Annotated in this window: 51 protein-coding genes and 1 pseudogene (2 of these 52 cut by a window edge); 15 read left to right on the plus strand and 37 right to left on the minus strand. The window is 74.6% G+C overall.

Translation table 11 applies throughout. The annotated features are described in order from the left end of the window. The 4 genes in view from aroB to ZF1_RS15720 are tightly spaced (at most 13 nt apart) and all read right to left on the minus strand, a layout consistent with a single transcriptional unit that may run on beyond the window. Positions 1 to 1,048 carry the 5' portion of a 3-dehydroquinate synthase gene (aroB, locus tag ZF1_RS15705; RefSeq protein ID WP_083658199.1) on the minus strand. It extends 86 nt beyond the left edge of the window, so the window shows 1,048 of its 1,134 coding nt (coding positions 1–1,048); the start codon lies at positions 1,046 to 1,048; the stop codon falls past the left edge of the window. After that, positions 1,048 to 1,731, minus strand: a complete 684-nt coding sequence (locus tag ZF1_RS15710; RefSeq protein WP_073574681.1) for a shikimate kinase — start codon at positions 1,729 to 1,731, stop codon at positions 1,048 to 1,050. Before ZF1_RS15710 ends, aroB begins: the two co-directional genes overlap by 1 nt. Beyond that, the gene (aroC, locus tag ZF1_RS15715) at positions 1,728 to 2,930 is read right to left on the minus strand and encodes a chorismate synthase (RefSeq protein ID WP_482637618.1); all 1,203 of its coding nucleotides are present in this window, start codon (positions 2,928 to 2,930) and stop codon (positions 1,728 to 1,730) included. Before aroC ends, ZF1_RS15710 begins: the two co-directional genes overlap by 4 nt. A gap of 13 nt (positions 2,931 to 2,943) precedes the next feature. Then, the gene (locus ZF1_RS15720; RefSeq protein ID WP_482637619.1) at positions 2,944 to 3,603 is read right to left on the minus strand and encodes a prepilin peptidase; all 660 of its coding nucleotides are present in this window, start codon (positions 3,601 to 3,603) and stop codon (positions 2,944 to 2,946) included. 87 nt (positions 3,604 to 3,690) lie between these two features. On the opposite strand from ZF1_RS15720, the gene ZF1_RS15725 reads away from it, so the two are divergent. Continuing rightward, positions 3,691 to 4,563, plus strand: a complete 873-nt coding sequence (locus ZF1_RS15725) for a spermidine synthase (RefSeq protein ID WP_482637620.1) — start codon at positions 3,691 to 3,693, stop codon at positions 4,561 to 4,563. 8 nt (positions 4,564 to 4,571) lie between these two features. Here ZF1_RS15725 and ZF1_RS15730 read toward each other — a convergent pair whose 3' ends face one another. The 5 genes and pseudogenes from ZF1_RS15730 to shbA all read right to left on the minus strand — a co-directional run. Next, entirely contained in the window at positions 4,572 to 5,624 is a 1,053-nt protein-coding gene (locus ZF1_RS15730; RefSeq protein ID WP_482637621.1) for a 2,3-butanediol dehydrogenase, read from the minus strand. Between the two features lie 104 nt (positions 5,625 to 5,728). Next, a complete protein-coding gene (locus ZF1_RS15735; RefSeq protein WP_482637622.1) occupies positions 5,729 to 6,823 on the minus strand; it encodes an endolytic transglycosylase MltG in 1,095 nt (364 codons plus the stop codon). A 141-nt stretch (positions 6,824 to 6,964) separates the two neighbouring features. Beyond that, complete coding sequence (gene ruvX, locus ZF1_RS15740; RefSeq protein ID WP_208826928.1) at positions 6,965 to 7,414, minus strand: Holliday junction resolvase RuvX; 450 nt, start codon at positions 7,412 to 7,414, stop codon at positions 6,965 to 6,967. After that, the gene (alaS, locus tag ZF1_RS15745) at positions 7,411 to 10,083 is read right to left on the minus strand and encodes an alanine--tRNA ligase (protein ID WP_253069179.1); all 2,673 of its coding nucleotides are present in this window, start codon (positions 10,081 to 10,083) and stop codon (positions 7,411 to 7,413) included. Before alaS ends, ruvX begins: the two co-directional genes overlap by 4 nt. A gap of 394 nt (positions 10,084 to 10,477) precedes the next feature. After that, positions 10,478 to 10,999 (minus strand): annotated as a pseudogene (gene shbA / locus ZF1_RS15750) (RNA polymerase sigma factor ShbA); the annotation flags it as partial. A gap of 466 nt (positions 11,000 to 11,465) precedes the next feature. On the opposite strand from shbA, the gene ZF1_RS15755 reads away from it, so the two are divergent. Next, positions 11,466 to 12,518, plus strand: coding sequence for a S1 family peptidase (locus ZF1_RS15755; RefSeq protein WP_100877603.1), 1,053 nt, complete (start codon positions 11,466 to 11,468; stop codon positions 12,516 to 12,518). A gap of 10 nt (positions 12,519 to 12,528) precedes the next feature. On the opposite strand, the gene ZF1_RS15760 is transcribed toward ZF1_RS15755, so the two are convergent. From ZF1_RS15760 to ZF1_RS15770, 3 genes are all read right to left on the minus strand, one after another. Next, positions 12,529 to 13,899, minus strand: coding sequence for a replication-associated recombination protein A (locus ZF1_RS15760; RefSeq protein ID WP_482637623.1), 1,371 nt, complete (start codon positions 13,897 to 13,899; stop codon positions 12,529 to 12,531). A gap of 71 nt (positions 13,900 to 13,970) precedes the next feature. Then, positions 13,971 to 14,855 carry an IS5 family transposase gene (locus ZF1_RS15765; RefSeq protein ID WP_476651632.1) on the minus strand — a complete coding sequence of 295 codons (885 nt, stop codon included), beginning with the start codon at positions 14,853 to 14,855 and terminating at the stop codon, positions 13,971 to 13,973. 77 nt (positions 14,856 to 14,932) lie between these two features. Next, positions 14,933 to 15,775 (minus strand): hypothetical protein, encoded by an 843-nt coding sequence (locus tag ZF1_RS15770; protein WP_405416801.1) that lies wholly within the window; start codon positions 15,773 to 15,775, stop codon positions 14,933 to 14,935. 45 nt (positions 15,776 to 15,820) lie between these two features. On the opposite strand from ZF1_RS15770, the gene ZF1_RS15775 reads away from it, so the two are divergent. From ZF1_RS15775 to ZF1_RS15790, 4 genes are all read left to right on the plus strand, one after another. Continuing rightward, positions 15,821 to 16,462, plus strand: a complete 642-nt coding sequence (locus ZF1_RS15775) for a hypothetical protein (RefSeq protein ID WP_482637624.1) — start codon at positions 15,821 to 15,823, stop codon at positions 16,460 to 16,462. A gap of 164 nt (positions 16,463 to 16,626) precedes the next feature. Further along, positions 16,627 to 16,845, plus strand: a complete 219-nt coding sequence (locus tag ZF1_RS15780) for a hypothetical protein (protein WP_482637625.1) — start codon at positions 16,627 to 16,629, stop codon at positions 16,843 to 16,845. Positions 16,846 to 16,922: 77 nt separating this feature from the next. Then, positions 16,923 to 17,438 (plus strand): Lrp/AsnC family transcriptional regulator, encoded by a 516-nt coding sequence (locus ZF1_RS15785; RefSeq protein ID WP_073574671.1) that lies wholly within the window; start codon positions 16,923 to 16,925, stop codon positions 17,436 to 17,438. Continuing rightward, positions 17,435 to 18,589 carry an aminotransferase class I/II-fold pyridoxal phosphate-dependent enzyme gene (locus ZF1_RS15790; protein WP_482637626.1) on the plus strand — a complete coding sequence of 385 codons (1,155 nt, stop codon included), beginning with the start codon at positions 17,435 to 17,437 and terminating at the stop codon, positions 18,587 to 18,589. The genes ZF1_RS15785 and ZF1_RS15790 overlap by 4 nt, the downstream gene beginning before the upstream one ends. Positions 18,590 to 18,676: 87 nt before the next feature. On the opposite strand, the gene ZF1_RS15795 is transcribed toward ZF1_RS15790, so the two are convergent. From ZF1_RS15795 to ZF1_RS15820, 6 genes are all read right to left on the minus strand, one after another. Beyond that, entirely contained in the window at positions 18,677 to 19,945 is a 1,269-nt protein-coding gene (locus ZF1_RS15795) for an HNH endonuclease (protein ID WP_482637627.1), read from the minus strand. A 233-nt stretch (positions 19,946 to 20,178) separates the two neighbouring features. Continuing rightward, positions 20,179 to 21,045, minus strand: coding sequence for an SGNH/GDSL hydrolase family protein (locus ZF1_RS15800; protein ID WP_405421791.1), 867 nt, complete (start codon positions 21,043 to 21,045; stop codon positions 20,179 to 20,181). Between the two features lie 96 nt (positions 21,046 to 21,141). Further along, entirely contained in the window at positions 21,142 to 22,338 is a 1,197-nt protein-coding gene (locus ZF1_RS15805; RefSeq protein ID WP_482637628.1) for a hypothetical protein, read from the minus strand. Positions 22,339 to 22,349: 11 nt separating this feature from the next. Then, positions 22,350 to 22,979: a DUF389 domain-containing protein gene (locus tag ZF1_RS15810; RefSeq protein ID WP_482637629.1), complete on the minus strand. Its 630-nt coding sequence runs from the start codon at positions 22,977 to 22,979 to the stop codon at positions 22,350 to 22,352. A 36-nt stretch (positions 22,980 to 23,015) separates the two neighbouring features. Beyond that, positions 23,016 to 24,809: an aspartate--tRNA ligase gene (gene aspS, locus ZF1_RS15815; RefSeq protein WP_482637630.1), complete on the minus strand. Its 1,794-nt coding sequence runs from the start codon at positions 24,807 to 24,809 to the stop codon at positions 23,016 to 23,018. 58 nt (positions 24,810 to 24,867) lie between these two features. After that, entirely contained in the window at positions 24,868 to 26,868 is a 2,001-nt protein-coding gene (locus ZF1_RS15820) for an intein-containing Rv2578c family radical SAM protein (protein WP_482637631.1), read from the minus strand. A 109-nt stretch (positions 26,869 to 26,977) separates the two neighbouring features. On the opposite strand from ZF1_RS15820, the gene ZF1_RS15825 reads away from it, so the two are divergent. Then, complete coding sequence (locus tag ZF1_RS15825) at positions 26,978 to 28,525, plus strand: YibE/F family protein (protein WP_482637632.1); 1,548 nt, start codon at positions 26,978 to 26,980, stop codon at positions 28,523 to 28,525. A gap of 15 nt (positions 28,526 to 28,540) precedes the next feature. Here the strand turns inward: ZF1_RS15825 and ZF1_RS15830 are convergent, their stop codons facing one another. From ZF1_RS15830 to ZF1_RS15845, 4 genes are all read right to left on the minus strand, one after another. Beyond that, positions 28,541 to 29,410, minus strand: coding sequence for a dioxygenase family protein (locus tag ZF1_RS15830; protein WP_226364972.1), 870 nt, complete (start codon positions 29,408 to 29,410; stop codon positions 28,541 to 28,543). Next, positions 29,407 to 30,204, minus strand: a complete 798-nt coding sequence (locus ZF1_RS15835; protein WP_482637633.1) for a citryl-CoA lyase — start codon at positions 30,202 to 30,204, stop codon at positions 29,407 to 29,409. The genes ZF1_RS15830 and ZF1_RS15835 overlap by 4 nt, the downstream gene beginning before the upstream one ends. Further along, a complete protein-coding gene (locus ZF1_RS15840; RefSeq protein WP_482637634.1) occupies positions 30,201 to 31,352 on the minus strand; it encodes a CaiB/BaiF CoA transferase family protein in 1,152 nt (383 codons plus the stop codon). Before ZF1_RS15840 ends, ZF1_RS15835 begins: the two co-directional genes overlap by 4 nt. Before the next feature lie 74 nt (positions 31,353 to 31,426). Then, the gene (locus tag ZF1_RS15845) at positions 31,427 to 32,236 is read right to left on the minus strand and encodes an IclR family transcriptional regulator domain-containing protein (protein WP_482637635.1); all 810 of its coding nucleotides are present in this window, start codon (positions 32,234 to 32,236) and stop codon (positions 31,427 to 31,429) included. A 128-nt stretch (positions 32,237 to 32,364) separates the two neighbouring features. Between ZF1_RS15845 and ZF1_RS15850 the strand changes: the two genes are divergently transcribed. Beyond that, positions 32,365 to 33,786: an amidohydrolase family protein gene (locus ZF1_RS15850; protein ID WP_482637636.1), complete on the plus strand. Its 1,422-nt coding sequence runs from the start codon at positions 32,365 to 32,367 to the stop codon at positions 33,784 to 33,786. Here the strand turns inward: ZF1_RS15850 and ZF1_RS15855 are convergent, their stop codons facing one another. Together ZF1_RS15855 and hisS are read right to left on the minus strand one after the other, a co-directional pair. Then, positions 33,787 to 34,326: a class I SAM-dependent methyltransferase gene (locus tag ZF1_RS15855; protein ID WP_482637637.1), complete on the minus strand. Its 540-nt coding sequence runs from the start codon at positions 34,324 to 34,326 to the stop codon at positions 33,787 to 33,789. A gap of 7 nt (positions 34,327 to 34,333) precedes the next feature. Beyond that, positions 34,334 to 35,635, minus strand: coding sequence for a histidine--tRNA ligase (hisS, locus tag ZF1_RS15860; RefSeq protein ID WP_482637638.1), 1,302 nt, complete (start codon positions 35,633 to 35,635; stop codon positions 34,334 to 34,336). 136 nt (positions 35,636 to 35,771) lie between these two features. On the opposite strand from hisS, the gene ZF1_RS15865 reads away from it, so the two are divergent. Then, positions 35,772 to 36,623, plus strand: coding sequence for a peptidylprolyl isomerase (locus tag ZF1_RS15865; protein WP_482637639.1), 852 nt, complete (start codon positions 35,772 to 35,774; stop codon positions 36,621 to 36,623). A gap of 39 nt (positions 36,624 to 36,662) precedes the next feature. Here the strand turns inward: ZF1_RS15865 and ZF1_RS15870 are convergent, their stop codons facing one another. From ZF1_RS15870 to ruvC, 8 genes are all read right to left on the minus strand, one after another. Beyond that, the gene (locus tag ZF1_RS15870; protein WP_482638715.1) at positions 36,663 to 38,948 is read right to left on the minus strand and encodes a RelA/SpoT family protein; all 2,286 of its coding nucleotides are present in this window, start codon (positions 38,946 to 38,948) and stop codon (positions 36,663 to 36,665) included. A 121-nt stretch (positions 38,949 to 39,069) separates the two neighbouring features. Further along, a complete protein-coding gene (locus tag ZF1_RS15875; RefSeq protein WP_482637640.1) occupies positions 39,070 to 39,645 on the minus strand; it encodes an adenine phosphoribosyltransferase in 576 nt (191 codons plus the stop codon). Then, the gene (gene secF / locus ZF1_RS15880; protein WP_073574659.1) at positions 39,642 to 40,796 is read right to left on the minus strand and encodes a protein translocase subunit SecF; all 1,155 of its coding nucleotides are present in this window, start codon (positions 40,794 to 40,796) and stop codon (positions 39,642 to 39,644) included. Before secF ends, ZF1_RS15875 begins: the two co-directional genes overlap by 4 nt. After that, on the minus strand, positions 40,793 to 42,538 hold the full coding sequence (secD, locus tag ZF1_RS15885) for a protein translocase subunit SecD (protein WP_179762627.1): 1,746 nt from the start codon (positions 42,536 to 42,538) through the stop codon (positions 40,793 to 40,795). The genes secF and secD overlap by 4 nt, the downstream gene beginning before the upstream one ends. Positions 42,539 to 42,690: 152 nt before the next feature. Then, positions 42,691 to 43,065 (minus strand): preprotein translocase subunit YajC, encoded by a 375-nt coding sequence (gene yajC / locus ZF1_RS15890; protein ID WP_073574657.1) that lies wholly within the window; start codon positions 43,063 to 43,065, stop codon positions 42,691 to 42,693. A gap of 351 nt (positions 43,066 to 43,416) precedes the next feature. Beyond that, a complete protein-coding gene (gene ruvB / locus ZF1_RS15895; protein WP_308215783.1) occupies positions 43,417 to 44,490 on the minus strand; it encodes a Holliday junction branch migration DNA helicase RuvB in 1,074 nt (357 codons plus the stop codon). Beyond that, entirely contained in the window at positions 44,487 to 45,092 is a 606-nt protein-coding gene (gene ruvA, locus ZF1_RS15900; RefSeq protein WP_062395706.1) for a Holliday junction branch migration protein RuvA, read from the minus strand. Before ruvA ends, ruvB begins: the two co-directional genes overlap by 4 nt. 102 nt (positions 45,093 to 45,194) lie before the next feature. Next, positions 45,195 to 45,845, minus strand: coding sequence for a crossover junction endodeoxyribonuclease RuvC (gene ruvC / locus ZF1_RS15905; RefSeq protein WP_178373922.1), 651 nt, complete (start codon positions 45,843 to 45,845; stop codon positions 45,195 to 45,197). A gap of 132 nt (positions 45,846 to 45,977) precedes the next feature. Between ruvC and ZF1_RS15910 the strand changes: the two genes are divergently transcribed. Genes ZF1_RS15910 through ZF1_RS15920 form a run of 3 tightly spaced genes read left to right on the plus strand, consistent with a single transcriptional unit; the run spans position 45,978 to position 48,363 of the window. After that, entirely contained in the window at positions 45,978 to 47,126 is a 1,149-nt protein-coding gene (locus tag ZF1_RS15910; protein ID WP_405416785.1) for an alpha/beta hydrolase, read from the plus strand. Beyond that, positions 47,126 to 47,725, plus strand: a complete 600-nt coding sequence (locus ZF1_RS15915) for an MOSC domain-containing protein (protein WP_405416783.1) — start codon at positions 47,126 to 47,128, stop codon at positions 47,723 to 47,725. The genes ZF1_RS15910 and ZF1_RS15915 overlap by 1 nt, the downstream gene beginning before the upstream one ends. 56 nt (positions 47,726 to 47,781) lie before the next feature. Beyond that, positions 47,782 to 48,363, plus strand: coding sequence for a hypothetical protein (locus ZF1_RS15920; RefSeq protein ID WP_405416782.1), 582 nt, complete (start codon positions 47,782 to 47,784; stop codon positions 48,361 to 48,363). A 28-nt stretch (positions 48,364 to 48,391) separates the two neighbouring features. On the opposite strand, the gene polA is transcribed toward ZF1_RS15920, so the two are convergent. Beyond that, entirely contained in the window at positions 48,392 to 51,187 is a 2,796-nt protein-coding gene (polA, locus tag ZF1_RS15925) for a DNA polymerase I (protein ID WP_482637641.1), read from the minus strand. An 89-nt stretch (positions 51,188 to 51,276) separates the two neighbouring features. Beyond that, positions 51,277 to 52,026 (minus strand): YebC/PmpR family DNA-binding transcriptional regulator, encoded by a 750-nt coding sequence (locus tag ZF1_RS15930; protein WP_208823674.1) that lies wholly within the window; start codon positions 52,024 to 52,026, stop codon positions 51,277 to 51,279. Positions 52,027 to 52,313: 287 nt separating this feature from the next. Here ZF1_RS15930 and ZF1_RS15935 point away from each other — a divergent pair, with 287 nt between their 5' ends. Together ZF1_RS15935 and ZF1_RS15940 are read left to right on the plus strand one after the other, a co-directional pair. Next, entirely contained in the window at positions 52,314 to 52,592 is a 279-nt protein-coding gene (locus ZF1_RS15935; RefSeq protein ID WP_482637642.1) for a DUF1490 family protein, read from the plus strand. A 40-nt stretch (positions 52,593 to 52,632) separates the two neighbouring features. Beyond that, positions 52,633 to 54,828, plus strand: coding sequence for a heavy metal translocating P-type ATPase (locus tag ZF1_RS15940; protein ID WP_346107205.1), 2,196 nt, complete (start codon positions 52,633 to 52,635; stop codon positions 54,826 to 54,828). Here ZF1_RS15940 and ZF1_RS15945 read toward each other — a convergent pair. Both ZF1_RS15945 and pdxT read right to left on the minus strand, forming a co-directional pair. After that, the gene (locus ZF1_RS15945; RefSeq protein WP_482637643.1) at positions 54,771 to 55,262 is read right to left on the minus strand and encodes a hypothetical protein; all 492 of its coding nucleotides are present in this window, start codon (positions 55,260 to 55,262) and stop codon (positions 54,771 to 54,773) included. The genes ZF1_RS15940 and ZF1_RS15945 overlap by 58 nt on opposite strands. Before the next feature lie 86 nt (positions 55,263 to 55,348). Beyond that, positions 55,349 to 55,975 (minus strand): pyridoxal 5'-phosphate synthase glutaminase subunit PdxT, encoded by a 627-nt coding sequence (gene pdxT / locus ZF1_RS15950; protein ID WP_073574646.1) that lies wholly within the window; start codon positions 55,973 to 55,975, stop codon positions 55,349 to 55,351. Positions 55,976 to 56,300: 325 nt separating this feature from the next. On the opposite strand from pdxT, the gene ZF1_RS15955 reads away from it, so the two are divergent. Further along, positions 56,301 to 57,011, plus strand: coding sequence for a hypothetical protein (locus ZF1_RS15955; protein ID WP_476651648.1), 711 nt, complete (start codon positions 56,301 to 56,303; stop codon positions 57,009 to 57,011). Between the two features lie 5 nt (positions 57,012 to 57,016). On the opposite strand, the gene ZF1_RS15960 is transcribed toward ZF1_RS15955, so the two are convergent. Beyond that, positions 57,017 to 57,671, minus strand: partial view of an NAD-dependent malic enzyme gene (locus ZF1_RS15960; protein ID WP_482637644.1) — the final stretch only. Its footprint extends 752 nt past the window's final position; the window shows 655 of its 1,407 coding nt (coding positions 753–1,407); its start codon lies off the right edge, out of view — the gene reads right to left on this strand; its stop codon occupies positions 57,017 to 57,019.

Raw genomic sequence — 57,671 nt, forward strand, 5'->3', positions numbered from 1 at the left:
CGACGAAGCGCAGCGTCCCGGCCCGGGACTTCTTGTCCCCGCGCATGGTCTCGGTCAGCTCGTCGAGCACGCCGGGCTCGTAGCGCGTCGGCAGCCCGACCAGCTCCAGCACCTCGCGGTGCAGGTCGGCGGTGGCGTCGTCGAGCCGCCCCGCGGCGCGGGCCAGCTCGGCGGCGAAGACCAGGCCGACCGCGACGGCGTTGCCGTGCCGCCACCGGTAGCGCTCGCGGCGCTCCACGGCGTGGCCGAGGGTGTGGCCGTAGTTGAGGATCTCCCGCAGGTGCGACTCGCGCAGGTCCGCCCCGACGACGTCGGCCTTCACCCGGATCGCGCGGCGCACCAGCTCGCCGAGCACCGGCCCGGCCGGGTCCAGCGCGGCGGCCGGGTCGGCGCGGACGCGGTCGAGGATGACCGGGTCGGCGATGAACCCGGCCTTCCACACCTCCGCGGACCCGGCGACGAGCTCGGGACGCGGCAGCGTGCGCAGCGTGTCGAGGTCGACGAGCACCGCGGACGGCTCGTGGAAGGCGCCCACCAGGTTCTTCCCGGCGGCGGTGTTGATGCCGGTCTTCCCGCCGACGGCGGCGTCGACCATCGCGAGCAGCGTGGTCGGGACGTGCACGACCCGTACCCCGCGCATCCAGGTCGCGGCGACGAACCCCGCCAGGTCGGTGACCGCTCCCCCGCCGAACCCGACGACCACGTCGGCCCGGGTCAGCGCGGCACCGGCACAGGCGTCCCAGCAGTCGGCCAGCGAGGCCAGGGACTTGCCGTCCTCGGCGTCGGGCACCTCGTGGGTGAACGCGGCCAGCCCGGCGGCCTCCAGCTCGGCGCGGGCGGCACCGGCGCGGTCGGCGAGCGTCGGCGGGTGCAGCACGAGGACCCGGCCGGCCCCGGTACCGACGACGACCTCGGCCAGCCGCGCGGCCACCCCGGCGCCGACGAGCACCGGATAGGGCTGCTCGGTGCGGACGTCGATGCGGACCGAGCCGTCGGACTCGGTGGTGCCGGAGGTGTCGGGCAGCGTGCCGGACGGTGTGGACGTCATCAGGCCTCCGCCCGCTCGGTGCCGGCCCCGTGCTGCGGCGAGCCGAAGCCGGGCGCCGGCAGTGTCGAGTCCTGGCGCGGGGTGGGCCGGTCGAACGGGTCGGCGGCGTCCGGGGAGGCCTCGGGCAGCGCGGACGGGCCGTGCCCGAGCTCGGCCAGCACGGCGGCGACGACCTGGTTGGGGCTGCGGCGCACCGTCGTGACCGCCACGGTGGCGACCTCGGCGTAGAGCGGGGCCCGCTCGGCGAGCAGCGCCCGGAACGTCGCCCGCGGGTTCACCCCGGCCAGCAGCGGGCGCGCGGTGGACATCCCGGTGCGGCGCATCCCGTCGGCGAGGTCCACCTCGAGGGCGACCACGCGGTGCCCCGCGAGCAGTGCGCGGGTCTCGGCGGCCAGCACGGAGCCGCCGCCGAGGGCGAGGACGCCGTGCCCGGCGCGCAGCTCCTCGGCGACGACCTCGCGCTCCAGCGCGCGGAACGCGGCCTCGCCCTCCTGCACGAACATCTCCGCGATCGGCTTGCCGATGCGGGCGACGATCGCGGCGTCGGTGTCGGCGAAGTTCAGCCCGAGCCGCTGCGCGAGCAGCGAGCCGACCGTGCTCTTCCCGGACCCGGGCGGGCCGACGAGCACCACCCAGGGGCGGCCCTCGGCGTCGGGGGCCGGGGTGGGGGCCGGCGCGGTCACCGCTGCCCCGCCAGGTAGGAGGCCAGGTTGCGGCGGGTCTCGTCGAGCGAGTCGCCGCCGAACTTCTCCAGTGCGGCCTGGGCCAGCACCAGCGCCACCATCGTCTCGACGACGACCCCGGCACGCGGCACGGCGCAGGCGTCGGAGCGCTGGTGGATGGCGGTGGCCTCCTCGCCGGTGGTGGTGTCGATGGTGCGCAGCGCCCGGGGGACGGTGGAGATGGGCTTCATCGCGACCCGGACCCGGACCGGCTCACCGTTGGTCATGCCACCCTCGATGCCGCCGGCCCGGTTGGTGAGCCGGGTGACCGGCACGGTGCCCGCCGGACCCTGCCCGGGCGAGCCGGCGGGGACCATCTCGTCGTGAGCGACGGAGCCGCGGCGGTGCGCGGTGCGGAAGCCGTCGCCGATCTCGACGCCCTTCATCGCCTGGATGCCCATCAGCGCGGCGGCGAGCCGGGCGTCGAGCCGGCGGTCGGCCTGCACGTAGGTGCCGACGCCGACCGGCATCCCGTAGGCGATGACCTCGATGACCCCGCCGAGGGTGTCGCCCGCCTCGTGCGCGGCGTCGATCTCGGCGGCCATCGCGGCGCCGGTGGCGTCGGTGAAGGCGCGCACCGGGTTGGCGTCGATGCGGTCGAGGTCGGTGGGGCCGGGCAGCGGCTCCTCGTCCGGGGCGTCGACGGCGCCGATGCCCACGACGTGGGACACGATCGTCACGCCGAGGGCCTGCTGCAGGAACGCCTTGGCGACGGTGCCGAGCACGACGCGGGCGGCGGTCTCGCGTGCGCTGGCGCGCTCCAGGACCGGGCGGGCCTCGTCGAAGCCGTACTTGGTCATGCCGGCGAGGTCGGCGTGGCCGGGACGGGGCCGGGTCAGCGGTGCGTTGCGGGCGCGGTGCGCGATCAGCTCCGGGTCCACCGGGTCGGCGGCCATCACCGTCTCCCACTTGGGCCACTCGGTGTTGGCGATGCGGACCGCGACCGGCCCGCCCTGCGTGAGGCCGTGCCGCAGGCCGCCGATGACCTCCAGCTCGTCGGCCTCGAACGCCATCCGCGGGCTGCGGCCGTAGCCGAGCTTGCGGCGGGCCAGCTCGGCCTGCAGCTCCTTGGTGGTGACCGAGACCCCGGCGACCATGCCCTCCAGCACGCCCACCAGGGCCGGACCGTGGGACTCCCCGGCGGTGATCCATCGCAGCACGGCGACCATCCTCTCACCCGGGGATCCGGGCCCCCGACAGCACCACGACCGCGGGCACCACGACCGCCAGTGCCGCACCGAGCAGGACCGGGCCGTGCGGCAGCCTGCTCCCCCACCCGGCCCGCCCGGCCCCGACCGCGACGAGCGCCACCGCCGCCGAGACGACCGCGGCCAGCACCGCGACCACCGGCAGCGCCGCCCATCCCGCACCGGCGGCCGCGGCGCCCACCGGACCGGCGAGCTTCACGTCGCCGCCGCCCATCGCCCGTGGCGAGACCAGGTGCACCACCAGGTAGGCGCCGCCGAGCAGCACCGCCCCGGCCAGGCCGCGCCCCACCGCGGCACCCCCGGCCGGGACGAGCGCCGCAGGCACCAGCGCGAGCGCGGGCAGGGTGAGCGCGTTCGGCAGCCGCCGCACCAGCAGGTCGGTCGCGGATCCCGCCACGGCCAGCCAGGACAGCACCGCGAGCAGCGCCGTCCACCGCGGGTCGAGCAGCCCCGAGACGACCAGCCCCCCCGTCACCGCCCCGCACAGCGCCAGCCCCGCCTCGCACCACCCGGCCGGGACCGGCGCGCCGCGCGGCAGCCGGGCCAGCCACCGCCGGGTCGCGACGCCGGCGCCCCCGCCGAGGACGGCGGCGACGAGGACGGTGGCGGTGGCGGCGAGGTCCATGCCTCGATCCTGGGGCGGGCAGGGCCGCCCGGACCGACGGGTTGCCCGCCTGTGGACAACCCGCCGGGCGCGGGCAGGATGACCGGAATGGGTTCCAGTGCGCCGCAGGGTGACCGCCGGGCCGGGGCGGTGGTCCGCGCCGAGGTCGACCACGGTGTCGCCGAGCTGGTGCAGGACGCGGCGCGGCCGTCGTCGTGGACGCTGCTGCTCGACGGGACGGCCCAGTCCCATGTCGACCTCGACGACCCCGAGCACCTCGAGTTCGAGTACGTCCGCCGGATCGCCCACCTCGTCGACCTCGCCGCGCCGCCCGCGGTGCCGCTGCGGGTGCTGCACCTGGGCGGCGGGGCGTGGACGCTGGCCCGCTACGTCGCCGCGACCCGCCCCGGGTCGGCCCAGACCGTCGTCGAGCTCGACGGCGAGCTGGCCGCCCTGGTCGCGCACCGGCTGCCGGGCCCGGGGGTCGCCGACGGGCTGGCCGTGGTCACCGGGGAGGCGCGCGCCACCCTGGGCCGGTTCGCGCCCGCGTCGTTCGACGTCGTGGTCGTCGACGTGTTCGCCGGGGCCCGCACCCCGGCCCAGGTCACGACGACGGAGTTCCTCACCGCCGTGCGCCGGGTGCTCGCGCCGACCGGGATGCACGTGGCGAACCTCGGCGACGGCGCCCCCTGGCCGTTCCTGCCCGGCCAGATCGCGACGGCCGGGGCGGCGTTCGCCGAGCTCGCACTCGTCGCCGCCCCGGACGTGCTGCACGGACGCCGGTTCGGCAACCTCGTGCTGGCCGCGTCGGACCGGGAGCTGCCGGTGCCCGGGGTGACCCGCCGGGCGGCCGGGGACCCGTTCCCGGCCCGGGTCCTCGACGACGCCGACACCCGCGCCCTCGGGCGCGGCGCGGGCGTCGTCACCGACGCGTGCGCCGCACCCTCGCCCCGGCCGCCGGAGGGCTTCTGGGGGCAGTGACCCCCGGGTCAGGCCAGGGACGGGTCGACCAGGACCTTCATCTTCCGGCCCGCGTGCAGCGCCTCGAAGCCCTCCTCGACGACGTCGCGCATGGCGATCTTCTCCATCCAGCCGGTGGTGTCGTAGTGACCCTTCGCCATCAGCTCGATCACCGCCCGGTAGTCGGAGTGGGTGTAACAGAGCGAGCCCTGGATGCGGGACTCCCCGAGGACCAGGTTGAGCAGCGGGGTCACCAGCGGCGTCTCGTAGATCGCGACGCTCACCATCGGGCGGCCCGCCCCCAGCGATTCCAGCGCGGTCGCGACGGCCGGGGCCACCCCCGCGGCGTCGTAGCAGGCGTCGGCGCCGCGGCCGTTCGTCAGGTCTGCGACGATCGCCGGAACGTCCTGGGCGGTCGGGTCGAGGGTGTGCGCGCCGAGCCGCTCGATCGCGCCGCGCCGGGTCGCCGACGGCTCGACGACGCGGACGTCCTCCACGCCCATGCCGCGCAGCGCGAACCACAGGCCGATCCCGATCGGCCCGGCGCCGAACACCAGCGCGGTGTCGCCCGGGTTCACCCCGCCGAGCTCGGCCGCGTGGTGGGCCACGGCCATGGGCTCGACGAGCGCGCCCATCTCCAGCGACACGTTCTCCGGCAGCGGGTGCAGCATGTGCGCCGGGACGACGGTCGTCTCGGCCATGCCGCCGTCGGCCATCAGACCGTGGAAGCCGATCTGCGCGCACACGTTGTAGCGGCCCTCGGAACAGCGTGAGCAGGTCCCGCAGGTGTAGAGCGGCATCACCGCGACCCGGTCGCCCTCGGCGACGCCCTCGACGCCGGCCCCGATCTCGACGACGGTGCCGGAGAACTCGTGGCCGAGGGTCAGGGGCAGCTCGCGGCCGGTCAGCGGGTGCTTCTCCCCGTTCGGGATGAAGATCGGGCCCGCGTAGTACTCGTGCAGGTCCGAGCCGCAGATGCCGTTGAACCCGACCCGGAGACGGACCTCGCCGGGACCCACCTCGCCCTCGGGCACGTCGGTGATGTCGAGGTCCCCGGGTCCCCGGTAGACGACCGCACGCATCGCTGGCTCCTCTCGCCTGACGTCGCTGTCGGGTCCCGGTCTACCGGCGGGGGGTGAGCGCCGTCACGGGTTGGGCCCAGGTTGCATGCGCGCCCGGTGATGGGTCAGAACGCTCCGGCGGCGCGGGCGCGGTCGACGTTGCCGAGGTGCTCGGGGTAGGTCGTGGCGAAGCAGGAGGCGCCCTCGGTGGTGCACCGCACGAAGAACAGCCACGGGCCCGCGGCCGGGGACTCCGCGGCCGACAGCGCCGCGGAGGACACCGAGGCGACGGGCGTCGGCGGCAGCCCGGTGTTGAGGTAGGTGTTGTACGGCCCGGGGGTGCTGCGGGCCTCGGCCGTGGTCCGCAGCGCCTGCACGTCCAGCGGGTAGTTGACGGTGGAGTCCATCTCCAGGCGCTGGTTCACCGCGAGCCGGTTCTCGATCACCCGGGCCACCTTCGGCATGTCGGGGACGAGCGCCTCCTTCTCCACGACGGAGGCGAGGACGAGGGTGCGGTAGGCGTTCTCCCCGCCCAGCCCGGCGGCCTCCAGCCTGGTCGCCGACGCGGTGAGCACCTGGCGCAGCACCTGCTCCGGGGTGCCGCGCGGGTCCAGGTCGTACGGCCCGGGGGCGACCAGACCCTCCATCCGGCGCTCCGGGGCGGCCGCCCGGTAGCCCGCGCGGGCCCATTCGGGGACGGCGATCGCGGCCGGGTCGGCGTCGGCCATCGCGGCGCGCAGCGCGTCGACGCCGGTGCAGCGGGCGTCCCCGTCCGCGGTGCCGAGGCAGGTGGCACGGGAGATCTGGGACAGCACGCCCGGGGAGACGGTGCCGTCCGGGGCGCGGGTGTCGTCCAGCTGGACACCGCCCTTGACGTCGAAGAACCCGACGCGCCGCTCCGGGTCGAGCAGCCCCTCGACCGCGGAGTCGCCGGACATCTGCGAGCGCAGCTCGTAGTAGCCGGGCTGGACCCGCTGGATGCCGGGCTCCTCGGCGGCGGCCTCGACGAACGCGGCCCGGGACTTCACCACGTCCAGCCCGGTCAGGGTCTCCCCGATCGCGCTGGTGGTGTCGCCGGACTCGACGCGCACCACGACCGAGCCGCTGCCGGAGCCGGAGTAGTCGTCGGCGCCGCGCAGGTACAGGCCGACGGCGACGAGCACCGCACCGGCCAGCAACGCCGACCCCAGCAGGGCGAGCCGCCGACGCCGGAAATGCACCGGGGTCGGACGGTGTCGTACGGGCCCCGCGGTCACGCTCACATCGGGCCCCGGGACGTCACGTCGTTCTCGCCGGCGCCGGTCACGGGCTCGAGGGTATCCGCCGCGGGCACGGCCCGTGGTCACCCCCGGTCACGGTGATCAGGTCCCGCGGGTGGTATCCAGCCAGCCCTGCAGGATGGCCACCGCGGCCTGCTGGTCGATGACCGCACGCTGCTTGCGGCCGCGCACGCCGCGCCCGGCCAGCTGCCGGGTCGCGACGACGGTCGTCATCCGCTCGTCGGTCAGCTCGACGGGGACCGCGCAGCCGGCCGCGGCGAGCCCCGCCTCCAGTGCGGCGGCGAACTCCCGTGCGGCGACGGCGGCCGGGCCGTCCTCGCCGCGCAGGTTCCGGGGCAGCCCGAGCACGACGCCGACGACGTCGTGCTCGGCCACCAGCGCGGCGATCCGGCGCACGTCGGCGCCGCCCTCGGCGTCGCGGGGCACGGTCTCGACCGGGGTCGCGAGGATCCCGTCCGGGTCGCACATGGCGACCCCGACGCGGACGGCGCCGACGTCGATGCCCAGGCGCCGCCCGCGGGTGGGGGTCACGGACGCAGCGCGGCGCGCAGCTTCTGCACCGCGGCGTCGATCCCGGCCGGGTCGGTGCCACCGCCCTGGGCGAGGTCGGGCTTGCCGCCGCCGCGCCCGCCGACGGCCGCGGCGAACTCCCCGATCAGCTTCCCGGCGGCGATCCCGTTGTCCCGGGCCGCCTTCGTGGTGGCGACGACGAACGACACCTTCTCCCCGTCGACGCCGAACAGCACGACCACGCCGGGCCGGTCGCCCAGCTTGCCCCGGACGTCGGCGGCGAGGGTCCGCAGATCGTTGCCACCGACACCGTCCGGCGCGGTGACGGCGACCAGGGCGGTCCCGTCGAGGTCCTCGGCCTGCTGGGCGAGCGCCCCGGCCGAGGCCAGGACGGCGTCGGCGCGGTGCTTCTCCAGGTCGCGCTCGGCGGTCCGCAGCCGCTCGACGATCCCGTTGATCCGCTCCGGCAGCTCCTCCGGGCGGGCCTTGAGCTGGTCGGCGAGCTGGTTGACCAGCAGGTGCTCGGTGGTGGCGTGCTTGAAGGCGTCCAGCCCGACCAGCGCCTCGACGCGGCGCACCCCGGAGCCGATGGAGGCCTCGGACAGCACCCGGACCAGGCCGAGCTCGCCGGTGCGCCCGACGTGGGTGCCACCGCACAGCTCGCGCGAGTAGTCGCCCATGTCGACGACGCGGACGCGGTCGCCGTACTTCTCGCCGAACAGCATCATCGCGCCGAGCGTGCGGGCCTCGTCGATGGAGGTCTCGTAGGTCTGGATCTCCCGGTCCTCCTGGAGCACCGAGTTGACCTCCTCCTCGATCTCGACCAGCGCCGCGGGCGGCACGGCCCCGGTCGGGGAGGTGAAGTCGAACCGCAGCCGGCCCGGGGCGTTGAGCGACCCGGCCTGGGCGGCGGCGCTGCCGAGCGCGCCGCGGACCCCGGCGTGCACGAGGTGGGTGGCGGTGTGTGCGCGCGAGATCGCGGACCGACGGGTGCGGTCGACCTCGGCGACGACCTCGGCGTCGAGGGTCACGGTGCCGGCGGTGACGACGCCGCGGTGCACCCGCAGCCCGGCCACCGGCGACTGGACGTCGTCGACCCGGACCTCGAAGGACGCGCCGCGCAGCAGGCCGGTGTCGGCCTGCTGGCCGCCGGCCTCGGCGTAGAACGGGGTGCGGTCGAGCAGCACCTCGACCTGCTCGCCCTCGTGGGCGGCGGGCACGGTGGCGCCGTCGCGCAGCAGCCCGACGACGCGGGACTCCGACTGCAGCGTCTGGTAGCCGAGGAAGTCGGTGGCGCCGTGGGTGTCGAGGACGGCGCGGTAGACCGAGGCGTCGACGAAGCCGACCTTGCGCCCGGCGGCGTCGGCCTTGGCCCGCGAGCGCTGCTCGTCCATGAGCGCGGTGAAGCGCTCCCGGTCGACGGACAGCCCGGCCTCGGCGGCCATCTCCAGCGTCAGGTCGATCGGGAAGCCGTAGGTGTCGTGCAGCGCGAACGCCTGGTCGCCGGGCAGGGTGTCGCTGCCGGCGGAACGGGCGCGGGACACCGCGCCCTCGAAGATCCGCTCGCCGGCGGTCAGCGTGGCGCGGAAGGTGTCCTCCTCGGCCCGGATGACCGCGGAGATCCGCTCGAAGTCGGTGGCGAGCTCGGGGTAGGTCGGCGCCATGGTGTCGCGGACGACGGCGGCGAACTCGCCCAGGCACGGCCCGGTGACACCGAGCAGCCGGGCCGAACGCACGATGCGGCGCAGCAGCCGGCGCAGCACGTAGCCGCGGCCCTCGTTGCCGGGGGTGACGCCGTCGCCGACGATCATCAGCGACGAGCGGGCGTGGTCGGCGATGACGCGGAAGCGCACGTCGTCGATCTCGCCGTCCGGGCCACCCGCGCCGTAGCGCTTCCCGGACAGCTCCTCGGCCTTGGCGATGACCGGGCGGACGAGGTCGGTCTCGTAGACGTTGTTGACGCCCTGGAGCAGGAACGCGACCCGCTCGACACCCATCCCGGTGTCGATGTTCTTGTGCGGCAGGGTGCCGATCGGGGGGTGCCCCTTCTTCGGGGACAGCGCGCCGCGCTCGTCCTGCATGAAGACGAGGTTCCAGATCTCGAGGTAGCGGTCCTCGTCGGCCTCGGGGCCGCCCTCGGCGCCGAACTCCGGGCCGCGGTCGACGTAGATCTCCGAGCAGGGGCCGCCGGGGCCGGGGACGCCCATGTCCCAGTAGTTGTCGTCGCCGCCACGGCGCTGGATGCGCTCCTCGGGCAGGCCGGCGATCTCCTTCCAGAGCGCGATGGCCTCGTCGTCGTCGTGGTAGACGGTGACCCAGATGATCTCGGGGTCGAAGCCGTAGCCGCCCTCGTCCTGGCTGCGGGTGATCAGCGACCAGGCGAACTCGATGGCGCCGCGCTTGAAGTAGTCGCCGAAGGAGAAGTTCCCGGCCATCTGGAAGAACGTGGTGTGCCGGGTGGTCTTGCCGACCTCGTCGATGTCCGGGGTGCGGACGCACTTCTGGATCGACGTCGCGCGCGGGTAGGGCGCGGGGACGTCGCCGAGGAAGTACGGCTTGAACTGCACCATGCCCGCGTTGACGAACAGCAGCTGCGGGTCCTCGAGGATCAGCGAGGCGCTGGGGACGGGCGTGTGCCCGTTGCTCTCGAAGTGGGCGGTGAAACGACGGACGATCTCGTGGGTCTGCACCGGTGGGTCTCTCGTGACGGGTACGGCTGGCGACGGGTCGGCGACGGGGCGGGCGCCCTGCGCCCGCGCCACACCGTAGGCCGCGCGGCGTGGGGACGCCGCGGGAGGCCGGTCGTGCCAGGTTACCGGCACCCGGAGGAGGGGACGGCCGGTGCCGGTGCGCGCCCGAGCGCACCGGCACCGGCCGTCTGCGGGTCCCGCCGTGCTCCCGGTCCGGGGGGTCGACCGGAGGGCCGGCGGGTCCGCCGTCTCGCTCCGGTCAGACCGCGACCGGCAGCGGGGCGTCGAGGGGGGTCCGCGGCGCGGGGACGAGGACGCGGGGGGTGCGGACGGGGGTCCGCGGGACGGGGACGGCGACGACCCGGACGCCGGCCCGGCGGGACGCGCGGTCCTCGAGCTCGCGGCGCAGCCGCTGCAGCGCGCGGTGCTGGGCGACGCGGACCGCGCCGGGGGTGGAGCCGAGCGCGTCGGCGGTCTCCTCCGCGCTCAGCCCGACCGCGATGCGCAGCGTGAGGATCTCGACCTGGCGCGGGCCGAGCAGGCCCATGAGCTCGGACAGGCGGTCGTTGCGCTCGGCGTCGAGCACGACCTGCTCCGGGTCGTCCTCGCGGCTGAACCGCTCGGGGAGCTCCTCGACGGCGTCGCAGCGGTTGCGGGCCATCGCCCGGAACGCGTCGGCGACCTTGTGCCGGGCGATGCCGAACACGAACGCCCGGAACGACATCCCCGACGGCCGGTAGGCCGGGAGCACGGAGAGCACGGCCATGCAGACGTCCTGCGCGACGTCGTCGGCCGAGCCGAGGATCGTCTCGCGCCGGCCCAGCCGGGCCCGGCAGAAGCGCTCCACCTGGGGGTGCACCTTAGCCAGGAGCAGCGCGACCGCGCGCTCGTCGCCGGCGACGGCCGCGGCCAGCATCTCCGGCGGGAGGAGGTCCGCCGCCTGCCGGTGGTCGGCCTCCTCGGCGGCGTCCTCGGGTGCGGTCGCGATGGCCACGGGTCCGTCGTGCATCTGCCCAGCTCTCCTCGGTCGCGACCCGGGGCCGCGTCAGGCGCCGGCACCGCCCGCCCGACCCGGGAGAGGTCGGGCGGTGCGACTGTCGCGCTGTCCTCCGCCGGTGGTGGTCGGCGCTGCCGGCAGGTCCGCTCGGCCGCGCCCCGGCCTGCGATCAACCTTTCCGGTGCACCCTTTCGGGGTCAATCAACATGCACAATTTGCGGTATAGGTAGACGGACAGTAGGGGCTTTGGTCCTCATGGGGAGACCTCGGGCACGGACGGACGTCCACCCCTGTCGGAGGAGTGTCCTCCGCCTGCGGGCCGTGACCCGGGCGGAGCGGCGTCGTTGGGCCGGGTGTCACGCTCCGCTCGCCCGAAGGACCGCTCGTGTCTCTGCGTCGCCCGCACCGCCTCCTGCTCGCCGCTCTCGGCACCGTCGCGATCGGTGTGGGGGTGGCCGTGCCGGCGACCGCGGGCCCGGCGCTCCCCCCAGTCACGGTCGGCGAGGACGCCGCCGCGGCGCTGGTGCCCGCGGTGACCGAGGCCCTCGGGCCCGCGCTGGCCGGGACGTGGCTGGCCGACGGACGGCTGATGGTGGGCACCTGGGACGCCGCGGCCGCGCCGCTGGTCACCGCGCTCGGCGCGACGCCGGTGGTGCGCGACGAGCCGCGCCGCGACCCGGCCGCGGTGCTCTCGGCGCTGGCCGGGCGCACCGCGACGGGGATGCCCGCCGGTCTGGACTCCTACGGCGTCGACCCCCGCACCGAGCAGGTCGTCGTGAGCGTCGTCGACGGGCCGGGCGCCGACGCGCTGGCCGCGGGCCTGACCGGCGGTCTCGACCCGTCCGCGGTGCGGGTGGAGCGGGTGGCGGCGCCGGCGCACCGGCAGGCCGCGGTCGGCGGGGGCGACACCATCACCGACGGGACCCGCCGCTGTACGGCCGGGTTCGCCGCCTCCGACGGCAGCAGCGACTGGCTGATCACCGCCGGGCACTGCACCCGGGGCTCGTCGTCCTGGTCCGCCGGCGACGGCTCGACGATCGGCTCCGAGGTCGAGACCGCGGGCCGCGGGGTGGACGTCGGCGCGATCGCGGTCGAGCCGGGCGGCGTGTCGGCGACCGTGTCGGGGATCCGGGTGGCCGGGAGCCGTCCGGCGCCCGTGGGCTCCACGGTCTGCCTGTACGGGTCCACCAGCGGGCGGTCCTGCGGCACGGTCCAGCGCACCGACATGACGGTGAACTTCGAGGGCCAGAGCCAGTCCGGGCTGACCTCGGTGGCGGCGTGCGCGCAGGAGGGCGACTCCGGCGCCCCCTACATCACCTCGTCCGGGCAGGCCCAGGGCGTGCACACCGGTGCGGGCGGCGACGGCAACTGCACCAGCTACTTCACCCCGATCCGCACCGCGACCGGGGCGCTCGGGCTGACCCTGACCACCGGCTGAGCGCGCGGGCTCAGTCCCGGGTGCCGCGTACGACGCGGCGCAGCTTGGGCAGGCGCTCGGCGAGGACGCGTTCGTGCCCGCGCCCGGACGGCGCGTAGTAGTCGACGCCGACGACGTCGTCGGGCGGGTACTGCTGGCGCAGGACGCCGTCGGGGTCGTCGTGCGGGTAGCGGTAGCCGACGGCGTTGCCGAGCTTCTGCGCGCCGGCGTAGTGGCCGTCGCGCAGGTGCGGGGGCACCCCGCCGACCCTGCCGGAGCGTACGTCGGCCATTGCGGCGTCGATCGCGGTGATCACCGCGTTCGACTTGGGTGCGGTCGCCAGGTGCACCGTGACCTGGGCGAGCGCGATCCGCGCCTCCGGCATCCCGACGAGCTGCACGACCTGGGCGGCCGCGGTCGCGGCGGGCAGCGCGGTCGGGTCGGCCAGCCCGACGTCCTCCGAGGCGTGGATCATCAGCCGGCGCGCGATGAACCGGGCGTCCTCCCCCGCGACGAGCATCCGGGCCAGGTAGTGCAGGGCGGCGTCGGGGTCGGAGCCGCGGATGGACTTGATGAACGCGCTGATGACGTCGTAGTGCTGGTCGCCCGCGCGGTCGTAGCGCACGGCGACCTCGGTGACGGCGCGCTCGACGGCGGCGAGGTCGATCACCGGGTCGCCGCCGGCGCCGAGGACACCGTCGGCGGCCGCCTCCAGCGCGGTGAGCGCGCGGCGCCCGTCGCCAGCGGAGAGCCGGACCAGTGCCTGTTCGCCGTCCTCGGCGAGCGCGACGGTCGCGTTCAAGCCCCGTTCGGAGGTGACGGCGCGCCGGAGCAGGGTGCGCACGTCGTCCTCCCCGAGGGACTGCAGCTGCAGCACCAGGGAGCGGGACAGCAGCGGGGACACGACGGAGAACGACGGGTTCTCGGTGGTCGCGGCGACGAGCAGGACGAGCCGGTCCTCGACCGCGCCGAGCAGGGCGTCCTGCTGGGTACGGGAGAAGCGGTGCACCTCGTCGATGAACAGCACCGTGGTGGTGCCGCTGCGGTCGCGACGCCGGCGGGCCTCGGAGATGACGGCCCGCAGCTCCTTCACCCCGGCCGAGAGCGCCGACAGGGCGACGAAATGCCGCTCCGCTCCCCCGGCGCCGGCCATCAGCCGGGCGAGGGTGGTCTTGCCGGTGCCGGGCGGGCCGTAGAGCAGCACCGACGCCGCGGCGCCGCCGTCGAGCAGGCGGCGCAGCGGCGCACCGGGTGCGAGCAGGTCGGCCTGGCCGACGACCTCGTCGAGGGTGCGCGGGCGCATCCGCGCGGCGAGCGGCGCGTCGGGACGGACGGCGTCGCCGTCACCGGTGTCGCGCCCGTCGCCCCCGGGGTCGATGTCGAACAGGCCGTCGGTGCTCATCCGTTCCAGCCTGCCAGGACACCGGGCCCGGGGGACGGACACCTCAGAGCGTGTTGTGAAACCTCGTGAGGTCAGCTCTCGAGGTCTTCTGCTAGGCGGCGGGCTGCTACTTTCTCCACGTCACTGCGGGGCGCAGGAAGCTGCTCGCCGGCCAGACGGGCCGCCATCAGACGGATCATCGCCACCTTGAGCATGGCCTCGGAGTGCGAGGTCTTACGTTCATGGTCGCGCGCCAACCGTCGACACCTCGAGATCCAGGCGAAGGTCCGTTCCACCACCCAGCGGCGGGGCAGCACCTGGAAGCCTTTCACGTCCGCGTTCCGCGGAACGCACACCACCTCGAGCTGCTCATGCTCGTGCGCCCAGTCGATCAGGCGGGCATCCACGGAGTGGACATAGCCGCCGTCAACCCAGACCAGCCCGACCTGCGGGAACTCACGGTGCAGACCGGCCAGCACCAGCTTGGCCCCGGCCCGGTCCTGCACCGACGCCGAGTGCACCACCGCCCGCAGCTCCAACCCGCAGCTGTCGACCAGCAGATGCCGCTTGCGGCCCCTCACCCGCTTACCAGCGTCGTAGCCGATCTCCGCACCGCCCTCGGCCGAGCAGGCGGACTGGGAGTCCAACACCGCCGCCGAGGGCTGCGGATCGCGCCCGTCGGCGACCCGGACCCGATCGCGCAGAACGTCGTGTACCCGCGCCCAGGTCCCGTCGGCGGTCCAAGCGGCGAACCAGCGATACGCCGTGGACCACGGGACCAGGTCGCGCGGGACCATCCGCCACGCACACCCGCTGACCAGCACACAGCTGATCGTGTCGATCACCAACCGCGGGGAGTACCGGCGCGGCCAGCCACCTAGAACCGGCGCCCGAACCGGCAGCAGCGGTTCGACCACCGCCCACTGCGCATCGGTCAACGACGAGTCATAAGCCGGACGGCAGGAGCATGGGCACACCCGACCGGATGATCACCACCACACGGCCCCCACCAACTACGCCACGCCGCGGGGACACCAGGTTTCACAACACGCTCTCAGGCGCGGTCGATCTCGTCGGCGAGGACGGGGGTGTGCACCGGGTTGTGCTCGCGAAAGCGGCACTCGGCGTAGGTGACCACAGTAGCCACCGTCCCCACCAGGGAAAGACCCACGATCACCGCGAGATAGATCAGTCCCCCGAGCACAGCGAGCACGACAACCTGGGACTGGACCAGCGAGAACACGATCGCCATCGTGATCAGCACGATCACACCGGACAGGACGAACAGAGTCGCCATCCGGCCCAGGATCGACGGGAAACGCGGGTTGACCAGCTGGAACATCCGGCCAAGGCCTCCACGTTCGATCACCACGGTGCCGCCGAACGCGGCGAAGGTGACTGTTCCGAAGTAGAGGAACACCCCTAGCACGACCAGGACGCCGAGGACCGTTGCGATCGCCGACTCCGACGCGACGAGTGCTATCCCAATCAAGTAGACGATCCCGAAGAGCAGCCCGAGCAGCAGCGACCAGCCGATCAACGGCAGCGCTCGGCTACGGGCGAAGGCGAATGCCTGTCCTGCCGTGTACGGACGCTGGGCCGCGTCACGGACCACCACGAACTCCGAGGCAGCCTGAGCGACGGCCCCGAGCACGATGGCCACGAGCACGAAGGCGATGTAGGCGACGACGATCCCCGCGATCGACCCGAAGCCCATCCGGCCGGTGAGGACCGAACTGAGGATGTTCATGATCGCCGCCCCGACGATCGCCGCCACGACGAGGCCCAGCAGCGCCAGCACCCCGAAGAGAATCCCCTGAATAGCCAGCAGGGGCTTCCAGCTTCGTCTGGTACCCGCCACGACCTTGGCGAACCAGTCGCCGAAGGAGAACGGCACCAGCGGGTCCGGGGAGGTACCGCCGGGCGGGGCACCGCCGGAGGGGTGGACGGGCTGGCCGTAGCCGGCCTGCGGGTACTGGCCGCCGTACTGCTGGCCGGTCGGGTACTGGCCGGGGTACTGCTGCCCGGCCCCGGAGTACTGGCCGGGGTACGGGGCCCCGTACTGCTGCTGGCCGCCGTACTGGCCTGCGCCGGGGTACTGGCCGGGGTACTGCTGCTGTCCGTAGGGCTGGCCGGGGTACTGCTGCCCCGGGTCCTGGCCGTACGGGGCCTGGCCGTACGGGGCCTGGCCGTACTGCTGGCCGTACCGCTGGCCGGGGTCCTGCGCGTACTGCTGGCCGTACTGCTGGCCGTACTGCTGGCCGTACTGCTGGCCGTACTGCTGGCCGTACTGCTGGCCGGGGTCCTGCGCGTACGGCCGGCCGTACTGCTGCCCGGGGTCCTGGCCGTACTGCTGGCCGTGCGGGGACGGGGCGGCGGTGCCGTGCTGTCCCGGCTCCTGCGCGCCGGTGGCGTCGTCCTGCCCGGCCTGCTGCCCGCCGGGGTACGGCGTGCCCGGCCGGTCCCCGCTCCCGGCCGCCTGCCCGGGCTCCTGGGCGCCACCGGGCGTCGCGGCTCCCCCGGGACCGGCCTGCGGGTCCTCGCCCCGCGGCGGTTCGTTGCTGCTCATGCGCGCGGACCCTAGTTGCGGGCGGGGTGGGACGGTGCCGAATTCACCGGCTCGCCCCCGATTCGTGACCGACGCGTACGCAGCGTGATCGTCTCCGACCCCGGATCGTCGCCGGAACGCAACGCCGCGGACGCGCGGTGTCACCGGCCCGCAACAGACCCCGTGCACGCTCATGGGGCATGGACACGATCCCGAGTTGCCCGCTCTGCTCCCGTCCGCGCACCCCCGCCGACGTCCGCGGACTCGCCTGGAGCAGCCACCACGGCCCGGCCGGCACGGTGTACGTGTGCGGTCCGTGCACACGCACCCACCTCGTCGACCTCGAGTGCGGGCTGCTCGACCCGGCACGCGGCGGTGTCGTTCCGGACGCCGCGGCCCCGCTGCCGCACGCGGCCTGACCGGTCGGACGGGGCGGCCCACCACCGACCCGCCCGGCCCGCGGCACGGCGACGGGCGGTCGTCGTAGGGTCACGCCGTGCGCGAGATCCTCGAGTTGCTCGAACGTGACGCGTCGTTGAGCCACGACACCGTCGCCACCATGCTGGGTCTGCCCCGGGACGAGGTCGACGCCCGGATCGCGGAGTGGGAACGCTCCGGGGTGATCCGCAGGCACAAGGCCGTCGTGGACTGGGCCCGGTACGAGGACGGCGGCAACGGCCACTCCGGCGCCGGCCGCGCCGGGGCGCAGGTGACGGCGTTCATCGACGTGTCGGTCGCCCCGGCCCGCGGGGTCGGGTTCGACGACGTCGCCGCCCGCATCTCCCGCTTCGACGAGGTCCGCGACTGCTACCTCGTCTCCGGTGGGCACGATCTGCGCTGCACGGTCGTCGGCCCGGACATCCGCGCGGTCAGCGACTTCGTGTCCCAGAAGCTGTCCACGATCGACCGGGTCCGTTCGACCGCCACGCACTTCGTGCTGGCCACGCACAAGCGCGACGGCGACTCGTTCGCCGAGCCGGAGCCCGACCACCGGCTGCCGGTGACCCCGTGAAGGCGCTCAACGCGACGATCTCGGCGATCCCGCCGTCGGGGATCCGGCGGTTCTTCGACATCGCCGCCGAGATGGACGACGTCATCTCCCTCGGTGTCGGTGAGCCCGACTTCGTGACGCCGTGGCGCATCCGCGAGGCCGGGATCTACGCCCTGGAGCGCGGCTACACCACCTACACCGGGAACGCGGGGCTGCCGAAGCTGCGTGAGCTGGTGTGCGCGGACCTGGCGTCGCGCTACGACGCCCACTACGACCCCGCCACCGAGTGCCTGGTGACGACCGGGGTGTCCGAGGGGCTGGACCTGGCGTTCCGGGTGCTGCTGAACCCGGGCGAGGAGGTCATCGTCCCGGAGCCCTGCTACGTCGCCTACCAGCCGTGCGTGGCGTTCGCCGGTGGGGTGCCGGTCGGGGTGCCGACCCGCGCCGAGGACGGGTTCGCGATCGACATCACCGAGGTCGAGGCCGCGGTGACGCCGCGGACGAAAGCGATCCTGATCGGCTCCCCGGCCAACCCGACCGGCGCGGTGCAGCCGCCCGAGGTGCTGCGCGAGCTCGTCGCGCTGGCCGAGCGGCACGACCTGTACCTGCTCTCCGACGAGATCTACGACCGCCTCACCTATACCGGCGCCCACACCTGCCTGGGCGCGGTCCCGGGTGCCCGGGAGCGGACGGTGGTCCTGGGCGGGTTCTCCAAGGCCCAGGCGATGACGGGGTGGCGGGTCGGCTGGCTCGCCGCGCCGGAGCCGATCGCGGAGCTGTGCCTGCGGGTGCACCAGTACACGATGCTGTGCGCGCCGCACATCTCGCAGATCGCCGCCGTGGAGGCGCTGACCAGCGCGGAGGGCGACGTCGCGGAGATGGTGGCCGACTACGACCGTCGCCGCCGGGTGTTTGTGAAGGGGCTGCGCGAGGCCGGGCTGGACTGCCCGGAGCCGGCGGGCGCGTTCTACGCGTTCCCCTCGATCCGCGCCTCCGGGCTGGACTCGGAGACCTTCGCCGAGCGGCTGCTGCGGGAGGAGTCGGTCGCGGTCGTCCCGGGCAGCGTGTTCGGGCCCTCCGGCGAGGGGCACATCCGCTGCTCGTACGCGACGGCGCTGCCGCAGCTGGAGCAGGCCGTGGAGCGGATCGGGAACTTCCTGCGACGCCTGTAGCCGGGTCGCGCCCGCGACCGGGCGGCACGAGGGCACGCCCGGCAGGCGGCACACGGGACCCCCGCGACGACCGCGGGCGGCAGGCGATCAGTCCGGGCCGCGGTAGGTGTGCCCGGTCGGGGTCCTGGTGACAACGGTCCCGTCCGGGGCCCGGGCGATGTGCCAGCCGGGTTGTTCGCGGACGTGGTTGTGGAACTCGCAGACCCCGCGCCCGTTGTCGAGTTCGGTGCGTCCGCCGTCGGCATCCCGCCGGAGGTGGTCGAGGTGGCGGACGGGTGCGTCGCAGTAGGGCTCGGTGCACCGGTTCTGCGCCCGGGCCTTCACAAGGGTGGCGAGCAGGCCGGTGAAAGTACGCCTCCGGGAGTCCCCGCCGATCACGATGCCCTGGTCGGTGAGCAGACGGCGCAGGGACTTGGCGCCCTCGGGGGTGGCGAGCAGGTCGGCCGGGACCGGTCCGAAGCCGGGGATCTCCGCGGGCAGCGGGGAGGTGGGGTCGAGCAGCGCCTGGACGGGGACGGTGACCTGGACTTCCAGGTTCACGGCGGTCGCGGTGGCCTGCCCGGTGACGCGTTCGACCAGGGTGTCGGCGAGGACCTGTCCGCGGGTGCGGGTCAGGGGCTGCGGGTCGACCTGGATCTCGACGAACGCCTTCTGCAGCGCGGCCAGGCAGGCGGCGCCCTGCTCGACCGGCACGTACGCGGTCAGGTAGCTCATCGCATCCGGCGCGGGCCGCAGGGTGACCCGGCGCTCGACCCTGGCCGCGTGGACGCGGGCGCGGAACCGGTCGGGAGCGATCTCGGCGACCAGACGCCGCGTCATCGCCCGCAGGCGCCCGATGCCGTAGCGGGTGAGGTCGTGCACGGCGGCGAGCCGGGCGTCGACCCGCGCGCGTTGGGTGGTGTCGAGGTCGCGGCACTCGACGGCGATCGCGGTGACCTTGGCGGCGCTGAGCTGCCCGGTCTCATGGAGGCGCCGGACGTCGTCGAGCCCGGCGTGCAGTTCGCAGGCGTCGGCGACGCGGGTGCGGGCCTCGGTGGTGGAGACCCGGCAGGCCAGTTGGATCTGGGCGACGACGCTGCGGTGGACCTTGTCGACGTCGATCCGGTCATCGACGCGGTGGCTGTCGACATGGGCCTGGGCGAAGGCGCGGATCCGGCTCGCCTGGAGGGCAGCCAGGGAGGCCTGGAGGGATTCGATCTCCTGGATCTGGTCGATCAGCTCGGCCTCGGACAGCCCTTCGGTGTCAGTGGCGAGTGCCTGCTCGACCTGGAACTGGAGCAGGGTGAGGTCACCGGAAGGGAACCCGTCGCCGCGCACGCCGGTGGCGTGGGCGGGTGGTTCCTGGGTGGCGGTCACATCATCGACGATACTCGAACGTGCGTTCGATCGCCAGTTCTCGTTCGCTATCGCGAACTCGTGAACTGCAACGATGGTGCACTACCCGAGGTGATGAGATGTCTCGGGACGGTCGAGGACAACGGACGTGCTCAGGGTCTGACGCCGGCAGCCGCTCCTCCGGATCGCGTCGGGTCCGACCACGGCGGGCACGCCCCGCGCCGGAGTGATCGACTGCGACCGGGTCGGCGGGATCAGGCGGGCACCTTCCGCGCCCGCGCCCCCTCCACGAGCCCCCGCACCATCACCGGCCCGAGGTCCCGGGACCGCCGCACGAGCCACGGCACCCCCTGCACCATTAGCCACGCCCCCCGCTGCCAGGCCGTCACCTCCCGCCCGCCGGCGGCGTCGAGCCCGATCTCCCCCGGCACCACGAACCCTGCGGCGCCGAGCAGCGCGGCGAAACCACGCGCCAGCAACCGGTGCCCCAGCTCGGACGGGTGCAACCGGTCCACGCTCCACGCCGCCGGGTCGTAGCTGCCGGCGGTGTCGAGGTCGAGGATCCCGACGGCGGACCGTCCCGTCGCGGCGACGGCGTCGGCCACCGCTCCGTCGACGGCCCCGTTCAGGGCGGCGATCCGGGTGGCGAGCGCCCGCTGCAACGGCCCCGGCAGCGGCCAGACGCGGGTGTGGTCGTGGAAGCGGAGCAGCAGCACGGTCGCACCGGCCCGCAGCAGCAGCTCCAGCGACCCGGCGCAGTCCCGCCGGATCGCGGCCGGGTCGAAGTCCGAGCGCAGGGTGTCGTTCATCCCGGCGCACAGCACGACGACGTCGGGCCCCGACGCCGCGGCCGCGGGCACCTGCCCGTGCCGGGCGTCGGCCATCCGCGCCCCGGTCCGGGCGTGGTTGTCCAGCCGGACCGAGCCGGGGTGGGCGGGATCGTCGAGGGCGTCGCGCAGCAGCGGGCCGAACCCACGCCAGCCACCGCCGGGCAGAGGGTCACCCAGCCCGACGGCGGTGGAGTCGCCCAGCAGGACGAGGTGCCGGACGGGCCGGCCGGTCACGTGCGGTACGGCGACGGGGCGGAGGACCGGATCGACGACGGACGGGCGCACGGTCATCGGGGACACGCCGACACGATCACCGCCGCAGCCACCGTTTCCGTGTGCAACCGGTGACGGGTCCCGTACCGCCGTGGGAACTCTCGGGGCGGGGCCCTACCACTCGCCGCCGCGGAAGGCGGGGAACAGCGGCAGCGTCGACGACGCGTCGGGGAAACGGGTGTCGAGCGCGGTCACCACGGCCGCGGCCAGCGCGGCCGTGCCGGGCCGGGCGGTCGCCTCCGCGGTGACGCCGAGGCCCCGCCAGTAGTGCCGCAGCGCCGTGGAGATCCGCGGGGACCGGCCGGCGTCGGGGCCGATCGGGCCGTCGCGCTCGGGCACCCGCGGCAGCAGCTGCCAGGTCGACCACCACACCCACAGCACGTGGGCGTCGGCGAGGCGCGACTCCAGCAGCTCGGGGTCGTCCAGCTCGGGCCACACCGGCGCGACCTCGGCCCGCCAGGCGTCGAGCATGGCGTGGGCGACGGCGTCGGGGAGGGCGAAGCTCGACGAGCAGCCGGGGAACGGCACCCGCACGTAGGCTGCGTCGAGGACGACGTCGCGGAAGCAGCCCCACTCGAAGTCGACGAACCGCACCCCGCGGCTGGTGACCAGGTTGTTGTCCGGGCAGGTGTCGGACGGGCTGAACGCACGGAACCCGGTGCCGCCGAGCAGGCGCACCCCGCCCTGGGCCTCGAACAGCGCCATCTCCGGCACCTCGACGCCGAGGATCCCGGCCAGAAGCTCCGGCAGACCGGCCAGCGCGGCGCGGGCCTGGTCGGCGACCGGGTCCCGGCGCGCCTTCTCCCCCAGCCGGCGCAGCAGCGCCCCGAAGTCGCCCTCCCGGCCGGCGGTCGCGGCCTGCATCCGGCCCAGGCCGCGGGCCCAGCCGAGCAGGCAGGTCCGGGCGGCCTGGGGGTCCGGGCCGAACAGCTTGTCGGCCAGGGTCAGGCTGCGGCCGAGGTCCTCCAGTACGAGCAGCCGCTGCACCGGGTCGTGCGCGATGATCACAGGGCTGGGCCGGACCTCGCTCGGCAGCGCGGTGAACAGCTGGCAGGACGCGACCTCGTAGCGGAACGGGTCCGACGCCAGGTCCGTGCCGTCCTCGGGCGGCGCGTAGTGCTTCACGACGACGCTGCGCCGGTCGGAGAACGGGTTCTTCGCCATCCGGGCCCGGGCGACGACGGAACGGCCGCTGCCGCCCAGGTCCTCGGGCTCGAACAGCTCGACCTCCGAGCCCGCCCGCCGCGACAGCAACCGCGCGGCCCCGGCCACCGCCGCGACCGCGCCGGGAGTCGACTGCGGATCGGTCATCGAAGGGGACCCTACCCGTCGGAGAGCGCGCGGTCCGCGCCCCGACGACGCGATCCGCGACGGGCGAGCACCAGCACCGCGGCCGCCGCACCGATGGCGCCCACCAGGTTGACCCCCAGCTGCAGCACCGACTGGGCCGCCTCGCTCCAGCGTCCCTCGATCACCGCGACCGAGGCGTAGGCGGCGGCGACCGCGAGCGCACCGCGCGAGACCAGGTCGCGGCGGCGCAGCACCAGCCCGATCGCCATCGCCGCCATCGGGCCGAACTCCGGGCCCAGCACCATCGCCCCGACCACGGTGACCGGCGAGTCGGTGACCGCGCCGACGGCGGCGAGCAGGCAGGCGATGGTGAGGAAGGTCAGGAACGTCGCGGACAGCCGCGACTCCTCGCCGGTGCGCTGGATCAGCTCGTCCCAGACGACGGCGTCGGCCCCGTCCCCCGGCGCGGCCTCCTCGGCGGCGTCGGCCCGGTCGGACAGCACCGTGTCGAGCTGTTCGAGGGTGATGCCGCCGTCGTGGTCGACGCCGAGGTCGGCGAGCCGGCCCAGCAGGTCGTCGGCGCACTCCCGGGCGACATCGGCCTCGACCAGGTCACCGGCCGGGTGCACCGCCACCCCGGGGTGGACCACCAGGTGGGCCACCCCGGGTTCGGCGTCGAGGACGCTGCGGACCTCGACCTAGGCGGCCGGGCCGGGCTTCTCCGGGGCGCGCTCGGGCTTCGCGTCCACGCCCGCCTCCTTGCGCTGGGCCGCGGTGATCGGCGCGGGTGCCTGGGTCAGCGGGTCGAACCCGCCGCCGGTCTTCGGGAACGCGATGACCTCGCGGATCGAGTCGACGTCGGCGAGCAGCGCGGTGATCCGGTCCCAGCCGAACGCGATCCCGCCGTGCGGCGGCGGGCCGAACGAGAAGGCGTCGAGCAGGAAGCCGAACTTCTCCTGGGCCTCCTCCGCGGACAGGCCCATGATCTCGAAGACCCGCTTCTGCACGTCGGCCGAGTGGATACGGATCGAGCCGCCGCCGATCTCGTTGCCGTTGCAGACGATGTCGTAGGCGTAGGCCAGGGCGTTGCCCGGGTCCTTCTCGAAGGAGTCGATCCACTCCGGGGTCGGGGAGGTGAACGCGTGGTGCAGCGCGGTCCACGCACCGCCGCCGACGGCGACGTCGTCGGTGTCGGCGGCCGACTCGAACAGCGGCGCGTCGACGATCCAGACGAACGACCAGGCCGAGGAGTCGATCGCACCGGTCCGCCGGGCGATCTCGCCACGGGCCGCGCCCAGCAGCGCGCGGGCCTCGGTGGGCTTGCCGGCGGCGAAGAAGATGCAGTCGCCGGGGTTCGCGCCGACGGCCTCGGCCAGGCCGGACCGCTCGGCCTCGGACAGGTTCTTGACCACGGGGCCGCGCTCGTCGACCTGCCCGTCCTCACCGATCAGGACGTAGGCCAGGCCGCGGGCGCCGCGCTGCTTGGCCCACTCCTGCCAGCCGTCGAGCACCTTGCGGGGCTGCGACGCCCCGCCCGGCATGACGACGGCGCCGACGTAGGGGTTCTGGAAGACCCGGAACCCGGTGCCCGCGAAGTACGACGTGAGCTCGGTGAGCTCGATGTCGAAGCGCAGGTCTGGCTTGTCCGAGCCGTAGCGGGCCATCGCCTCGGCGTAGGGCATCCGGCGGATCGGGGTCTCGATCTCGTACCCGACGAGGCGCCACAGCGCGGTGAGGACCTTCTCGGCGAGTGCGATGACGTCGTCCTGCTCGACGAAGCTCATCTCGATGTCGAGCTGGGTGAACTCCGGCTGGCGGTCGGCGCGGAAGTCCTCGTCGCGGTAGCAGCGCGCGATCTGGTAGTACCGCTCCAGCCCGCCGACCATGAGCAGCTGCTTGAACAGCTGCGGGCTCTGCGGCAGCGCGTACCAGGAACCGGGGCGCAACCGCGCCGGGACGACGAAGTCGCGCGCGCCCTCGGGGGTGGACCGGGTCAGGGTCGGCGTCTCGACCTCGATGAAGTCCTCCGCGGCCAGCACGTCGCGGGCGGCCTTGTTCACGTCGCTGCGCAGCTTCATCGCCGCGGCGGGCCCGGAACGACGCAGGTCGAGGTAGCGGTGGGAGAGCCGGATCTCCTCGCCGACGCCGGTGTGCTCGTCGATCGGGAACGGCAGCGGCGCCGACTCCGACAGGACGGTCAGCTCGGTGACCGTGACCTCGATGTCGCCGGTCGGCAGGTCGGAGTTCTCGTTGCCCGCGGGCCGGCGGACGACCTCGCCGACGACCTGGATGCAGAACTCGGAGCGCAGCCGGTGGGCCCGCTCGGCCATCTCGCCCTCGCGGAACACGACCTGGGCCGATCCGGAGCGGTCCCGCAGGTCGATGAAGATCACTCCGCCGTGATCGCGGCGGCGGGCCACCCATCCGGCGAGGGTCACGGTCTGGCCGGCGTTCTCGGCACGCAGCGTGCCGACGGGGTGGGTTCGCATCACGGCGGTCAAGGCTATCGGCATCCCCCGGGCCGTCTGCCACCAGGTTTCCGGCGGGTTCTCACAGCAGGCTCAGCTGCCCGTCCCCGGGCTCCGCAGCCCGCGGCGACGCGACCGGCTGCCGGGTCCACCCCGGGTCGCGCGGGTTCGGCTCGGGCCGGTCCAGGCCGTGCCGGGCCAGCAGCGGGACGACCCGCCGGGCCAGGGCCCCGCGGTAGTCCCGGGTGGCGTACGCCCCGCCGCGGTAGAGCCGCTCGTAGCGCGGCAGCAGCGCGGGGTGGGTGCGCCCCAGCCAGGCCAGGAACCACTCCCGGGTCCCGGGACGCAGGTGCAGCGCGAGCACCGTGGCCCGGCTCGCCCCGGCGGCGGCGATCTCCGCCAGCAGGGCGTCGAGGGCCTCGGTGGAGTCGGTCAGCCACGGCAGCACCGGGGCCACCATGACCCCGCAGGGCAGGCCGGCGTCGGTGATCCGGCGGACGAGGTCGAGGCGGGCGCGCGGACCGGGGGTGCCCGGCTCCAGGTGCGACTGCAGCTCCCGGTCCAGCAGCGCGATCGACACCCCGGTGCCGACGCGGACGTCGGCGTTCGCGGCCGCGAGCTGCGGCAGGTCCCGGCCCAGCACGGTGCCCTTGGTCAGGATGGAGAACGGCGTGCCGGAGCGGGCCAGCGCGGTGATCACCCCGGGCATCAGCCGGTAGCGGCCCTCCGCCCGCTGGTAGGGGTCGGTGTTGGTACCCATCGCGACGTGCTCGCGCCGCCACGACGGCCGGGCCAGCTCCCGCTCCAGCACCCGTGCCACGTTCACCTTGACCACGATCTGGGAGTCGAAGTCCGCGCCCGCGTCGAGGTCGAGGTAGGTGTGGGTGTTGCGGGCGAAGCAGTTGTGGCTGACCACCCCGGCGGCGACGAAGTCCCCCGTGCCGGTGGTGATGTCGACCATCGGGCGGAGGGTGCCGGTGTCGCGGACCGCCACGACCCGCGGCGCTCCCCCCGGCGGCTCCTCGACGCGGGCGCCGCCGACGTCGCGCACCCGGGCCACGGCCGGGTCGGTCACCGCGACCAGCCGCAGCTGCTCGGCGACCCCGCCCAGCACCCGCAGCGCCCGCACCCCGGGCCGGGCCGACGGCTCGGAGGCCACGCGGAACCCGAGCCGGCGCAGCGCGTCGACACAGGCCCGGGTGAGCTCCTCGTCGCCGGGCACGATCCGCAGCACCCCGGCGGAGACCTCACCGCAGGCGTCGACGATCCCGCCGACGAACCCGGCCGTCCAGCCGCGGGCGGGCCGCTGCGGCCAGGCCGCCGGCGACGGGGCGGGCGCCGCGATCATCCCGGCGGCCACGGGCTCCGGCCGTGCGGTCAGCAGGTGGTGGGCGCGGGCGAGCGCCTCCAGCTCGACCCAGCCGGTCGGGAACGGCTCGGCCCGCACCCGGCCGCGCACCGCGTCGGCCCGGACCAGCCCGCACAGCCAGCCCTCGGCGTATCCGTCGGGCCGGGCCCCGCCCGGGACCGCGGCCGCACCGGGCCCGACCAGCGCCGTCCCCGGGCTCAGGTGCGGCCGGTACGCGGAGGCCCGGCAGCGCCCCGGTCGTACGTGCGCCCAGCCGGAGGTGGTGAGGAAGCGGTGCTCGGCGGAGGTGACGAGCTGCGTGCCGTCGTCGAGGGTCACCTCCTGGGCGCGGCGCCGCGTCGACCAGCGCGCGAGCACCGGGGTGCGGACGAAGCGGCGCCGACCGCCGCCGTCGGTGACGGTGCCGACCACCTCGTCGCCCGGGCGCAGCTCCCCGATCGGCCGCGACCGGCCGTCGGCGGTGAGTACCGGGGTCTCCGGGACGAGGCAGTAGGTGCACGCGTGCGAGCAGCCGCGGTAGGGGTTGACCGTCCAGCCGAACGGCACCGGTGACGAGGACGGCACCCGGTTCAGCACCGAGCGCGCCTCGACCTCGTGGAACACCGTGTCCGCGAACCCCGGCGTGCGCACCGAGCGCAGCAACCCCCGCATCCCCGGCAGCGCCGTCGCGTTCCCAACACCGTCCGCCCCGACCTGCTGTCCGTCCCATCGCACCGGGTCAGTCGAACACAAGTTCGAACGTCGGACAACCGGTCGTCGCCGGGCGGTCGCGTCCGGGCGAACGGCACCCCGCAGGTCGAAGATCGTTTGCAAGGATGCGGACGTGCCCCCGCCCCCGCCCGTCCCGCGCGACCCGTCCGCCCCCGACGGCGGGCGGCCCGCCGCCCCGCGGACGGGTGGGCGGCGGCGCGCCGAGGACCGGCCCCCGGGCGCCTCGGGCGGGCACCGGCTCCCGGGTGGCGAACCGGCGCGGCACCGGGCCCGCCACGCTCCGGCCCCGCGGCGTCCGGCCCCCGTGGAGGACCGCCCCGGGCCCGCACCGGCGCGCGGCGCGGCGGCTGACCCCGCCGACGGCGACGAGACCGGTCCCATCCCCCACCCCGGGCACCCGGGCGGCTGGGGCGACTGCCCCGGCCAGGCCGACCTCGGCGCCACACCCGGCCCGGCGGCCCCGCCCGCAGCCGGCCGGGGACACGGGCCGGGACACACGCCGGGACACGAGCACGGACACGGGCACGGCGCCGCGTCCCCGGCCGGGCGACGGGTGCGCAGACTGCTGGTCGCGCTGCTCGTGCCGTGCGTGCTCGCGACGCTCGCCGGGGTGGCCCTGCTGTGGCCGGGTGCGACCCCGGTCCCGGAGATCCCACCCACCCAGCAGGTGCACGGGACCGTCACCGCGGTGCAGGTCGCGGACTGCTCCCCCGGCGCCGGGGACCGTCGCTGCACCGGGGTGACGGTCGCGCTGTCCGACGGGCCGCGCGCCGGGCGGGACCTGGTGCAGCTGGTACCGAACGAGCCGTCGACGCCGCGGTTCGCGGTGGGCGACCCGGTCACGCTGTCCTGGTCGGGCGCGAACCCCGACGACGCGGGCTCCTACCAGCTCGTGGACTTCCAGCGCGGCGCTCCGCTGGGGTGGCTGGCGGCGGCGTTCGCGCTGGCCGTCGTGGTGCTCGGGCGGCTGCGCGGGTTCGCGGCACTGGTCAGCCTGGCGCTGAGCTTCGTGATCCTCCTGTGGTTCGTGCTGCCGGCGATCCTGTCCGGCGGCTCCCCGCTCGCGGTCGCCGTCACCGGCGCCTGCCTGATCATGTTCGTGGTGCTGTACCTGACCCACGGGTTCACCGCGCGGACCTCCTGCGCGGTGCTCGGCACGCTGGCCTCGCTCGCCCTGATCGGGGTGCTGGGCTACCTGTTCACCGTCACCTCGCGGCTCACCGGGCTCGACGACACCACCGCCACCCTGATCGGCACGCTCGGCCCCGGGGTGCCGATCGACCCGCGCGGCCTGGTGCTAGCCGGACTGGTGATCGGCGCACTCGGGGCGCTCGACGACGTCACCGTCACCCAGGCCTCCGCGGTGTGGGAGCTGGGCGCGGCGAACCCCGGGCTGGGTGTGCGCGAGCTGTTCGCGGCCGGGATGCGGATCGGGCGCGACCACGTCGCGTCCGCGGTGAACACCCTCGTGCTGGCCTACGCCGGCGCCGCGCTCCCGCTGCTGCTGCTGTTCACGGTGGCGGCGGGCGGCGTGACCCAGGTGCTCACCAGCCAGGACGTGGCGACCGAGATCGTGCGGACCCTGGTGGGCAGCATCGGGCTGGTCGCCGCCGTCCCGGTGACGACCGGGCTGGCCGCACTCGTCGTCGGCCGGCGCTGAGTCCGGCCCGGCGACCTACCCGGCGGGCTGGAGCACGAAGTCGTAGCGGGCCTCGTACCAGGGCACCTCGCTGTGCCCGCCGTCCGGCGTGGGGCCGGGCTCGCGGCGGGTGAAGCCGACGACGAGCTCGCGCTTGACCCCGAACACGACGTCGGAGTCGAGGAACTCGGTGCCCTCCCGGAACAGGTGGGTGATCAGCGGCTCGTAGCCGGGTACGGCCAGCAGGAAGTGGATGTGCGCGGGCCGCATCGGGCTGATGTCGGTCCGCGAGACGAGGTCGCCGACGGGGCCGTCCATCGGGATGGCGTAGCCGAGCGGGGCGATGGTGCGCAGGCAGTAGCCGCCGTCGTCGCCGGTGGTGTACTTCGCGCGCAGCCGGGCCTCGTCGACGTCGAGCTGGGCCTCGTAGGTGCCGTCGGCGTCGGACTGCCAGACGTCGAGGACCGCGCCGGTCACCGGGGTGCCGTCGAGCGCGCGGACGCTGCCGTGCACGAACAGCGGGTCGCCGGGCAGCCCGTCGGACATGTCCTCGCCGGAGGCCTTCTCCGGGGATCCGTCGATGTGGAACGGGCCCAGCACCGTCGCCGGGGTGGCGGCCGGGTCGAGCCGGTGGTTCTGCTGGACGACGAGCATGGACAGCCCGAGCACGTCGGAGGCGAGGATGAACTCCTCGCGCTTGTCGTCGGAGATCTGCCCGGTGGCCGTCAGCCAGCGCACCGCGGCCATCCACTCGTCCTCGGTGAGACGGGTCTCGCGGGCGAAGTCGTGCAGGTGGCGCACCAGGGCGGTCATCAGCTCGGCGGTGCGCGGGTCGTGCGCGGTCGCCCAGCGCGCGACGGCGGCGTCGGTGATCGTGTCCTCGGTGACGGTGGTGGGCTGCGTCATCGCAGGTCTCCCTCGGGCTGGTACGGGTCGGGGTCGACGGACCGGTTGTGCAGGTCCACGGACAGGAAGATGTCGTTGGCGACGGGATGGCGCAGCTCCTCGGCGAGCTGGCCGATCAGGCCCGCGGTGCGGGCGAGCAGGGCGAAGCCGCGCAGCAGCTCGAGCGGCAGGCCGAGGTCGGCGAGCGCGGCGCCGCAGACGCCGGCGCCGTTGAGCGGCAGGGTGCGGCCGAGCACCTGCGGGTGCACCCGGCCGATCGCGGCGAACAGGCTCAGGTGGTCGCCGAGCAGACCCTCCTCGGCGGCGATCGCGAACACCCGCGGGGTGCGGGGGTCGCCGTCCTTGTGGACGTGGTGGCCCAGGCCCGGCACGAACCGCTTCGCCGCCCGCTGCGCGGTGACGACGTCGAGGGCGACGGCGTCCCAGCCGTCGTCGGTGGTGGGGCGCTCGGCGGGCAGGTGGTCGTGCAGGAACCGGCCGCAGTCCTCGGTCACGCCGAGGAAGCGCGACCCGCCCCCGAGCAGCCCGGCGGCGAGTGCGCCCTGCACCGAGTCCGGCGCGGACAGGTGGGTGAGCCGGGTGACGATCGCGGTCGGGGTGAACCCGTGGTCGGCCAGCGCGGCGAGGACGGCCTCGAACACGCGGGTCTCACCGGGGGTGGGGCGACGCTGGGTGGCGAGCCAGAACGCGAGCTCGCCGAACCCGACCTTCCCCATGACGTCGTCGGCGAGGTCGTGGCCGAGCAGGGTGATGGCGTCCTTCGACGAGGCGCCCAGAGCGGTGGGGTAGGTCATGAGTCGAGCCACTTCCGCAGGTCGGCGCCGTGCTCGTCGAGCCGCGGCGGAGGGAGCCGGTAGACGGCCGGGGTGGCGGAGAACCGGACCGGGTGCCGGGTGGTGGGCACCGCGCGGTCCCCCTCCCCGACCGTGACGACGGGATCGAGCCCGAAGCGCTCGGCCATCGCGAACCCGCCGTCGATGGTCTGGATCGGCCCGGCCGGCACGCCGGCGGCGGTGAGCAGCTCGAACCACTCGACGGCCCCCCGGGTCGCCAGCCGCTCGACCAGCAGCGGGCGCAGCTCCTCCCGGTTGACCGTGCGGTCGGCGTTGCGGGCGAAGCGGGGGTCGTCGGCGAGGCCGGGCACCTCGAGCACGCCGCAGAGCTTGCGGAACTGGGCGTCGTTGCCGGCGGCGACGATGAGGTCGTCGTCGGCGGTGGGCATCGGCTCGTAGGGGAAGACCGAGGGGTGGGCGTTGCCCATCCGGTAGGGCACCGTCCCGCCGGCGACCCAGGCGGAGCTGTGGTTGACCAGGCCGGTCAGCGCGGAGGACAGCAGGTTGACCTCGACGTGCTGACCGGCGCCGGTGCGGTCGCGGTGGCGCAGCGCGGCGAGGACGCCGATCGCGGCGTGGTTGCCCGCCATCACGTCGAACACCGAGATCCCGGCCCGGTACGGCGGCCCGTCCGGGTCGCCGGTGAGGCTCATCAGCCCGGACATCGCCTGCACCATGAGGTCGTAGCCGGGGACGTGCGCGCCCGCGCCGGAGCCGAACCCGGAGATCGAGGCGTAGACGACACCGGGGTTGTCGGCGGCGACGGAGGCGTGGTCCAGCCCGAAGCGGGCCATCCCGCCGGGCCGCAGGTTCTCGATGACGACGTCGGCGCGGCGGGCGAGCTCGCGGGCCGCGGCGAGGTCGCCGGGGTCGCGCAGGTCGAGCGCGATCGACCGCTTCCCCCGGTTGATGCCGAGGTAGTAGGTGGCCTCGCCGTCGCGCTCGGGCGGGGTCCAGGTGCGGGTGTCGTCGCCCGCCGGTCCCTCGACCTTGACGACGTCGGCGCCCATGTCCGCCAGCAGCATCGTCGCGTACGGCCCGGCCAGGATCCGGGAGAAGTCGGCGACGAGTACGCCGTCGAGCGGCCCGCCGGTTCCGGGTTCCGCCATCGGGGTCCCTCCGAAGTGATCGCTGTGCGGACGAGTGTCCGCCAGACGATCGTGGCCCCGGGCGCGGGCGGCGGTCAAGCCGTGGCCGACACCGTCACGTGCGGCGCGGAGGCGAGCCGGGCGAAGTCGGCGCTGATGTCGCCCGCGGCCTGCAGCAGCAGCGGCAGATGGTGTTCGAGCAGGGTCTCCAGCGAGGTCTCCGCGGCGTGGCAGTTGACGTTGACCCCGGCGACGACCCGGCCCTCGCCGTCGCGCAGCGGGGCGGCGACCGAGCGGATGCCCGGGGCGAGCTGCTCGTCGGTCAGCGCCCAGCCGCGGGCTCGGACCTCGCGCAGCTCGGCGTCGCGCTCGGCGGGCGCCGGGGCGTGCCGCGGGGTCAGCCCGGAGCGCGACGGCTCGGCCAGCACCCGTTCCAGCTCCCCGGGGGCCAGCGCGGCGAGCTGCACCTTCCCCAGCGACGTCGACGCGGCCGGGAACCGCGTCCCGATCTGCACCGACAGCGCGACGATCTTGGGCACCGCGACCCGCGCGACGTAGACGATGTCACTGCCGTCGAGCTGGGCGATCGAGCACGACTCGTGGGTCCGCGCGACGAGGCGCTCCAGGTGCGGCCGGGCGACGTCCCACAGCCCGGTCGAACGGACGTAGGCGACGCCCAGGTCCAGCACCCGCGGGGTGAGGGCGTAGCCGCGCTCGCCGGAGCGGACGTAGCCGAGCTCGGTGAGGGTGAGCAGCACCCGGCGCACGGTCGGGCGGGCGAGCCCGGTCGCCCCGGCCAGGTCGGCGAGGGTCATCTCCGCCCGGCCGGGCCGGAAGGCGGTGATCACCTCGAGACCGCGGGCGAGCGCCTCGATGAAGTCCGGGCCGGTCCCGTCGCGTGCCATGGGCCCACGGTAGCCGGACACCCCCGCGACCCGGCCGTTGACAGCACAAGAAGGGTGCGCGACAGTGACCGCCGTCCGTGCGATGTCCGCACAGCGGACGCTTGTCCGCAGGAACGAGGAGTGCGTCGATGAGCGTCGTCTTCCGCAACGGGACCGTCCTGACCGTGGACGCGGGCCGGACGGTCCTGTCCGGCCACGATGTCCTGGTGACCGGTGACCGGATCGCCGCGGTCGGGGTCGGCCTGGAGGTGCCCGAGGGCACCGAGGAGGTCGACGCGACCGGCGGGATCGTGATGCCGGGCATGGTCGACACCCACCGGCACATGTGGCAGACCTCGCTGCGCGGGTACGGCGCCGACTGGACGCTCACCCAGTACTTCGTCTGGAACTACCTGGAGTGGGGCAGGATCTTCCGCCCGGAGGACATCCACGCGGGGAACCTGCTCGCCGCGCTGGAGGCCCTCGACGCGGGCGTGACCACCACCGTCGACTGGTCGCACGGCCTGCAGACCCCGCAGCACGCCGACGCCGCCGTCGACGCCCTGACCGCCACCGCGGGCCGGTTCGTGCTCGCCTACGGCAACATCCACGACGCCCCCGCGAACTGGACCGCCGACCCCGGGTTCCGCGAGTTCGTGTCGCGGCGCATCACCCCCGGCGACGACATGCTCGGCTTCCAGCTCGCCTTCGACGTCACCGGTGACCCCGCGTTCCCCGAGCGCCCCGCGTTCGAGGTGGCCCGCGAGCTCGGCGTCGGCGTCACCACGCACGCCGGGGTGTGGGGCGCGACCAACGACGACGGCGTCCGGCTGATGCACGAGCACGGCTTCGCCGGGCCGGACACCGTCTACGTGCACGCCGCGACCCTGTCCGCCGACTCCTACCACCGGATCGCCGCGACCGGCGGCTCGGTGTCGGTGTCCACCGAGAGCGAGCAGAGCGCCGGTCAGGGCTACCCGCCCACCTGGGCGCTGCGCGAGCACGGGATCCCGGTGTCGCTGTCGATGGACACCTCGATGTGGTGGAGCGCGGACCTGTTCTCGGCGATGCGCAGCACGCTGGGCGCCGACCGGTCCCGCGAGCACCTGGAGGCACACGCGCGCGGGGACACCGTCACCCACTCGTCGCTGCGGGCCGAGCAGGTCGTGGAGTGGGCGACCCGCGGCGGGGCCCGCGCGATCGGGCGCGAGTCCGACCTCGGCTCGGTCGAGGTCGGCAAGAAGGCCGACCTGGTGCTGCTGCGCAACGACCACTCACCGGTGTCGTTCCCGCTGCTCAACCCGCACGGTCACGTCGCGTTCCAGGCCCAGCGCGGCGACGTGCACACCGTGCTGGTGGACGGGCGCGTGGTGAAGCGCGACGGGCGCCTGGTCGACGTCGACCTCGCCGCCGCGCGGACCGCGGTCACCGCCACCGTCGAGCACCTGCGTGCCACGATGGGCGAGGCGGCCTGGCAGGCCGGGATGAACCCCGAGATCCCCGAGACCGAGGTCCTCGACAATCCCTACACCTACACCGACTACCGCAGCGCGGCCACGCACGGCGGCTGATCAGGCGGGGAGGCGGGCGACCAGGTGCGCCTCCCCGTCGCCCTCGCCGTGGGCGAGGACCTCGAGGCCGGCGAACGCGGCGGTCAGCTCACCGGGCACCGCCCGGAACGGGCCGCCCGTGTCGCCGATCTCGGACAGCACCGTGACCACCAGCAGCCCGCCCGGCGCGAGCGCGGCACGCAGCGCCGGGTAGAGCGCCGGGTCGCGGAACCGCTGGCAGACGACGACGTCGTAGCGGTCGTCGTCGCGGGGGAAGCCGGCGTCGAGGTCGGCCTCCACCCAGCGCACCCGTACGTCGTGGGCGGCGGCCAGCCCGGCGCCCGCGGCGAGCCCGGCCGGGGACACGTCGACGGCGACGACGTCGAGCCCCTGCATCGCCAGCCACACCGCGACCGCGCCGCGCCCGCAGGCCACGTCCAGCGCCCGGCCCGAGGACGGGAGCAGGTCCGTGCGCCCGCGCAGCGCGTCCGGCGGGAGCGGCGACCCGGCCCCCGCGGCGGTGTGCCGGGCGTCCCAGCGTTCGCGGTCCGAGGCCGCCACCGCGGCCTCAGCCCGCCAGGGCGGTCACGACGGCGTCGGTGACCGCGTCCAGCGGGACGTCCTGCTGCTCACCGGAGACGAGGTCCTTGAGCCCGACGGTGCCGTTCTCCAGGTCCCGGTCCCCCAGGACCAGCGCGAACCGTGCGCCGGACCGGTCGGCGGACTTCATCGCGCCCTTGAGTCCCCGGCCGCCGTAGGCCAGGTCGACCCGCAGGCCGCGGGCCCGCAGCTGCGCGGCGACCACGACCAGGCGGCGCTGCGCGGCGGCGCCCAGGGACACCCCGAACACCTCGACGCGGGCGTCCGACCAGGGCTGCACACCCTCGGCCCGGCAGGCGAGCAGCGTGCGGTCGACGCCGATGCCGAACCCGACGCCGGACAGCTCGGGGCCGCCGAGGGTCGCCATCAGGCCGTCGTAGCGGCCGCCACCACCGATGCCGGACTGCGCGCCGAGGCCGTCGTGGACGAACTCGAAGGTGGTCTTGGTGTAGTAGTCCAGGCCGCGGACCATGCGCGGGTTCGGCGTGTAGGCGACGCCGAGGTCGTCGAGGTGGGCGAGCACCCGGGCGTGGTGGTCGGCGGCGGCGTCGGACAGGTGGTCCATCAGCAGCGGCGCGTCGGCCATCGCGGCGCGGACCTCGGGGCGCTTGTCGTCGAGCACGCGCAGCGGGTTGATCTCCGCCCGGGCCCGGGTCGCCTCGTCGAGGTCGAGCCCGGCCAGGAACTCCTGCAGCAGCGTGCGGTAGGCAGGCCGGCACTCGGCGTCGCCGAGCGAGGTGATCTCCAGCCGGTAGCCGGTCAGGCCGAGGGCCTTGAAGCCCTCGTCGGCGATCGCGATGACCTCGGCGTCCAGGCCTGCGTCGTCCACCCCGATCGCCTCGACGCCGACCTGCTGGAGCTGCCGGTAACGCCCGGCCTGGGGCCGCTCGTAGCGGAAGAAGGGGCCCGCGTAGCGGAGCTTGACCGGCAGGCCCTGCTTGTCGAGGTTGTGCTCGATCACCGAGCGGACCACGCCGGCGGTGCCCTCGGGGCGCAGCGTCACCGAGCGGTCGCCGCGGTCGGCGAAGGTGTACATCTCCTTGGAGACGACGTCGGTGGACTCCCCCACCCCGCGGGCGTAGAGGCCGGTGTCCTCGAACACGGGCAGCTCGATGTGGCCGTACCCGGCGCGCTCGGCGGCGGCAGCGAGGGTGTCCCGCACGTGCACGAACCCGGCCGAGGACGGCGGGAGGTACTCGGGGATGCCCTTCGGCGCGGCGAACGGCTCGGGCCTGCGGGCCCGGCCCACCTGCGGCTCGGTGGCGGTCACGGTTGCTGCACGTCCTCTCCGGGGATCATGTCGGGGGTCCTCCAGCCTAGAACCGGTGTCTCTCAGCTTTCGCCCCAGGTCGCCCCGATACCCTCACCGCGCGTACGAGTGATCAAGTCAGGGAGTTGGGCGGGACGTGGCGACGAACGAGCAGCGCCGGGAGGCGGCCAAGCGCAAGCTGGAGGCGCAGCAGGCCCACCGGGCGCAGCGGCAGCAGCAGCGCAAGCGGAACACGACGATCGCGGCCGTCGCGACGGTGCTGGTCGTGGTGCTGGCCGCGGTCGGGGTGTACGCGCTGACCTCGGCCTGGGGCGGTTCCGACGACGCCGGGCAGAGCGCCGCGGCGCCGGCGCCCGCCGGGGACGGCCCGGACACCGCCGGTCGGCCGACCGTGCCGCTGCCCACGCGCCCGACGGCGCTGCCGGCGTCGGTGGACTGCACCTACCCGACGTCCCCCGAGCCCGCCTCGAAGCCGGTGAACCCGCCGGCGGCCGGCTCCACCCCGGCCCAGGGGACGGTCACGGCGGATCTGCAGACCAGCGCGGGCCCGATCGACCTGACGCTGGACCGCGGCCTGGCGCCGTGCACGGTCAAGAGCTTCGAGAGCCTGGCCCAGCAGGGCTACTTCGACGGGACCTCCTGCCACCGGCTGACGACCAGCCCGGGCCTGCAGGTGCTCCAGTGCGGTGACCCGAGCGGCAGCGGGCGCGGCGGCCCCGGCTACTCCTTCGCCGACGAGGTGTTCCCCGGCCTCACCTACGGCCGCGGGCTGCTCGCGATGGCCAACGCCGGCCCCGACACCAACGGCAGCCAGTTCTTCATGATCTACGGCGACGCCCAGCTGCCGCCGAGCTACACCGTGTTCGGCTCCATCGGCTCCGAGGGCCTCGCGACGCTGGACAAGGTCGCCAAGGGCGGCGAGTCCGTCGGCTCCGGTGACGGCGTGCCGAGCATCCCGGTCGAGATCCAGCGCACCACCCTCGGCTGACCGGCTCCCCGGTCCGCCCCCGGGTGGGGCGGGCCGGGGTCAGGCCGCGCTGGTGACCCGGTAGACGTCGTAGACGCCCTCGATGTTGCGCACCGCATGGAGCAGGTGCCCGAGGTGCTTCGGGTCGCCCATCTCGAAGGAGAACCGGGAGATCGCGACGCGGTCGCGGGAGGTGGTCGTCGTCGCCGAGAGGATGTTGACCTTCTCGTCGGCCAGGACCTTCGTGACGTCGGACAGCAGCCGGTGCCGGTCGAGCGCCTCGACCTGGATCGCGACCAGGAACACCGACTCCGGCGACACCGACCAGGTCACATCGACCAGCCGCTCCTCGCGCGCGGTGAGGTCCCCGGCGTTGGTGCAGTCGGTGCGGTGCACGCTGATCCCGCCGCCGCGGGTGACGAACCCGAGGATCTCGTCGCCCGGCACCGGGGTGCAGCAGCGGGCGAGCTTGATGTAGAGGTCGCCGAGGGCCTGCCCGTCCTCGCCGCTGACGACGACGCCGGCGTTGCCCGACGGACGCCGGTGGCGGACCGTCGACGGCGTCGCCCGCTCGGCGAGCTCCTCCTCGGCCTCCTCCTCGCCGCCGAACCACGCGACGAGACGCTGCACGACGTGCTGGGCGCTGGCCTGGTGCTCGCCGACGGCGGCGTAGAGCGCGGAGACGTCGGAGTAGTGCATCTCCCGGGCGAGCGCGGACATCGCGTCGCCGGAGATGAGCCGCTGCAGCGGCATCCCGGTGCGGCGGGCCTCCCGCGTGATGGCCTCCTTGCCCTCCTCGACGGCCTCCTCGCGGCGCTCCTTGGCGAACCACTGCTTGATCTTGGCCTTGGCCCGCGGGGACTTCGCGATCTGCAGCCAGTCCCGCGACGGCCCGGCGTCCTCGGCCTTGGAGGTGAAGATCTCCACGACGTCGCCGGAGGACAGCTGCCGCTCCAGGGCGACGAGCTTGCCGTTGACCCGGGAGCCGATGCAACGGTGCCCGACCTCGGTGTGCACGGCGTAGGCCAGGTCGATCGGGGTGGAGCCGGTGGGCAGGGTGACGACGTCGCCCTTCGGGGTGAAGACGAAGATCTCCCGCGCGGCGAGGTCGAAGCGCAGCGAGTCGAGGAACTCGCCGGGGTCGGCGGCCTCGCGCTGCCAGTCGAGCAGCTGGCGCATCCACGCCATCTCCTCGACCTCGACCTCCTTGTTGCCGCCGCCCTTGACCTCCTTGTACCGCCAGTGCGCGGCGATGCCGTACTCGGCGGTGCGGTGCATGGCGTGGGTGCGGATCTGCACCTCGAGGGGCTTGCCGTCCGGCCCGATCACCGTGGTGTGCAGCGACTGGTAGACGCCGAACCGGGGCTGGGCGATGTAGTCCTTGAACCGCCCGGGCATCGGCTGCCACAGCGCGTGCACCATGCCGATAGCGGCGTAGCAGTCGCGCACCTCGTCGACGAGCACCCGGACCCCGACGAGGTCGTGGATGTCGTCGAAGTCGCGGCCCTTGACGATCATCTTGCGGTAGATCGAGTAGTAGTGCTTCGGTCGGCCCTCGACCTTGGCCGGGATCCGCGCGGAGTCCAGCTGCGCGGACACCTCGTCGATGACCTGGCGCAGGTAGGTGTCGCGCGAGGGCGCCCGGTCGGCGACCAGCCGGACGATCTCCTGGTACTTCTTGGGCTGCAGGATCGCGAAGGACAGGTCCTCCAGCTCCAGCTTCACCGTGGCCATGCCGAGGCGGTGCGCGAGCGGGGCGAACACCTCGAGGGTCTCGTTGGCCTTCTTGACCTGCTTCTCCGGGCGCAGGAAGCGCATCGTGCGCATGTTGTGCAGCCGGTCGGACAGCTTGATGACCAGCACCCGTGGGTCCCGGGCCATCGCGACGACCATCTTGCGGATCGTCTCGGCCTCCGCGGCGGAGCCGAACTCGACCTTGTCGAGCTTGGTGACGCCGTCGACGAGGTGCGCGACCTCGTCGCCGAAGTCGGCGCGCAGCCGCTCCAGTGAGTAGTCGGTGTCCTCGACGGTGTCGTGCAGCAGGGCCGCGACCAGCGTCGTCGTGTCCATGCCCAGCTCGGCCAGGATCGTGGAGACGGCGAGCGGGTGGGTGATGTAGGGGTCCCCGGACTTGCGGCTCTGCCCGTCGTGCTTGTCCTCGGCGACGTCGTAGGCGCGCTGGAGCAGCACCAGGTCGGCCTTGGGGTGCAGCGAGCGGTGGACCGCGGCGAGCGGCTCCAGCACCGGGGTCACGATGGCGACGCGCTGCGGCGTCATCCGCCGGGCGATGCGGGCACGGACCCGGCGGGTCGCGGACGGGCGCGGCGGCTCGTCGTCGGGCGTCAGCGGGCGCGTGGCCGGATGGGCGCCGGTCCGGTCGACCTCGGTCACCGCACCTCCTGCTCGTGCTCGGTGGCGGGAAGGGTCCCGGGTCCGAGGATAGTCCGCGAATCGGGGCCCGTCGTGGTCAGGCGTTCAGCAGGGCGTCGATCCGCAGGTCACCCAGCTTCGCCCGGCCGTTCAGCGCGGCCAGCTCCAGCAGCGTGCCGAACCCGACGACCTCGGCCCCGGCGTCGGCCAGCAGGGCGCAGGCGGCCGCGGCGGTGCCGCCGGTGGCGAGCACGTCGTCGACCACGTAGACCCGCGTGCCCGGCTCGACGACCCCGGCCGGCAGCTCCAGGGTGGCGCTGCCGTACTCCAGGTCGTAGCTGCGCGACGCGGCGACCGCGGGCAGCTTGCCCGCCTTGCGGACCGGCACGGTACCGACCCCGGCGACGAGCGCGACGGCGGCGCCGAGCAGGAACCCGCGCGCCTCCACCCCGATCACCAGGTCCGCCTCGCCCGCGTTGGCGGCCAGCTCGGTGGTGACGGTCGCGAAGGACTCCCCGTGCGCCAGCACCGGGGTGATGTCACGGAACAGCACCCCGGGCTGCGGGTAGTCGGGTACCGAGCGGACCAGCTCGGCGACCCGGAGCAGGTCGTCCGCGGAGTCCCCGGTGATTCCGGGCCCGACCCGGATGCCGTCGACCTGTGCCCCGCTCATCCGCGACGCCGTCCGGTCTTGCCGGTCGGGCGGGCGCCGGGACGCGGGGCGGCGGGTGCGGAGGAGCTCACGGCGGCGAGGGTATCGGTGGCCGGATCGTCCTCGACGTCCGAGTCCGTCCCGCCCCGGCCGGCCGCGCGGGCACGACGCGCCTCGACCCGGGCGGCCTGGTCGCGGACCCGCTTGTCGCGCAGCTTGATGTCGACCAGGACCGGGGTCGCCAGCAGCAGCGACGAGACGACACCGATGATCATGCCGACCAGCTGCACCAGTGCCAGGTCGGCGAGGGTCCCGACACCGAGCAGACCGACACCGATCACGAGCAGGCCGAGCACCGGCAGGATCGCGATGAGCGAGGTGTTCATCGACCGCATCAGCGTCTGGTTCAGCGCGAGGTTCGCGGCCTCGGCGTAGGTGCGCCGGGTCAGCTTCAGCAGCCCGCGGGAGTTCTCCCGGACCTTGTCGAACACGACGACGGTGTCGTAGAGCGAGAACCCGAGGATGGTGAGCAGGCCGATCACGGTGGCCGGGGTGACCTCCAGCCCGATGATCGAGTACACCCCGGCGGTCACGACGATGTCATTGACGAGCGCGATCAGCGCCGCGGCGGCCATCGCCCGCTCGAAGTAGAACGCCAGGAACAGCGTGACCAGGACGATGAACACCGCCAGCGCGATCAGCGCCTGCGTGGTGACCTCGCCGCCCCAGGTGCCCGAGACCTGCGAGTCGCTGATCGAGGCGGCACTGGGGGCGCCGTCCGCGCCGAGCGGCTGCAGCTGGGTGAACAGCGCCTCGCGCAGCGGCACGAGCTGCTCGGGGGTCAGCGGCTCGGACTGCAGCACGATCGACGCGGCGTCGCCGGACCCGACGGACTGGGTGACCTCGGGCGCGAAGCCGATCACGCCTTCGTAGACCCGGTCGACCTGCTGGGTGCTGATCGCGCCGTTCGCCCCGGTGGCGGGCAGCTGGATCTGGGAGCCGCCGGTGAAGTCGATGCCGAGGTTGAAGCCCCGGAACACCAGCGAGAGCAGGCACACGGCGATGAGCACGCCGAAGCCGATGTACCAGGTCCTGCGGCGGCCGATGATGTCGACGTTCGCGGTGCCGGTGGTGAGCCGGGTCCAGCCCGACAGCGACTCGGGGTTCGTCATGCGCCCGCTCCCTTCCCGGTGGTGGCCGCGCGCCTGCCGACGGCCGGCTTCGCACGGCGGTGCCGCGACCCGATCCGGTCGACCGCGCCGAGCCCGGACAGCCCGGGCCTGCCCAGCGACGTCGACCGGGAGATGAGCACGACCAGCGGGAACGTCACGAGGAACACGACGACGAGGTCGAGGACCGTGGACATGCCCAGGGTGAACGCGAAGCCGCGGACCTCGCCGACGGCCAGGATGTAGAGCACCGCGGCGGCGAGGAAGCTGACCGCGTCGGCGGTGAGGATCGTGCGCCGCGCCCGCTCCCAGGACCGCGGGACGGCCGAGCGGAAGGTGCGGCCCTCGCGCATCTCGTCCTTGAGCCGTTCGAAGAAGATCACGAACGAGTCGGCCGTGATGCCGATGGCGATGATGAACCCGGCGACGCCCGCCAGGTCCAGGGTGAACCCGATCCAGCGCCCGAGCAGGATCAGCACCGCGTAGACGACCAGGCCGGACAGGGCCAGCGACAGGATCGTCAGGATGCCGAGCAGGCGGTAGTAGAACAGGCAGTAGGCGAACACCAGCACCAGGCCGACGGCGCCGGCGATGAGCCCGGCCTCCAGCGAGGCCAGCCCGAGGCTGGCCGAGACGGTCTGGGCGTTGCCGGAGTCGAACGACAGCGGCAACGAGCCGTAGCGCAGCACCTGGGCGAGCTGCTGGGCCCGGTCCTGGTTGAACTGCCCCGAGATCTGGGTCTGCCCGAAGATCGGCTGGTTGATCGACGGGGCCGAGACGACGTCGCCGTCGAGGACGAACGCGACGTTCTTGCCGACGTTCTCGGTCGTGTACCGGCCCCAGGTGTCGGCGCCCTGCGGCTTGAAGGTCAGCCCGACCACCCAGCCGACGCCCTGCTGGTTCTGCTGGGCCTGGGCGGAGGCGATCTCGGTGCCCTCGAGGAACGACGGGCCGAGCAGGTACTTGTTCTGCCCGTCCTCGCTGCAGGCGACCAGCGGCCTGGTCGGGTCGTCGTAGCCCTGCAGGGGGTCCGGTGCGCCGCAGTTCAGCGACAGCAGCGCCTGCAGCTGGGTGGCCTGGTCGGTGCTCTGCCGGGTCTCGCGGAGCTTCGTGACCTCGGCGGCGACGCGCGGGTCGTCCGGCGCGAGCCCGCCCGGGCTCGGCGTCGGGGACGGCACGGGTGTCGGTGGCGGGTCCTGCAGCGGCGAGACCTGCGCGACCGGCGCGACGGAACGGCTCTGCTCGCCCATGCCCTGCGGCTGCGCCGGGGCGGGGCTCGCGGGGGCCTGGCTCGCGGGGGCCTGGCCGGACTGCGCGTCCTGGCCCGGCGCGGGCTGTTGCCCGGCGGCCTGGTTCGCGGGGACGGGGCCCTGCAGCACCTCGCGGAAGCGCAGCTGCGCGGTCTGGCCCAGGGAGCGGGCCTGCTCGCCGGCGTCGCCGGGGACGGTGATGACGATGTTGCTGCCGTCCAGCTGGACCTCGGCGCCGCTGACACCGAGCCCGTTGACGCGCTGCTCGATGATGTCCTGCGCCTGGATCAGCTGGTCACGCGGCGGTGGCTGCCCGTCGGTGGTGCGGGCGGTGAGCGTGACGCGGGTGCCACCCTGCAGGTCGATGCCCAGCTTCGGCGTGAGGTTGCCGCCCCCGGTGAGGAACACCAGTGCGTACAGCACCACGACGATGCCTGCGAAGGCCGTCAGGTAGCGCCAGGGGCGCACGTGCTGCTGCCCCGACGACGTTGCCACGTGATCGTTCTCCTGATCCGACTCGTGCGGCGGCCGCGGCCGGCCTCACGGTCGGTCGCCGTCCCACCGGGCCGGTGCGGCAGAGCCGCGGCCGGGCCCGGTACGGACGCCGAGGCCGCCGGAACGGGCCGCCCGGCCCGTTCCCGACGTGCTCAGTGGATCGTCGGCTTGTTCTCCGACGCGTCCTTGTCGGCCGGCTCGGCGACGGTCTCCTCCGTCGCCTCGTCGGTCGCGACCTTCTCCCGGATCGCCGCACGCAGCCAGGTGGTGACCACGCCCTCGGCGATCTCGAGGTCGATCGTGTCCTCGTACGAGGCGTCGACGATGGTGCCCCGCAGCCCGGACGTGGTGACGACGACGTCGCCGTCCTCCAGCGCCTGCTGCATCGCCTGCGTCTCCGCCATCTGCCTGCGCTGCTTGCGGCCGTTCAGGAACAACGGCACGAACAGCAGCAGGATGATGAGGAACGGCAGCAGGGAGAAGATGCTCGAGCCGCCACCGGCCTGCTGGGCGAGGATTGAAGTCATCGTGCGGGGTCTCCGTCTCGTCTCGTAATCGTGAGTGTGCCAGCCGGGACCGACACCGACGGCCGGCCCCCTCCCGGAGGCGGACCGCTCGTCGCAGTGCGACGGGCCGAACGGCGTCACCCGGGCCCGCCGGCTGCCCGACACGCCCCGGAACGAGCCGGACGCCCGGATCGTTCCGGGGCGCCCGCATCAGGACCCCCGCCGGGCACGCGGTGTCCGGAGGACTCCGCGCGGTGTGCGGACACCAGGGTGCCCGTGGTCCCGGCCGGGCGGTGCCCGATCCGTTCGGTCCGTCCGGATCCTCCCATGTGTGACGGCCCGCGCACTCCGGTGCCCCGACGGCACGCCGGGTCAGAACAGCGGGTCGACCCGGTGCCCGGCCGGTGCGTCCGCGGGTGGGGTCAGCCCGAGGTGGGTCCAGGCCAGCGGGGTCGCGACCCGCCCGCGCGGGGTGCGGGCGATCATCCCGGCCCGCACCAGGTAGGGCTCGCAGACCTCCTCGACGGTCCCCGGCTCCTCCCCCACGGCGACGGCGAGGGTCGAGACGCCGACCGGGCCGCCGTGGAAGGAGCGGACCAGCGCGCCGAGCACGGCGCGGTCGAGCCGGTCGAGGCCGAGCTCGTCGACGTCGTAGACGGCCAGCGCGTCGCGGGCGACCTCCCGGGTGACCACGCCGTCCGCGCGGACCTCGGCGTAGTCGCGGACCCGGCGCAGCAGCCGGTTCGCCACCCGCGGGGTGCCGCGGCAGCGCCCGGCGATCTCGGCCGCGCCGTCCGCGCGCAGGTCGATGCCGAGGATCCCGGCGGCCCGGCGGAGCACGCGGTCCAGCTCGGGGACGTCGTAGAACTCCATCTGCCCGGTGAACCCGAACCGGTCACGCAGCGGACCGGTCAGCGATCCGGCCCGCGTCGTGGCTCCGACCAGGGTGAACGGTGCGACGTCGAGCGGGATCGAGGTGGCACCCGGGCCCTTGCCGACCACCACGTCGACCCGGAAGTCCTCCATCGCGAGGTAGAGCATCTCCTCGGCGGGGCGGGCGGTGCGGTGGATCTCGTCGATGAACAGCACGTCGCCGGGCACGAGGTTGGACAGCATCGCGGCGAGGTCCCCCGCCCGCTCCAGCGCGGGGCCCGACGTCAGCCGGATCGCGGCGCCCATCTCCTGGGCGATGATCATGGCGAGGCTGGTCTTGCCGAGTCCGGGTGGGCCGGACAGCAGGATGTGGTCCGGCGGGTCGCCGCGGCGCCGCGCGCCCTCCAGCACCAGCTGCAGCTGCTCGCGGACCCGTGGCTGCCCCACGAACTCCTCCAGCGACCGGGGCCGCAGCGACGCCTCGACGTCGGTGTCCCCGGGCTGGACCCCGGCATCGACGGCGCGCTCGTCGAGATGCCCGTCGACCCCGGCGTAGGGGTCGGGCTCGGTCACCGCGACCTGCCGAGGCTCGACAGCGCGGTCCGCAGCAGGTCCCGGGCGTCGGTGTCGGGGGCGTGGGCCAGCACCGCGTCCACGGCCTGCTCGGCCGGGCGCTGGGTGAAGCCGAGCCCGAGCAGCGCCTCGACTACCTGCTCGCGCACCCCGAGCACCGGGGCCGGCGCGGCCGCGACCGCACCCGCGGGCACCGCGACGGGCGCGGTCACCTTGTCGCGCAGTTCCACGACCAGGCGCTCGGCGCTCTTGCGCCCGACGCCGGGGATGCGGGTGAGGACGGCGAGGTCACCGTCGGCGAGTGCGCGGCGCAGCGTGTCCGGCTCCAGCACCGCGATCGTGGCGAGCGCGAGCCGCGTCCCGATCCCGGACACGGTCTGCAGCAGCAGGAACAGCTCGCGTTCCTCGGCGTCGGCGAACCCGTAGAGGGTCAGGGAGTCCTCGCGCACCACCAGCGTGGTCGGCAGCCGGGCCTCCTCGCCGCGACGCAGCCCGCCCAGCGTGGCGGGCGTGGCGTACACCGCGAGCCCGACCCCGCCGACCTCGACGACGGCGTGGTCCAGCCCGATCTCCAGCACCGGACCGCGCACCGAGTGGATCACTGACAGGTCCCCCTCCCACGAACGACCGTTCGAGGCACCGACGCTACCGGGCCACACCGACGGAACCGCACGCGACACCACGCCACCACCGGGCGAGACGGGTCAGCGTGCGCCCCAGCCGCCGGCGGACCGGGCGTCGGCGGCCGCGCGGGCCGCGGCCCACTGCTGGGCGGCGCTGGGCCGGGCGCCGCCCTGCTCCCGCTGCGCCTCGGCGAGCCGGGCCCGGTGCACCGCGGCCAGCTCCTCGGCGCGGGCCTGCGCCTGCGCCATCCGGTCGATCATCGGGGAGCGCCAGCAGTGGCAGATGGCCAGCGCGAGCGCGTCGGCGGCGTCGGCGGGCTTCGGGGGTGCGTCGAGACCGAGCAGCCGGGTGACCATCGCGGTGACCTGCGCCTTGCCCGCGCGGCCCTCCCCGGTGACGGCGGCCTTGACCTCGCTGGGGGTGTGGAAGGCGACCGGCAGCCCGGCCCGTGCGGCGACGAGCGCGACGACCCCGCTGACCTGCGCGGTGCCCATCACGGTGCGGACGTTGTTCTGGCTGAACACCCGCTCGACGGCGATCACGTCGGGGCGGTGCCGGGCCACCCAGCGCTCCACCTCGTCGGCGACGGTGAGCAGCCGCCGTTCCAGCGGCAGGTCCGGCCGGCTGCGGGCGACACCGACGTCGACGAACCCGACGGTCCGGCCCGCACCGGCCTCGACGACGCCGATCCCGCACCGCGTCAGTCCGGGGTCGACCCCGAGCACCCGCACCGCGTCCCCCTCGCCTCGGATCCGCACGGCCGTTCGAGAACCGTACCGGTGGAGGCGGTCCCGTCCGGTGCGGGCACGCCGGACCGGCGGGTCCGGGCCGGGCCGGGCGGACCGGGATGACAGGGTGCGCGGGTGACGTCGTTCCTCCGGATCCTCGCGTGGGTGTGGGCCGCGCTGCTGCTGGTCGTGCTGGTGGGGACCTTCCGCCCCGAGACCCCGGGGATCGGGCTCGCGGGGTCGTTCCTGTCGGGCGCGTACCCGCTGCACGTGGCCCTGGCTGCGGTGCTGGGGATCCTGTTCGGGCTGGCGGCGCGGGCCGCGGGTGCGCGGTTCACCGGAGTCGCGACAGCGGTGCTCGCGCTGGCCGCGGTCGTCGGGTCGGTCACGGTGCTGGCCGCGCAGGGCCGGGCCGCGTCCGAGCAGGGCGTCCCGCTGGACTGGACGGCGACGCTGACCGAGCTGGGCCAGCCCGACGGGCGGCCGGACCGGTCGGTGGAGTTCGCCCCCGGCCGCACGCTGGACCTCTACCTGCCGACCGGCGCCGGTCCGCACCCGACGATGGTGTGGGTGCACGGCGGGTCGTGGACGAGCGGGGACCGCGGCGACCGCACCGCGCTGAACCGGTGGCTCGCCGAGCGCGGCTGGGCGGTCGCGGCGGTGGACTACCGGCTGCCGCCGCCCGAGCCCGTCGGCCGCGACCAGCAGCGCGACGTCGCGTGCGCCGTCGACTGGGTCCGCGCGCACGCGGGCGAGGCGGGTCTGGATCCCGCGCGGCTGGTGCTGGCCGGGCAGTCCGCCGGCGCGACGCTGGCGCTGTCGACCACGTCCGGGCTGCTCGACGGGACGCTGGCGTGCTCCGAGGCACCGGCCGCGTACGGCGGCACCGGCCCGGCCGACGCCCCGCCGCCGACGCCCGGCCCGCCGCCGGTCGGCGTGGTCGCCTACTACCCGCCCGTCGACCTGACGCTGGTCGACCCGGATCTGCAGCGCACCCTGTTCGGCGGCACCGCCGACCAGGCTCCGGGCCTGCTGCGGCTGCTCTCCCCCGCCGAGCAGGTCCGCCCGGGGCTCCCGCCGACCCTGCTGCTGCTCGGCTCCGCGGACCACTACGTCCTGCCCGACCGGGTCGCCGCCTACGACCGGGAGCTCCGCTCCGCGGGGGTCGACGGCAGGCTGGTCACCGTCCCCTACGCCGACCACGTCTTCGACCGGCCCTTCGGCAGCCCGGGCGCGCAGCTGACCCGGGAGGCCGTGATCCGGTTCCTGACCGGGCTGAACTGATGCGGGTCGAGGTCACCGCCCTGCTGGCCGCGTCCCGGCACGCCTACGAGGGCAGGCCCGCGGACGGGCCCCGGCCCGACCCGGAGCCACCGCTGCGCCGCGAGGTCCGGGTCCGTGCCGGCCACGGGATCGTCGGCGACCGCTACGCCGGCCGCCCGGCCCACGCCCGCGCCGCGGTGACCCTCCTGGCCGCGGAGTCGCTGGACCACCTGCGCGCGGTGCTCGGCGACGCCGTCGACGCGACCCCGCAGGCGATGCGGCGCAACGTCGTCCTGCGCGGCGCCCCGGTCGACGCGCTCGCCGCACCGGGCCGCGGCGGCACCGGCGCGCTGTTCGCCCTGGATTCCGGCGACGGGCCGGTCCGCTTCCGCGCGCACCGCGCCGCCGCACCGTGCCGCTGGATGGACACCGAGATCGGCGACGGCGCGTGGGCGGCGCTGCGCGGCCGGGGCGGTGTCCGCTGCGAGCCCCTCGACGACGGCGTGCTCCGCCTCGGGTCGGCCGAGCTGACGATCCTGGAACCGGCGACAGCCGTACCGCCGGACGCCGGGCACGGACCGTCCGGCGGGATGTCCCCACCGTCCGCCGCGACGACGTAACAGCAGGTGGGAGGTTCGCGACGCTACCGGCGTCGGCCCCGGAGGAGGTGACGCCGATGCCCCTGGTCCCGCACCCCCGCCGCCCCGACGAGCCAGCGGCCGCGCCGGCGCAGGCGGGCGTCGTCGTCCACCGGGGGCTGCCCGGGGACCGGGCGACCTGGGCGCGCCGGGCCGGCCGGATCGGCGGGCTCCTGGTCGCCCTGGCCGACGCCGAGTCCGGCGGGCTGGAGCTGCCCGCGTCGCTGGCCGGGCGCCGTGCGCTGTGGGCGTGGTCGCGTTCCGCGGAACGCGCGGTCGCCGCGGCGGGCGACGCCGACGCGGTCGTCGTGATCCACACCGACGACGCCGACGTCCTCGCCGCCGCCGGACGCGACCTGGCCGCGGTGCTGCGCCACGAGCGCGACACCCTCCGCGCCGCCACCCCCGGCGACGCCCCGACCGGCGCCACGGCCCGGACGGACCCGGACGGACGGATCTGCGCGATCCTGCACGCCGCGGCCCGCCGGCAGGACGTCGCGGTGGAGCAGCTCGTCGCCGAGCTGGGCCGCGCCGCCCGGGTCCTCGCGCCCGGACACCTGCGCCACCACTCCGGAGCCGGGTACGGCGCCGCCCCCGCACCGGGAACGGTCGCCGGCTGACCCCGCCCCCTGGGGGCCGGGGCTCGGATCAGTGCGCCGCGGCGTCCCAGCTGCGGCCGGAGCCGACCGACACCTCCAGCGGCACCGACAGGTCGGCCGCGGCCGCCATCTCCCGGCGCACGAGCGCCTCCAGGGTCTCGCGCTCGCCGTCGGCGACCTCGAGGACGAGCTCGTCGTGCACCTGCAGCAGCATCCGGCTGCGCAACCCCTCGGCCTGCAGCGCCCGGTAGACCCCGAGCATCGCGACCTTGATGATGTCCGCCGCGCTGCCCTGGATCGGGGCGTTGAGCGCCATCCGCTCGGCCATCTCCCGGCGCTGCCGGTTGTCGCTGGTCAGGTCGGGCAGGTAGCGCCGCCTTCCCAGGATGGTGGCGGTGTAGCCGTCCTTGCGGGCCTGGTCGACGACTCCCGCGAGGTAGTCGCGCACCCCGCCGAACCCGGCGAAGTAGTCGTCCATCAGCCCCTTCGCCTCCTCGGTGGAGATCCGCAGCTGCCCGGACAGGCCGTAGGCCGACAGCCCGTAGGCCAGGCCGTAGTTCATCGCCTTGATCTTGGCGCGCTGCTCGGGCGACACCTCGGTCGCCGCGACGCCGAAGACCCGGGCGGCGGTCTCGGCGTGGAAGTCGTGCTGTGAGCGGAAGGCCTCGATCAGCGCGGCGTCCTCGGACAGGTGGGCCATGATCCGCATCTCGATCTGGCTGTAGTCCGCGGTGAGCAGCTCCGCGTACGGCGCGCCGTCGGGGCCGGACCCGACGACGAACGCGTCCCGGATCCGGCGCCCGGCGGCGGTGCGGATCGGCACGTTCTGCAGGTTCGGGTCGGTTGAGGACAGCCGGCCGGTCGCGGCGATCGTCTGCGAGTAGGTGGTGTGGATCCGGCCGTCCTCGGCGACGGACTTCATGAGCCCGTCGACGGTCACCTTGAGCCGGGTCGCGTCCCGGTGCTGCAGCAGGAACTGCAGGAACGGGTGCTCGGTCTGCTCATAGAGGCTCGCCAGCGCGTCCGCGTCGGTGGTGTAGCCGGTCTTGGTGCGCTTGGTCTTGGGCATCTCCAGCTCGTCGAACAGCACGACCTGCAGCTGCTTGGGCGAGCCGAGGTTGATCTCCTTGCCGATCACCTCGTAGGCCTGCCGCGCGGCCTCGCGGACCTGGGCGCCGAAGTCCGACTCCAGGTCGGACAGGGTCTCGCCGTCGACGGCGATCCCGGACGCCTCGCAGTCGGCCAGCACGAACGCCAGCGGCAGCTCCAGGTCGGCCAGCAGCTCGCTGCCGCCCCGCTCGGCGAGGTCGGCGTCGAGGGCGTCGGCGAGCTCGGCGATCGCCGAGGCCGCGAGCATCTCCTGCTCCGCGGCCCGGGTGTCGGCCTCCTCCTCACCGCCGAGCAGCGACAGCTGCCCGTCGGCGGGCTCCTCGGTGCGCAGCTCGCGGCGCAGGTAGCGCAGCGCGAGATCGGCCAGGTCGAACGTCCGCTGCCCGGGCTTGGCGAGGTACGCGGCGAGCGCGGTGTCGCTGGTCAGCCCGCCCAGGGTCCAGCCCCGCGCTCGCAGCGCGTGCAGCACCGCCTTCACGTCGTGCGCGGCCTTCGGCACGGACGCGTCGGCGAGCCAGTCGCCCAGGGCCGCCTCGTCGTCCGGGGTGAGGCCGGTCAGCGCGAGGTAGCCGGCGGCCGGGACACCGGGGGTGGCGCCGGCGGCCCGCTGCTCGACGGTCGGCTCCCCCGTGGCGAGCGCGATCCCGTCGAGGTCGCGCCCGGCGATCGGGCCGGTGACCCCGGCGAAGCTCACCGCGACCCGACGCCCGTCGCGGGCGTGGGCGTCGAGCCAGGCCCGCGCCGCGCCGGGTGCGACGACCTCGCCGGAGACCTCGAAGCCGGACTCGGCCTCGGGCTCGGCGGAGGACAGGGTGGAGAACAGGCGCTCGCGCAGCACCCGGAACTCCAGCTCGTCGAACAGGCGGTGCACCGCGTCGCGGTCCCAGGGGCGCAGCTCGAGCTCCTCGGGGGCGGCGCCGAGGTCGACGTCGCGCACCAGCTCGGTGAGCTGGCGGTTGAGCAGCACGTTCGCCAGGTTGGCCCGCAGGTTGTCCCCGGCCTTGCCCTTGACCTCGTCGACCCGGTCGGTGAGCTCGGCGAGCGAGCCGAACTCCCGGACCCACTTGGCCGCGGTCTTCTCCCCCACCCCGGGGATGGAGGGCAGGTTGTCCGAGGGGTCGCCGCGCAGCGCCGCGAAGTCCGGGTACTGGGTCGGGGTGAGCCCGTAGCGCTTGTCGACCTCGGCCGGGTCGATCCGGCCGAGGTCGGACACGCCGCGCTTGGGGTACAGGACGGTGACGTCGTCGGTGACCAGCTGGAACGCGTCGCGGTCGCCGGTGGTGATGAGCACCTGGTAGCCGCGCTCCTCGGCCTGGGTGGCGAGGGTGGCGATGAGGTCGTCGGCCTCGAACCCCTCGACGGCGAACACCGGGATGTTCAGCGCGGCCAGGACCTCCTTGATGAGGTCGATCTGGCCGCGGAAGTCGTCCGGCGTCGACGAGCGGTTCGCCTTGTACTCGGCGTAGCGCTCGGAGCGGAACGTCGTGCGCGACACGTCGAAGGCGACCGCGAGGTGGGTCGGCTCCTCGTCGCGCAGCAGGTTGATCAGCATCGAGGTGAAGCCGTAGACCGCGTTCGTGGTCTGCCCGGTACCGGTGCGGAAGTTCTCCGCGGGCAGCGCGAAGAACGCCCGGTAGGCCAGGGAGTGGCCGTCGAGCAGCAACAGGCGCGGCTTCGCCGGTGCCTTCTTCTTCGCCGAGGCCGACTTCTGGGTGCCCTGCGTCGCTGTGCTCATCGGCGGCGAGTCTAGAACCGACCCCCGACAGTGAACGCGGCCGCGCCCCGGGTGGGGACGCGGCCGCGTACGGACCTGCCGGGGCGACCTCAGCCGACCTCGGCCATGACCTCGTCGGAGACGTCGAAGTTGGCGTAGACGTTCTGGACCTCGTCGGAGTCCTCGAGCGCCTCGATCAGCTTGAAGACCTTCTTCGCACCGTCGGCGTCCAGCTCGACCTGCATCGACGGCACGAAGACCGCCTCCGCGGAGTCGTAGTCGATGTCGTTCTGCTGGAGCGCGGTCCGCACCGCGACGACGTCGGTCGGCTCGGAGACGACCTCCCAGCTCTCGCCGAGGTCGTTCACCTCCTCGGCACCGGCGTCGAGGACGGCCATCAGCACGTCGTCCTCGGACAGCTCGGCCTTCGGCAGCACCACGACGCCCTTGCGCTGGAACAGGTACGCCACCGACCCCGGGTCGGCCATGGTGCCGCCGTTGCGGGTCATGGCCGTCCGGACCTCGGTCGCCGCCCGGTTCCGGTTGTCGGACAGGCACTCGACCAGCACCGCGACCCCGTTCGGGCCGTAGCCCTCGTAGGTGATCGTCTGGTAGTCGGCGCCGCCGGCGTCGGCACCCGAACCACGCTTGACCGCACGGTCGATGTTGTCGTTCGGGACCGAGCTCTTCTTCGCCTTCTGGATGGCGTCGTAGAGCGTCGGGTTGCCGTCGGGGTCACCGCCGCCGGTCCGGGCCGCGACCTCGATGTTCTTGATCAGCTTGGCGAACATCTTGCCGCGGCGGGCGTCGATCACGGCCTTCTTGTGCTTGGTCGTCGCCCACTTGGAGTGACCGCTCATCGGCTCGTCTGCCCACCTCTCGTGCTCGCACCGCGCACGCGACGCGCGGTGAGGGGCAGGTCCGACGCCCCGCAGCGCGAGCTGCGGTCGGGCCGACCTGCGGGAACCCGTCAATATTACCGACGACGCGGCTCCGCGCCGGGCCGGGCCCGCGCGCACCCCCCCGGCACCGACACATGCATGATCGACCATGCTTCGCCACCACGTCCCGCCGGGAACCCGGCGCGGACTACTCTGACAACCGTTATCGGCACCTGCACCGGGCGCCGGTCGCGAGAGGAGCGCACGTGTTCGGAGCAGTGGCAGGCAAGGCCGTCGGGCTCGTCGTGAGCGGGCTGGCCGGCGCGGTCGCCTACGACGGCGTCAAGAAGGTCGCGCGCTCCGGCGCCGTCCGCGAGGCCGCCGTCTCGATGACGACCTGGGGCCTCAAGGGCGCACGAGCCGCCGAGACCGGCGCCGAGAAGGCCCGGCTGGCGACCGCCGACATCGTCGCCGAGGCCCGCGGCCGCATCGGCGAGGAGGCCCCCGCCCCGGGCAACGGCCACGGGCACGGGCACGGGCACTGATCCCGGTCCTCCGGGCACGACGAGCGAGACGAGCGAGACCGTGAGCACCGACACCGCCGGCCCGGACGCCACCGTCCTCAGCGACGCCGCGGGCCGCATCCGCTTCGCCGTCCCGGCCCTGCGCGGGCGGACCGCGCTGGCCGTGGCCGTCGAGGACGAGCTGGACCACGTCGGCGGGGTGCGGCAGGTGCACGCCTACCCGCGCACCGGCAACGTCGTCGTCTGGTACCGCCCGGGCTGCGACCGGGTCGAACTCGTCGAGGCCATCGGCAAGGGCCTCGGCGCCGAGCCGGAGGCCACCGCGGCCCGCACCCCTCGCTCGGCCGACCAGCACAACGGGGAGCTGGCCCGGCTGGTCGTCGGCGGGGTCGCGCTCGCCGCGCTCGGCTTCCGCCGTTACGCGCTGCGCCGCCCGCCGCTGCTCGGGCCGGCCAGCCGCACCGTCGCCACCGGCGTCACGATCTTCACCGGCTACCCGTTCCTGCGCGGCGCGCTCCGCTCGCTGGCCGGCGGGAAGGGCGCGGGTACCGACGCGCTGGTGTCCGCGGCGACCGTCGCCAGCCTCGTGCTGCGCGAGAACGTCGTCGCGCTGACCGTGCTGTGGCTGCTCAACATCGGCGAGTACCTGCAGGACCTCACGCTGCGCCGCTCCCGGCGCGCGATCTCCGAGCTCCTGACCGGCGCCACCACCCGCACCTGGACCCGGCTGGCCGACGGCACCGAGATCGAGATCGACATCGCCGACCTGTCGGTGGGCGACGAGGTCGTGGTGCACGAGCGGATCGTGCTCCCGGTCGACGGCGAGGTCGTCGCCGGCGAGGGCGTGGTCGACCAGGCCGCGATCACCGGCGAGCAGCTGCCCGTCTCGGTCGCCCCCGGGGCCGTCCTGCACGCCGGGTCGGTGCTGCTGCGCGGCCGGATCGTCGTGCGCGCCACCGCCGTCGGGCAGGACACCGCGATCGGGCGGATCATCGACCGGGTCGAGCAGGCCCAGGGCGACCGCGCCCCGATCCAGACCGTCGGCGAGAACTTCTCCCGCCGGTTCGTGCCGGCCTCGTTCCTGCTCTCGGCGCTGACCCTGGTCGTCACCCGCGACGTGCGGCGCGCGATGACGATGCTGCTCATCGCCTGCCCGTGCGCGGTCGGCCTGTCCACCCCGACGGCGATCTCCGCGGCGATCGGCAACGGCGCGCGGCGCGGCATCCTCATCAAGGGCGGCGCGCACCTCGAGGCGGCCGGCCGGGTCGACGCGGTGGTGTTCGACAAGACCGGCACGCTCACCCAGGGCCGCCCGGTCGTCACCAACGTCATCTCCTTCCACGACGACTGGGCGCCCGAGCAGGTCCTGGCCTACGCCGCGTCGTCGGAGATCCACTCCCGGCACCCGCTGGCACAGGCGGTCATCCGCTCCACCGAGGAGCGGCGGATCGAGATCCCGCCGCACGAGGAGTGCGAGGTCCTGCTCGGCCAGGGCATGCGGGTCCAGGCCGACGGCCGGGTACTGCTGATCGGCTCACGCGACCTGCTCCGCGCCCAGGGCGTCACGGTCCCGCGCAAGGCGGCGGACTGGGTGCGGCGACTGCAGAAGGCCTCGGAGACCCCCCTGCTGCTCGCCGTCGACGGCGCGCTGGTCGGCCTGGTCTCGCTGCGCGACACCGTGCGGACCGAGGCCCGCGACGTGCTGGAGCGGCTGCGCGCCGACGGCGTCACCCGGATCGTCATGCTCACCGGCGACCACCCGCAGACCGCGAAGGCCGTCGCCGAGGAGCTCGGCATCACCGAGTACCGCGCCGAGGTCATGCCCGAGCAGAAGCAGGACGTGGTCCGGGCGCTGCAGGCGCAGGGCCACACCGTCGCGATGATCGGCGACGGCACGAACGACGCCCCCGCGCTGGCGCTGGCCGACATCGGGATCGCGATGGGCGTGGCCGGGACCGACGTGGCGGTCGAGACCGCGGACGTCGCCCTCGCCGCCGACGACCTCCACGCGCTGCTCGACCTGCGTGACCTGGGGCGGCGCTCGATCACCCTGATCCGGCAGAACTACGGCATGTCGATCGCGGTGAACGCGGCCGGGCTGCTGGTCTCCGCCGGCGGGGCGATGTCACCGGTGGTCGCGGCGATCCTGCACAACGCCTCCAGCGTCGCGGTCGTCGCGAACAGCTCCCGGCTGATCCGCTACCGGATCCCCGCCGGCGCGGCGACGACCGTCGTCGAGGGTGAGGTCGTCCGGTAGAAGGCCCGGGCGGCGGGGTGGAAGAGCAGCACGACGGCGGCGATCACCTCGGCCACGTGCAGCCCGCGCAGCGCCGCCGCGACGAGCTCGGGCGCGGTCGCGGACACCAGGAACAGCCCGACCGAGCCCCCGTCGGCGAGGGCACGCACCGGTTCGACGACCAGTGAGGCCGTCCCGAGCACACCGAGCACGCCGAGGACGGTCCACCGGTACACGCCGTGCCCGGAGCGCAGCTGCAGCACGACCACGCCCAGGACCAGGTAGATGCCGGCGCGGACGGCCAGCTCCCCGGTCGCGGGCGGCACCGGTGCGGCCAGCCGGACCAGGGACTCGGCGAGCCCGGCCAGGATGGCGCCGAGCCACAGCGCGACGCTGAGGCCCACCGCGGAGGGCAGGACGGGGCGCGACCCGCTGGGCACGACGGTGGTGGTCATGCTCTCCAGGGTCCCCGCGCCGGGCCGGCCGGCCCACACGGCGCTCCCCCCGGTGGACCTGGGGTATCCCCCACCCCCGTGGGGGGTCAGCCTGCGGCGCGCACCATGTCGACGAACAGCGCGTGCACCCGCCGGTCCCCGGTCAGCTCGGGGTGGAACGACGTGGCGAGCACTGGGCCCTGCCGGATCGCGACCGCGCGCCCGGCCGCCTCACCGGCGTCGGCACCGGCGCTCGTGACGTCCGGGACGGAGGCGAGCACCTCGACGTCGCCGCCGGTCTTCTCCACCCACGGGGCGCGGATGAAGACCGCGTGCACCGGACCACCGATGAGCCCGGTGAAGTCCAGATCGGTCTCGAACGAGTCGACCTGGCGGCCGAAGGCGTTGCGCCGCACGACGACGTCGAGCCCGCCGAGCTGGTGCTGGTCGGGGCGGCCGTCGAGGATCTCCTCGGCCAGCAGGATCATGCCTGCGCACGATCCGTAGGCGGGCAGCCCGTCGCGGAGCCGGGCCCGCAGCGGCTCCAGCAGCTCGAAGGTGTCGAGCAGCTTGGACATGGTCGTCGACTCGCCGCCGGGCAGGACGATGCCGTCCACCGCGGCCAGCTCGGACGCACGGCGGACCGGCACGGCCTCGGCGCCCGCCGCGGTCAGCGCCGCCACGTGCTCGCGGACGTTGCCCTGCAGGGCCAGCACACCGATCCTCACCGCCATGCACGCCAGCCTAGACCCGTGCGACCTGCGGTAACCGCCCGTCCGGGGGTGAGCCGCGGCACCGTACGGCGGTGCCGCGCCCCGGGGTGCAGGACGGATCCTGGGCCTTCGCGCGGTGCCGGGCACGGCCCCGCCCGGGCACACGGGGGTGGGGCGTCATGGACATCGGAGCGACGGTGCGGGTCTTCCGGGCCGAACCCCTGGCTGCGCCGGGCGACCCGGACCGGGCGCCGGCGCACCCGCCGACCGATGGGGTGGCGACACCGGCCGCGCCGGTCCCGGACGGCATGCCACGGCGGGTCCCCGACCGGGCCGGTGAACCGGTGTGTGCCCCGCGCTGACACCGTCGGACGGCACCGCACCGGACGTCGCGGGCGTCGTCGTCGGCTGGCGGTGCTGGCGTGTCGCGGGCCCGCCCACCGCGCCGCGGCTGCGGTCCCCGGTGCACGTGGCCACCGAGTGGCCGCCCGGCGGCGCCCTCGCCGCGCACTGCGAGCTGCGCGGACACGAGGCACCGGACCCGGCCTGCACCTGCGGTGTGCACGCGGTCCGCGACCCGGCCCGGGTCGGCGGCGTCGGGTTCGGTCCCGGCACCGTGCTGGGCTGCGTCGCGCTGTGGGGTCTCGTCGTCGAGGGCGAGCACGGCTGGCGGGCCGGCGCCGGGGCACCGCTGGTGCTGTTCTGCGGGCCCGCGCTGGGCGACCCGGAGCGCAGCGGGCTGGCGCGGACCTACCGGATCGGGGTGCACCGGCTGCCGATCCCGGTCGCGACCACCGTCGAGCTGCCGCTCCCGGTCGCAACGGCCGGCGCGGTCCGTGCCGCCGCCGCCGAGGGCCGGGGCCTCGACGACGCCGCGGCCGCGTTCGTGACGGCCGTGCCCGTGCCGGACGCCCCGGCGCGCCCGGTGCGCGTGCCGCGACCCCGCCGGTTCGCGCTCGGGACGACGGCGGCGCTGGCCGTACTCGTCGCCGCGGCGGCCTCCCCCGCCGAGCACGTCCCCGTGCCCGCGCCGCCCGGGGTGGTCGTCCCCCGGTGAGCCGGTCAGCCCGCCTCGACCTCGCCGCGCTTCGCCTGCTTCGCGGCGGCACCGCGCAGCGCCTCGGCGACGGCCGGGGCCACGCTCTGGTCGAACACGCTCGGCACGATGAACGACGGGTTCGGCTCGGCGACGACGTCGGCGATCGCCTCGGCCGCGGCGAGCATCATCTCGTCGGTGATGTCGTGCGCCTGGGCGTCGAGCAGCCCGCGGAACACACCGGGGAACGCGAGCACGTTGTTGATCTGGTTCGGGTAGTCCGACCGGCCGGTCGCGACGACGGCGGCGTGCTTCATCGCCAGCGTCGGGTCGACCTCTGGGTCCGGGTTGGCCAGTGCGAACACGATCGAGTCGTCGTTCATGGTCCGCAGCTCGTCCTCGCCGAACAGGTTCGGCGCGCTGACCCCGATGAAGACGTCGGCCCCGACGAGCGCGTCGGCCAGGGTGCCCTGCTTGCCGTCCTTGTTGGTCTGCGCGGCGATCGAGACGAGGTTGTCGTCCATCCCCTCGCGTCCGGTGTGGACGATGCCGTCCACGTCGACCGCGACCACGTCGGCGGTCTGCTCCGAGCCGAGCAGCCGGATGATCGCCGAGCCGGCCGCGCCGACCCCGCAGACGACGACGCGGATGTCGGAGAACTTCTTGCCGACCACGCGCAGC

The sequence above is a fragment of the Pseudonocardia sp. ZF1 genome (genome assembly GCF_056835605.1).

Coding starts and splice junctions, on each gene's coding strand:
- ZF1_RS15875 (WP_482637640.1), bottom strand. CDS start 39,645: ATGAGCGGGGCACAGGTCGACGGCATCCGGGTCGGGCCCGGAATCACC.
- secF (WP_073574659.1), bottom strand. CDS start 40,796: ATGACGAACCCCGAGTCGCTGTCGGGCTGGACCCGGCTCACCACCGGC.
- polA (WP_482637641.1), bottom strand. CDS start 51,187: ATGAGCACAGCGACGCAGGGCACCCAGAAGTCGGCCTCGGCGAAGAAG.
- ZF1_RS15805 (WP_482637628.1), bottom strand. CDS start 22,338: ATGACCGATCCGCAGTCGACTCCCGGCGCGGTCGCGGCGGTGGCCGGG.
- ZF1_RS15835 (WP_482637633.1), bottom strand. CDS start 30,204: ATGACCTACCCCACCGCTCTGGGCGCCTCGTCGAAGGACGCCATCACC.
- ZF1_RS15800 (WP_405421791.1), bottom strand. CDS start 21,045: ATGACCGTGCGCCCGTCCGTCGTCGATCCGGTCCTCCGCCCCGTCGCC.
- ZF1_RS15780 (WP_482637625.1), top strand. CDS start 16,627: ATGGACACGATCCCGAGTTGCCCGCTCTGCTCCCGTCCGCGCACCCCC.
- ZF1_RS15920 (WP_405416782.1), top strand. CDS start 47,782: ATGCCCCTGGTCCCGCACCCCCGCCGCCCCGACGAGCCAGCGGCCGCG.
- ZF1_RS15730 (WP_482637621.1), bottom strand. CDS start 5,624: ATGCGTGCGGTCGTCTACCGGGGACCCGGGGACCTCGACATCACCGAC.
- ZF1_RS15720 (WP_482637619.1), bottom strand. CDS start 3,603: ATGGACCTCGCCGCCACCGCCACCGTCCTCGTCGCCGCCGTCCTCGGC.
- ZF1_RS15840 (WP_482637634.1), bottom strand. CDS start 31,352: ATGGCGGAACCCGGAACCGGCGGGCCGCTCGACGGCGTACTCGTCGCC.
- ZF1_RS15930 (WP_208823674.1), bottom strand. CDS start 52,026: ATGAGCGGTCACTCCAAGTGGGCGACGACCAAGCACAAGAAGGCCGTG.
- ZF1_RS15845 (WP_482637635.1), bottom strand. CDS start 32,236: ATGGCACGCGACGGGACCGGCCCGGACTTCATCGAGGCGCTCGCCCGC.
- ZF1_RS15830 (WP_226364972.1), bottom strand. CDS start 29,410: ATGACGCAGCCCACCACCGTCACCGAGGACACGATCACCGACGCCGCC.
- ZF1_RS15760 (WP_482637623.1), bottom strand. CDS start 13,899: ATGAGCACCGACGGCCTGTTCGACATCGACCCCGGGGGCGACGGGCGC.
- ZF1_RS15725 (WP_482637620.1), top strand. CDS start 3,691: ATGGGTTCCAGTGCGCCGCAGGGTGACCGCCGGGCCGGGGCGGTGGTC.
- pdxT (WP_073574646.1), bottom strand. CDS start 55,975: ATGGCGGTGAGGATCGGTGTGCTGGCCCTGCAGGGCAACGTCCGCGAG.
- ZF1_RS15915 (WP_405416783.1), top strand. CDS start 47,126: ATGCGGGTCGAGGTCACCGCCCTGCTGGCCGCGTCCCGGCACGCCTAC.
- yajC (WP_073574657.1), bottom strand. CDS start 43,065: ATGACTTCAATCCTCGCCCAGCAGGCCGGTGGCGGCTCGAGCATCTTC.
- ZF1_RS15945 (WP_482637643.1), bottom strand. CDS start 55,262: ATGACCACCACCGTCGTGCCCAGCGGGTCGCGCCCCGTCCTGCCCTCC.
- ZF1_RS15850 (WP_482637636.1), top strand. CDS start 32,365: ATGAGCGTCGTCTTCCGCAACGGGACCGTCCTGACCGTGGACGCGGGC.